This window comes from Venatorbacter sp. C2-1, assembly GCF_022832715.1.
GTDB lineage: Bacteria > Pseudomonadota > Gammaproteobacteria > Pseudomonadales > Oceanobacteraceae > Venatoribacter > Venatoribacter alkanivorans.
In genome coordinates, this window is the sequence record NZ_CP094879.1 from 1,608,361 (window position 1) to 1,666,031 (window position 57,671).

At 53.1% G+C, this 57,671-nt stretch carries 43 protein-coding genes and 2 riboswitches (2 of these 45 only partly in view); of the genes, 29 read left to right on the forward strand and 14 right to left on the reverse strand.

The window, feature by feature from the left end:
- Window positions 1–1,458: the 5' portion of an efflux RND transporter permease subunit gene (locus tag MT343_RS07225; RefSeq protein ID WP_145469459.1), read on the reverse strand. Its footprint begins 1,692 nt before the window's first position; 1,458 of the gene's 3,150 nt are visible here — the first part of the coding sequence; it begins with the start codon at window positions 1,456–1,458; its stop codon lies off the left edge, out of view.
- A 3-nt stretch (window positions 1,459–1,461) separates the two neighbouring features.
- Window positions 1,462–2,601, reverse strand: a complete 1,140-nt coding sequence (locus MT343_RS07230; RefSeq protein WP_145469460.1) for an efflux RND transporter periplasmic adaptor subunit — start codon at window positions 2,599–2,601, stop codon at window positions 1,462–1,464.
- Between the two features lie 223 nt (window positions 2,602–2,824).
- Between MT343_RS07230 and MT343_RS07235 the strand changes: the two genes are divergently transcribed.
- Together MT343_RS07235 and MT343_RS07240 are read left to right on the forward strand one after the other, a co-directional pair.
- Window positions 2,825–4,729 carry an ATP-binding cassette domain-containing protein gene (locus MT343_RS07235; RefSeq protein WP_145469461.1) on the forward strand — a complete coding sequence of 635 codons (1,905 nt, stop codon included), beginning with the start codon at window positions 2,825–2,827 and terminating at the stop codon, window positions 4,727–4,729.
- Window positions 4,726–5,196, forward strand: a complete 471-nt coding sequence (locus MT343_RS07240) for a hypothetical protein (RefSeq protein WP_145469462.1) — start codon at window positions 4,726–4,728, stop codon at window positions 5,194–5,196. The genes MT343_RS07235 and MT343_RS07240 overlap by 4 nt, the downstream gene beginning before the upstream one ends.
- Window positions 5,197–5,279: 83 nt before the next feature.
- On the opposite strand, the gene MT343_RS07245 is transcribed toward MT343_RS07240, so the two are convergent.
- Window positions 5,280–6,071, reverse strand: coding sequence for a hypothetical protein (locus MT343_RS07245; protein WP_145469463.1), 792 nt, complete (start codon window positions 6,069–6,071; stop codon window positions 5,280–5,282).
- 489 nt (window positions 6,072–6,560) lie between these two features.
- On the opposite strand from MT343_RS07245, the gene fadB reads away from it, so the two are divergent.
- From fadB to MT343_RS07260, 3 genes are all read left to right on the forward strand, one after another.
- Entirely contained in the window at window positions 6,561–8,708 is a 2,148-nt protein-coding gene (gene fadB, locus MT343_RS07250) for a fatty acid oxidation complex subunit alpha FadB (protein ID WP_145469537.1), read from the forward strand.
- Window positions 8,709–8,732: 24 nt separating this feature from the next.
- Window positions 8,733–9,908 (forward strand): acetyl-CoA C-acyltransferase FadA, encoded by a 1,176-nt coding sequence (gene fadA / locus MT343_RS07255; RefSeq protein ID WP_145469464.1) that lies wholly within the window; start codon window positions 8,733–8,735, stop codon window positions 9,906–9,908.
- A 436-nt stretch (window positions 9,909–10,344) separates the two neighbouring features.
- A riboswitch (glycine riboswitch) is annotated at window positions 10,345–10,458 on the forward strand.
- Window positions 10,459–10,567: riboswitch (glycine riboswitch) on the forward strand.
- A 22-nt stretch (window positions 10,568–10,589) separates the two neighbouring features.
- On the forward strand, window positions 10,590–11,210 hold the full coding sequence (locus tag MT343_RS07260) for a trimeric intracellular cation channel family protein (protein WP_145469465.1): 621 nt from the start codon (window positions 10,590–10,592) through the stop codon (window positions 11,208–11,210).
- 65 nt (window positions 11,211–11,275) lie between these two features.
- Here MT343_RS07260 and MT343_RS07265 read toward each other — a convergent pair whose 3' ends face one another.
- Both MT343_RS07265 and MT343_RS07270 read right to left on the reverse strand, forming a co-directional pair.
- Window positions 11,276–13,021, reverse strand: coding sequence for a bifunctional protein-serine/threonine kinase/phosphatase (locus MT343_RS07265; RefSeq protein ID WP_145469466.1), 1,746 nt, complete (start codon window positions 13,019–13,021; stop codon window positions 11,276–11,278).
- Window positions 13,022–13,130: 109 nt separating this feature from the next.
- Window positions 13,131–13,973: a formate/nitrite transporter family protein gene (locus tag MT343_RS07270; protein ID WP_145469467.1), complete on the reverse strand. Its 843-nt coding sequence runs from the start codon at window positions 13,971–13,973 to the stop codon at window positions 13,131–13,133.
- A 365-nt stretch (window positions 13,974–14,338) separates the two neighbouring features.
- Between MT343_RS07270 and MT343_RS07275 the strand changes: the two genes are divergently transcribed.
- The gene (locus MT343_RS07275) at window positions 14,339–15,196 is read left to right on the forward strand and encodes a DMT family transporter (protein WP_186435944.1); all 858 of its coding nucleotides are present in this window, start codon (window positions 14,339–14,341) and stop codon (window positions 15,194–15,196) included.
- Window positions 15,197–15,223: 27 nt separating this feature from the next.
- Here the strand turns inward: MT343_RS07275 and MT343_RS07280 are convergent, their stop codons facing one another.
- Window positions 15,224–16,345 carry an alkane 1-monooxygenase gene (locus tag MT343_RS07280; protein ID WP_145469469.1) on the reverse strand — a complete coding sequence of 374 codons (1,122 nt, stop codon included), beginning with the start codon at window positions 16,343–16,345 and terminating at the stop codon, window positions 15,224–15,226.
- Window positions 16,346–16,626: 281 nt separating this feature from the next.
- Here MT343_RS07280 and MT343_RS07285 point away from each other — a divergent pair, with 281 nt between their 5' ends.
- From MT343_RS07285 to MT343_RS07310, 6 genes are all read left to right on the forward strand, one after another.
- Complete coding sequence (locus MT343_RS07285) at window positions 16,627–17,286, forward strand: GntR family transcriptional regulator (protein WP_145469470.1); 660 nt, start codon at window positions 16,627–16,629, stop codon at window positions 17,284–17,286.
- A 2-nt stretch (window positions 17,287–17,288) separates the two neighbouring features.
- A complete protein-coding gene (gene smc / locus MT343_RS07290; protein ID WP_145469471.1) occupies window positions 17,289–20,801 on the forward strand; it encodes a chromosome segregation protein SMC in 3,513 nt (1,170 codons plus the stop codon).
- 228 nt (window positions 20,802–21,029) lie between these two features.
- Window positions 21,030–22,478, forward strand: a complete 1,449-nt coding sequence (locus MT343_RS07295; RefSeq protein ID WP_145469472.1) for a cell division protein ZipA — start codon at window positions 21,030–21,032, stop codon at window positions 22,476–22,478.
- A gap of 1 nt (window position 22,479) precedes the next feature.
- A complete protein-coding gene (gene ligA, locus MT343_RS07300; RefSeq protein WP_145469473.1) occupies window positions 22,480–24,585 on the forward strand; it encodes an NAD-dependent DNA ligase LigA in 2,106 nt (701 codons plus the stop codon).
- A 34-nt stretch (window positions 24,586–24,619) separates the two neighbouring features.
- Window positions 24,620–25,309, forward strand: coding sequence for a transglycosylase SLT domain-containing protein (locus MT343_RS07305; protein WP_222428573.1), 690 nt, complete (start codon window positions 24,620–24,622; stop codon window positions 25,307–25,309).
- Window positions 25,310–25,446: 137 nt separating this feature from the next.
- Window positions 25,447–27,228, forward strand: a complete 1,782-nt coding sequence (locus MT343_RS07310) for a PAS domain S-box protein (RefSeq protein WP_145469474.1) — start codon at window positions 25,447–25,449, stop codon at window positions 27,226–27,228.
- A 47-nt stretch (window positions 27,229–27,275) separates the two neighbouring features.
- Here the strand turns inward: MT343_RS07310 and MT343_RS07315 are convergent, their stop codons facing one another.
- The 6 genes from MT343_RS07315 to MT343_RS07340 are packed head-to-tail and all read right to left on the reverse strand — an operon-like array spanning window position 27,276 to window position 34,512.
- Window positions 27,276–29,036 (reverse strand): BatD family protein, encoded by a 1,761-nt coding sequence (locus MT343_RS07315; protein ID WP_145469475.1) that lies wholly within the window; start codon window positions 29,034–29,036, stop codon window positions 27,276–27,278.
- On the reverse strand, window positions 29,030–31,054 hold the full coding sequence (locus tag MT343_RS07320) for a VWA domain-containing protein (RefSeq protein ID WP_243989475.1): 2,025 nt from the start codon (window positions 31,052–31,054) through the stop codon (window positions 29,030–29,032). Before MT343_RS07320 ends, MT343_RS07315 begins: the two co-directional genes overlap by 7 nt.
- Window positions 31,054–32,058, reverse strand: coding sequence for a vWA domain-containing protein (locus MT343_RS07325; RefSeq protein WP_225691756.1), 1,005 nt, complete (start codon window positions 32,056–32,058; stop codon window positions 31,054–31,056). The genes MT343_RS07320 and MT343_RS07325 overlap by 1 nt, the downstream gene beginning before the upstream one ends.
- On the reverse strand, window positions 32,058–32,600 hold the full coding sequence (locus tag MT343_RS07330; RefSeq protein ID WP_145469478.1) for a DUF4381 domain-containing protein: 543 nt from the start codon (window positions 32,598–32,600) through the stop codon (window positions 32,058–32,060). Before MT343_RS07330 ends, MT343_RS07325 begins: the two co-directional genes overlap by 1 nt.
- A gap of 2 nt (window positions 32,601–32,602) precedes the next feature.
- On the reverse strand, window positions 32,603–33,553 hold the full coding sequence (locus tag MT343_RS07335) for a DUF58 domain-containing protein (RefSeq protein ID WP_145469479.1): 951 nt from the start codon (window positions 33,551–33,553) through the stop codon (window positions 32,603–32,605).
- Window positions 33,553–34,512 (reverse strand): AAA family ATPase, encoded by a 960-nt coding sequence (locus tag MT343_RS07340; RefSeq protein WP_145469480.1) that lies wholly within the window; start codon window positions 34,510–34,512, stop codon window positions 33,553–33,555. The genes MT343_RS07335 and MT343_RS07340 overlap by 1 nt, the downstream gene beginning before the upstream one ends.
- 181 nt (window positions 34,513–34,693) lie before the next feature.
- On the opposite strand from MT343_RS07340, the gene MT343_RS07345 reads away from it, so the two are divergent.
- The 4 genes from MT343_RS07345 to MT343_RS07360 all read left to right on the forward strand — a co-directional run bounded on the left by MT343_RS07345 (window position 34,694) and on the right by MT343_RS07360 (window position 42,089).
- Window positions 34,694–39,559: an NAD-glutamate dehydrogenase gene (locus MT343_RS07345; RefSeq protein ID WP_145469481.1), complete on the forward strand. Its 4,866-nt coding sequence runs from the start codon at window positions 34,694–34,696 to the stop codon at window positions 39,557–39,559.
- 112 nt (window positions 39,560–39,671) lie between these two features.
- Window positions 39,672–40,727 carry a hypothetical protein gene (locus tag MT343_RS07350; RefSeq protein ID WP_145469482.1) on the forward strand — a complete coding sequence of 352 codons (1,056 nt, stop codon included), beginning with the start codon at window positions 39,672–39,674 and terminating at the stop codon, window positions 40,725–40,727.
- Window positions 40,727–40,951 (forward strand): DUF2835 domain-containing protein, encoded by a 225-nt coding sequence (locus MT343_RS07355; RefSeq protein ID WP_145469483.1) that lies wholly within the window; start codon window positions 40,727–40,729, stop codon window positions 40,949–40,951. The genes MT343_RS07350 and MT343_RS07355 overlap by 1 nt, the downstream gene beginning before the upstream one ends.
- Before the next feature lie 106 nt (window positions 40,952–41,057).
- Window positions 41,058–42,089, forward strand: coding sequence for a quinone-dependent dihydroorotate dehydrogenase (locus tag MT343_RS07360; protein ID WP_145469484.1), 1,032 nt, complete (start codon window positions 41,058–41,060; stop codon window positions 42,087–42,089).
- A 108-nt stretch (window positions 42,090–42,197) separates the two neighbouring features.
- Here the strand turns inward: MT343_RS07360 and rmf are convergent, their stop codons facing one another.
- Window positions 42,198–42,392 (reverse strand): ribosome modulation factor, encoded by a 195-nt coding sequence (gene rmf / locus MT343_RS07365; protein ID WP_145469485.1) that lies wholly within the window; start codon window positions 42,390–42,392, stop codon window positions 42,198–42,200.
- A gap of 169 nt (window positions 42,393–42,561) precedes the next feature.
- On the opposite strand from rmf, the gene rlmKL reads away from it, so the two are divergent.
- From rlmKL to MT343_RS07430, 13 genes are all read left to right on the forward strand, one after another.
- Window positions 42,562–44,709, forward strand: coding sequence for a bifunctional 23S rRNA (guanine(2069)-N(7))-methyltransferase RlmK/23S rRNA (guanine(2445)-N(2))-methyltransferase RlmL (rlmKL, locus tag MT343_RS07370; protein ID WP_145469486.1), 2,148 nt, complete (start codon window positions 42,562–42,564; stop codon window positions 44,707–44,709).
- Between the two features lie 311 nt (window positions 44,710–45,020).
- Window positions 45,021–46,199, forward strand: a complete 1,179-nt coding sequence (locus MT343_RS07375; protein ID WP_145469538.1) for an ammonium transporter — start codon at window positions 45,021–45,023, stop codon at window positions 46,197–46,199.
- Window positions 46,200–46,574: 375 nt separating this feature from the next.
- Complete coding sequence (locus MT343_RS19655; RefSeq protein WP_145469487.1) at window positions 46,575–47,615, forward strand: methyl-accepting chemotaxis protein; 1,041 nt, start codon at window positions 46,575–46,577, stop codon at window positions 47,613–47,615.
- Between the two features lie 33 nt (window positions 47,616–47,648).
- Entirely contained in the window at window positions 47,649–48,017 is a 369-nt protein-coding gene (locus MT343_RS07385) for a response regulator (RefSeq protein ID WP_145469488.1), read from the forward strand.
- A 7-nt stretch (window positions 48,018–48,024) separates the two neighbouring features.
- On the forward strand, window positions 48,025–48,348 hold the full coding sequence (locus MT343_RS07390) for an STAS domain-containing protein (protein WP_145469489.1): 324 nt from the start codon (window positions 48,025–48,027) through the stop codon (window positions 48,346–48,348).
- A 5-nt stretch (window positions 48,349–48,353) separates the two neighbouring features.
- Entirely contained in the window at window positions 48,354–50,453 is a 2,100-nt protein-coding gene (locus MT343_RS07395; protein WP_145469490.1) for a chemotaxis protein CheA, read from the forward strand.
- A 1-nt stretch (window position 50,454) separates the two neighbouring features.
- On the forward strand, window positions 50,455–50,979 hold the full coding sequence (locus MT343_RS07400; RefSeq protein WP_145469491.1) for a chemotaxis protein CheW: 525 nt from the start codon (window positions 50,455–50,457) through the stop codon (window positions 50,977–50,979).
- A 14-nt stretch (window positions 50,980–50,993) separates the two neighbouring features.
- Window positions 50,994–52,622 (forward strand): methyl-accepting chemotaxis protein, encoded by a 1,629-nt coding sequence (locus MT343_RS07405; RefSeq protein WP_145469492.1) that lies wholly within the window; start codon window positions 50,994–50,996, stop codon window positions 52,620–52,622.
- Window positions 52,609–53,436 carry a CheR family methyltransferase gene (locus MT343_RS07410; RefSeq protein ID WP_186435946.1) on the forward strand — a complete coding sequence of 276 codons (828 nt, stop codon included), beginning with the start codon at window positions 52,609–52,611 and terminating at the stop codon, window positions 53,434–53,436. The genes MT343_RS07405 and MT343_RS07410 overlap by 14 nt, the downstream gene beginning before the upstream one ends.
- Window position 53,437: 1 nt before the next feature.
- The gene (locus MT343_RS07415; RefSeq protein WP_145469494.1) at window positions 53,438–53,896 is read left to right on the forward strand and encodes a chemotaxis protein CheD; all 459 of its coding nucleotides are present in this window, start codon (window positions 53,438–53,440) and stop codon (window positions 53,894–53,896) included.
- 6 nt (window positions 53,897–53,902) lie between these two features.
- Entirely contained in the window at window positions 53,903–54,943 is a 1,041-nt protein-coding gene (locus MT343_RS07420; RefSeq protein WP_145469495.1) for a protein-glutamate methylesterase/protein-glutamine glutaminase, read from the forward strand.
- 27 nt (window positions 54,944–54,970) lie between these two features.
- Window positions 54,971–56,176, forward strand: coding sequence for an EAL domain-containing response regulator (locus MT343_RS07425; protein ID WP_145469496.1), 1,206 nt, complete (start codon window positions 54,971–54,973; stop codon window positions 56,174–56,176).
- Window positions 56,177–56,277: 101 nt separating this feature from the next.
- A complete protein-coding gene (locus MT343_RS07430) occupies window positions 56,278–56,586 on the forward strand; it encodes a TfoX/Sxy family protein (RefSeq protein ID WP_145469497.1) in 309 nt (102 codons plus the stop codon).
- Window positions 56,587–56,660: 74 nt separating this feature from the next.
- Here MT343_RS07430 and MT343_RS07435 read toward each other — a convergent pair whose 3' ends face one another.
- On the reverse strand, window positions 56,661–57,671 hold the end of the coding sequence (locus MT343_RS07435) for an efflux RND transporter permease subunit (RefSeq protein ID WP_145469498.1). It continues 2,058 nt past the right edge of the window; the window shows 1,011 of its 3,069 coding nt (coding positions 2,059–3,069); its start codon lies off the right edge, out of view; the stop codon is at window positions 56,661–56,663.

Here is a 57,671-nt window from a genome sequence, read left to right on the forward strand (position 1 = left end):
CATAACAGCGCCAATGGTCGGCACCACAATCAACGCCATAATCAGCGAAGCGGTGAGGGTGTAAAGCAGGGTGAGCGGCAGGAATTTCATAAATTCGCCGGTGGTGCCGGGCCAGAACAGCAGCGGCAGAAAGACTGCCAGGGTCGTGGCTGTCGAGGCGATAATTGGCCAGGCCATGCGCTTGGCCGCTTCGCTGTAAGCCTGCAGTTTGGTCGCGCCTTCGGCCAGGCGCCGGTCGGCAAACTCGGTCACAACGATGGCGCCGTCAACCAGCATGCCGACGGACAGAATCAGCGAGAACAGCACCACCATATTCAGGGTGTAGCCCATCATGCTGAGCACAATCAGCGCCATCAGAAAAGCACCGGGAATGGCCATGCCGACCATCAGCGAACTGCGCAGACCCAGACTGCCGAGCACCAGGATCATCACCAGTAATGTTGCTACCAGAACGTTATTGAACAGATCGTTGAGCATGTCTTTGATCTGTACCGATTCGTCCTGGGTTACACCCACATCAATACCAGCCGGCCAGTAGGGCTTCACTTCATTAATGATGCCTTTTACCTGATCAAGGGTGTCGATGATGTTGGAGCCGATGCGCTTTTTGATCTCCAGCGTGACGGCGGGTTTGCCATTTACCCGGGCGGCATTTTTACGGTCTTTGTAGGCCAGGCGGCCCACCGCAATATCCTGAAACAGCACCACGGTATCGCCATCGGCTTTGACCGGTAGTTTGAGAATGTCGGGAATATTTTCAATCAGGCCGGGCACCTTGACGCCAAAACGTCCGGCGCCGGTGTCCAGATCCTCGCTGGCGACCAGCTGGTTGTTATTGCCAACCAACCGGGCCAGGTCGTTAAACGACAGGTTGTAGTTATCCATGCGCGCCGGGTCGACGATGATCTCGGCGATTTCGTCACGCTTACCCTGAATCGTGGCTTCGAGTACGCCGGGCAGGGCTTCGAGACGATCCTGCAGATCTTCGGCCACGGCATAGAGTGCAGACTCATTCACTTCACCGGACAGGGTCACCACCATCACCGGAAACAGGGCGACGTTGATTTCTTTTACCTTGGGTTCTTTGCTGTCGGTGGGCAACTCACCTTTGGCGTCATCCACTTTCTGGCGGACATCGAGCAGGGCCTGATCAATATTTACGTCGGTGTAAAACTCCAGCGTGATCGACAGATGACCACTGGTGGCGGTAGACACCATTTCTTTCAGCCCGTCGAGGGAGCGCAGCTCCTTTTCCAGCGGCTTGTAAATCAGGGCGTCGGCGTCTTCGGGGGCGATCCCATCGTGCACCACCGAGACATAAACAAAAGGAACGGTAATATCCGGGTTACTTTCTTTCGGAATCGTGATCAGCGTGGCAATACCCACCAACGCAATCAGGCAAAACAGCATCAGTACCGTGCGTGAACGCTGCAGGGATGCATCAATCAGCGAATTCATACCTTACCCCGCACTTAAGGCAGTGGCGTCAGCGTCGTCTTTGGGCGCTTCCGGCTGGGCACTGATTTCGGTGTCTTGCATATAGACGGGCTCAACCTGCTGACCGTATTCCACAAAGCCCTGACCAACGGTGATGATGTTGGCCTCAGAGCCCAGACCGTAAACCCAGATGCCTTTGTTATCGGCTTTTAAAAGATTAACGCCGCGGAATACCACGCGGTTTTGCTCATCAATACCTTTCAGCCCCAGCTGGCCTTCATCGTCCAGAATCAGCAATGCCGGAGAGATAAAGTAGGCGTAGGTCGCTGGTTGCGGAATATGCAGCTTGGCGGTCAGGCCGCTGGTCATACTGCCGCCCGGATTACTGATTTCCAGCTCCAGCGGGAAAGTGCGGGTTTTGGCATCGGCTTCGGCCGCGATAAAGCGGACACGGCCATCGACGCGGTCGCCATTGATCAGCTCAGCAAAACCGGTGTCGCCGATATTAATGTCGGCGGCGTCGCGTTCGGACACCTGGCCTTTTACCAGAAATGGAGTGAAATCGAGCACGGTCAGCAAAGGAGAGCTGTCTTTGACGAAATCGCCGATCTCAACCATGCGCTGGTCAACAATACCGGTAAAAGGGGCGCGGATTTTGGTGGCATTGAGCTGAATACGGGCGTTGGTCAGCTCAGCTTCGGCATTGGCCAGCGCAGTGGCAGCCTGTGCCAGCTGTGATTCGTTGGCCAGGCCGCGTTCACTCAGCTGGCGGGCGCTGCGGGCTTCCAGCTGGCGTTGTTGCAGATTGGCTTCCGCCTGTTTTACCCGTGCCGGCCAGTCGCGGGCATCCAGTTCCAGCAGCAGCTCACCTTCTTTAACAGCGGCACCTTTGTCTTTATGGATAGCAATCACTTTGCCGCGGATTTCTGATTTCAGTTCAACCCGGCGGTTGGCAGCCGTATGAGCAGAAATAGTGATGTCGCGATTAACCAGCTCACCTTTCATCCGCTCAACCTGAACACGTGTCAGGCCACTGTCCATCACCAGTGGGCGTGGATTTTCAAATGGGGCGTCGTCGGACAAGGAGCCGGCTCCCATCCAGATGAAAAAAGCCAGGGCGATGATCAGAGCGGCAATATGTCCCTGATTCAGATGTATTGTCATTATTATGTACCGGTTATGAGAACGAAATGCACAAAGGGCAACGGAGCTGTTTAACGGTTGCCGATAGCAGATGCAATAGCCTTTTTTGCAAATCCATTTAAAACAGACTGTCTTTTATCTGGGACAAACGTTGCTTTTCCATTGGACCGGGTTCTGGCCGCGCGGTGATGGCGCTTCCTCTGTATACTGTCGGCCTTTTCTCCGGCGGTAAGGTTAAGGCTCCATGGTATTAGTGCGTTTGAAACAGGCTGAGCTGGCGTTTGGCGATCACGTTCTGCTCGATAAGGTCGATCTTGATATTCAGAGCGGCGAGCGTCTGTGTGTGGTTGGCCGCAATGGCGAAGGTAAATCGACGCTGCTGAAAATTCTTAACCGTCAGGTACAGCCGGATGATGGCCGGGTGGAATACCGCGATCTGCTGCGTGTCAGCGCCCTGCAGCAGGAACTGCCGCAGACCACACATACGCCGGTCTACGATGTAATTGCCGAAGGGCTGGGGGATGTTGGTCTGGCAATAGCCCAGTACCATGATGAAAGCGCTAAAGGCGCGGATGCTGACCTGAAAAAACTGGAGCAGCTGCAAACCCGTATCGAAGCCGCCGATGGCTGGCGCTGGCAACAGAAAGTGGAAGCCATTATCCAGAAGCTGAATCTGCCCGGCGAGTCGATGTTTTCTGAACTGTCTGGTGGTTGGCAGCGCCGGGTGATGCTGGCCCGGGCTTTAGTTGTCGAGCCGGATCTGCTGATCCTCGACGAGCCAACCAACCATATGGACGTGGCCACCATCGAATGGCTGGAAGAGCAGCTGAAGCAGTTCAACGGCGCACTGGTCTTTATCAGTCACGACCGGGCTTTTGTACAGAATCTGGCGACCCGTATTGTTGAACTTGATCGTGGCCACCTGTATCAGTGGCAGGGCGACTACCTGAGCTTTGTTGAATACCGCGAGAAACGCCTGGAAGACGAAGCCACCCAGAACGCCTTATTCGATAAGCGCCTGAGCGAAGAAGAAAAGTGGATTCGCCAGGGCGTTAAAGCGCGTCGTACCCGTAATGAAGGCCGGGTTGAGCGGTTAAAAGAAATGCGCAAAGAGCGCAAGGCCCGCCGTGAAGTGCAGGGCAGTGCCAATATCAGCATGAATGCTGCGGAATCTTCCGGTAAGCAGGTATTTGAAATCGAACATCTGACCTACGCCTGGAAAGATGTGATGCAGGTGAACGATTTCTCCACCACAGTGATGCGCGGTGACCGCATCGGCCTGATTGGCCCCAACGGCGTGGGTAAGAGTACGCTGCTGAAATTATTGCTGGGCAAGCTTGAGCCGCAGTCGGGCACCATTAAATGTGGTACCAGACTTGAAGTTGCTTATTTTGATCAGGCCCGCCATCAGCTGGACGAAGAAAAATCCATTGCCGATAACGTCGCCGATGGTAAGGATCAGGTCGAAGTGAATGGCCAAAGCCGTCATATCATTGGTTACCTGGGCGACTTTCTGTTTGCCCCGGCGCGGGCACGTACGCCGGTTAAAGCTTTGTCCGGTGGGGAGCGTAACCGCGTGCTGTTGGCCAAGTTATTCCTGAAACCCTGCAACCTGCTGGTGATGGATGAGCCGACCAACGATCTGGACGTGGAAACTCTGGAGCTTCTGGAAGAGCGTCTGATGGAATATAAGGCCACGCTGCTGCTGGTCAGCCATGACCGGGCCTTTATCGATAACGTGGTTACGCAGTTGTGGGTGTTCGGTGAAAACGGCGTGATCGACGAGCAGGTTGGTGGTTACTCCGACTGGCAGGAACGGATGAAAGCCCGCGCCACACAGGCCAGCAGCGCACCAGCTGGCGCCAGTGAAAAAGCCGTTAAAAAAGATGAGCCGGCCTCAGCTATCGCGCCGGCAGAGCCAAAGAAAAAGCTGTCGTACAAACTGCAACGCGAACTGGATCTGCTGCCTGAACAGATTGCCGCAGCGGAAACGAAGCGCGATGCGCTGGCTGCTCAGACTGCTGATGGCAATTTTTACAGTGGTGACGCTGCACAGGTTCAGGCCGTGCTGGCCCAGCTGGCAGATGCCGAAGCAGCGCTCGAAGCTCTGGAAGAACGCTGGCTGGAGCTGGAGGAAATGACCTTATGATCTGGCTGATTGTGGTGGCCGTAGCCCTGTCTCTGTTTGGCTCCATCATCTGGCTGAAACCCAGCCCACGCGATACCCGTCTGGCGGCCTTGCGTTTTGAAGCCATCCGCAGTGGTTTGCAGGTACGCAGCTTTACCTTTAAACCGGACGCAGCCAAAACCGGTATCCGCGATGACATCCCCGGTACCAGCTATACGCTGTTACGGCGCGGTAAGCAGCAGGGCGGGGATCTTAAATTCCGTGTCGTGGGTCAGGCGGGCTGGGACAATGAAGGCTTGCCCGAAGGGCTGAGCTGGCATAACCATGGCAGTGCGGCCGATGCTGAACTGATCAGCCGTATGTTGCCACAGCTGCAGGATAACCTGCTGATGCTGGAGGTGTACGACAACCGCGTGACGCTGATGGCGGCTGAAAACAAAACGGCCAGTGCTGCAGCCTATCAGCATTTTATGGAAGCGTTTTTTTAAGCGCTTTTTTAAGCGATTCGGCACAATAAAAAGCCCGCACTGAGCGGGCTTTTTATATGGCGTGTAGCCGCTATCGGCAACGCTTACTGGAACATCGACTCCAGCTCTTCCAGATGCTCAATGATACGGTCGTTATAGCTGACAACCAGAAACGGTACGGTGTTCTCGTTGTAATTCTTGATGCGCTCTTCCATAAAGCGCCATTTGCTTTTAACACTGCCCATCAGCACTTCGGTCTTCTGTGATTTGATCATGCCTTCCAGCTCAGTCAGCTGTTGCTGAAAATCTTCGGCCATTTCGGTCAGGGTGCGGGAGTAGTTGCCCATAAATACCTGGCCCAGGTTGGTCGTACCGCGGGCGGCATACTGGGAGGTGATTTCTTCCATCAGTAAGGCAAGATCGCGGGCTTTCTGCACGATTGGGCTGGGCTTAATGCCACTGCTTTGTTCCAGCTTGCTGTAGGCATCCGATGCCTTATTCACAATTTCCATGCTCTTACGGCCCATTTCATCGACCAGACGGACGTTGGGATAGCCCTGCTTCAGCATGTCGTTGCGGTTAATCATCATCAGCTCAGACAGCTTCTTCCAGTCGGCATCAATGCTGGCAACACTGTCGCCCATGCCGTTGATGGAAGCCAGCTGGCGGGCACTGGTCAGGCTGTCATTGAATTTCTTCATGCTCTGATCAATACGGCGCTCGTATTTACTGTCGGCATCCAAACCAGAAAACATATAAAAGTTGGTGACGGCGTTGGTTGCGGCAAGGCGCATATGTTGTAAATCGGTCAGTAATTGCTGTGGGGTCGCGAGTGCGGCCTGGCTCAGTAACAACAGAACCACCAGTCGTGCGGTGTTGAAGGCTAGACGCATCATGTTTTCTTCTTTTTGTTTTAGATAGTTGTCGTGAAAGAATTACATCCTTTCCGCAAGGAGTGTATGAGATAGGCCATTTTATCCCTATAGGACATTACAAACTGTAACAAAAATGAACAAAAAGTAGCTTAATGCGCCAGGATAGGGCGGTGGTTGTCTGTGGTCTCGTACCCGTGACCGGGTTCCTGCCCGGCAGAATAACTTCCACCTGTCAGGTGATCGTCTTTCAACACGAATGACCCTTTACCTGCTAAAATAGCGCCGTTCAGGATCGTGGTTTGTGCAGAAAATAAGCAGCATGCCCGTCAATTCCTGCTTCTCTATTGACTTTCCAACCGCTTTCCCCGAATGTGTGCCACTCAGATTCAAACGCTCGTATGAATTGTTCGTTTTATGAACATCAGCGGGCGTTGTTTCACCAACAGGCAGAATGCTGATTCGCCTCCGGGCAGATCAGTCAATAGCTAACCACCATGTGGAGATCAGTTGATGATTTACGAAGGTAAAGCCATCACGGTAAATTTGATCGAAGACGGCATCGCCGAATTGAAATTCGATCTGCAAGGCGACTCTGTTAACAAGTTTAACCGCGTTACTTTGGAAGACCTGAAGGCAGCAGTTGAAGCGATTCAAGGCAACAGCGACGTTAAAGGCGTTTTAGTTACATCTGGTAAAGACGTATTTATCGTCGGCGCGGATATCACCGAATTCGGTGAAGCCTTCAAGCAAAGCGAAGAAGAAATCGTGGCCTGGGGCCTCGAAGCCAACAAAATCTTCTGCGCTATCGAAGATCTGTCCGTTCCTACCCTGACTGCTATTAATGGCATCGCTCTGGGTGGCGGCTTCGAAATGTGTCTGTCTACCGACCTGCGCGTTATGTCTGACAAGGCCAAGATCGGTCTGCCAGAAGTTAAACTGGGTCTGATGCCTGGTTTTGGCGGTACTGTCCGTCTGCCACGTGTTATCGGTGCTGACAATGCGATCGAATGGATCTGCATGGGCGCTGAGAACAAGCCTGAGAAAGCACTGAAAGACGGCGCAGTTGATGCCGTTGTTGCTGCTGACAAACTGAAAGAACAGTCTGTTGCCATGCTGAAAGCCGCCATCGCTGGCGAAATCAACTGGCAGGCCCGTCGTGAAGAAAAAACTTCCAAGCTGAAGCTGAACACGATGGAACAGATGATGGTTTTCGAAACCGCTAAAGGTTTCGTTGCTGGTCAGACCAAAGGTCAGTACCCAGCGCCAATCGTTGCCATCAAATCCATGCAGAAAGCGGCCAATATGGGTCGTGATAAAGCACTGGAAGTGGAAGCCAAAGGCTTTGCACAACTGGCAAAAACTTCTGAAAGCAACGCTCTGATCGGTCTGTTCATGAACGACCAGCTGCTGAAGAAGAAAGCAAAAGAATTCGACAAAGCTGCTAAGCCAACCAATAAAGCTGCTGTGCTGGGCGCTGGCATCATGGGTGGCGGTATTGCCTTCCAGTCTGCGCTGAAAGGCACCCCGATCATGATGAAAGACATCAATGAAGCGGGTATCGAGCTGGGCCTGAACGAAGCGAACAAGCTGCTGGCCAAGCGCGTAGAGCGTAAGAAAATGAAGCCTCTGCAGATGGGTGAAACCCTGAACCGCATCCGTCCTACTCTGTCTTATGCAGAATTCGGCGATGTCGACACTGTGGTTGAAGCGGTTGTTGAAAACCCTAAAGTCAAGAAAATGGTTCTGGCTGAGCTGGAAGACAAAGTTCGCGAAGATGCGATCATCACGTCTAACACTTCTACCATTTCTATCGACCTGCTGGCTGCTGACCTGAAGCGTCCTGAAAACTTCCTGGGTATGCACTTCTTTAACCCTGTGCACATGATGCCACTGGTTGAAGTTATCCGTGGTGCCAAGACTTCTCCTGAAGCTGTGGCCACTGTGGTTGCTTACGCGAAGAAAATGGGTAAAACCCCGATCGTTGTAAACGATTGCCCGGGCTTCCTGGTTAACCGTGTACTGTTCCCTTACTTCGCTGGTTTCGCTGGCCTGGTCCGCGACGGTGCTGACTTCCAGAAAGTCGACAAAGTAATGGAGAAATTCGGTTTCCCAATGGGTCCTGCATACCTGCTGGACGTTGTTGGTATCGATACCGGTGTTCACGCCAACGAAGTAATGGCGGAAGGCTTCCCGGATCGTATGAAGGCTGACTTCAAAACCTCTATGGAAGTGATGTTCGAAAACGAACGTTACGGCCAGAAGAACGGTAAAGGTTTCTACGTTTACGAAACCGATAAGAAAGGCAAGCCGAAGAAAGTTGTTGATCAGACTACTTACGATCTGATCAAGCCAGTGGTTGCTGAAGCGAAAGACTTCGAAGCTGAAGACATCATCGCACGCTGCATGATCCCAATGTGCATCGAGATCGCCCGCTGTCTGGAAGAAGGTATCGTTGATACTCCGGCAGAAGCCGATATGGGTCTGATCTTCGGTATTGGTTTCCCTCCATTCCGTGGTGGTGCGTGCCGTTACATGGATTCCGTTGGTATGGCTGAGTTTGTTGCTCTGTGTGACAAGTACGCCGACCTGGGCAATCTGTACAAACCAACCGCTCGTATGCGTGAAATGGCTGCGAACGGCGAAAGCTACTTCGGTTAATAGGCGCACTAGGAGATTTAAACCATGTCTTACAATCCAAAAGACGTTGTTGTTGTTGATGCAGTGCGCTCACCTATGGGTCGTTCCAAAGGTGGCGTATTCCGCAACGTACGTGCGGAAACCATTTCTGCAAATCTGATCAACGCATTGTTCGAACGTAACCCGGGCGTTAACCCTGCTCTGGTTGAAGACGTTATCTGGGGCTGTGTAAACCAGACTCTGGAACAGGGCTTCAACGTTGCACGTCAGATCGGTCTGCTGACTGTTGTGCCTAAAGAAGCGGGTGCTCAGACTGTTAACCGTCTGTGTGGTTCTGCAATGTCTGCTATCCACACTGCGGCTCAGGCCATTCAGACCGGTAACGGCGATGTATTCGTTGTTGGTGGTGTTGAACACATGGGTCACGTGAACATGCAGCACGGTTTTGACCACAACCCTGAGTCTTCAAAGCACTTCGCTAAAGCATCCAACATGATGGGTCTGACTGCGGAAATGCTGGGCAAAATGCACGGTATTACCCGTCAGCAGCAGGATGAGTTCGCCGCGCGTTCTCACCGTCTGGCTCACAAAGCGACTCTGGAAGGCAAGTTCAAGAACGAAATCGTTCCGATGTACGGCCACGATGCTGAAGGCAAACAGATTCTGGTAACCGAAGACGAAACTATCCGTCCGGAAACCACTGTTGAAAGCCTGGGTAACCTGCGTCCTGCTTTCGATCCTAAGAGCGGTACCGTAACTGCCGGTACTTCTTCTCAGATCACCGATGGTGCATCAGCCATGCTGCTGATGAGCTACGAGAAAGCAATGGAACTGGGCCTCAAGCCACGTGCCCGTATCATTGGTATGGCGGTTGCCGGTGTTGATGCAGCGATCATGGGTTACGGCCCGGTTCCTGCGACCAAAAAGGCACTGAAGCGCGCTGGTCTGGACGTTACCGATATCGATTACTGGGAGCTGAACGAAGCTTTCGGTGCTCAGTCTCTGCCTTGCATCAAGGATCTGAAACTGACCGAAATCGCTGACAGCCGTGTAAATATTCATGGCGGTGCCATCGCTCTGGGTCACCCGCTGGGTTGTTCCGGTGCGCGTATCTCTACCACTCTGATCAACGTGCTTGAGCAGGAAGGTGGTAAGTACGGTGTGTCTACCATGTGTATTGGTTTAGGCCAGGGTATCGCGACCGTTTGGGAAAGAATGTAACGAACTACTGCGCTCAGCTGACCTTTGTTGAAGACCATTTCGCAATGCTCATGTAGGACTACTACACTCCGCTTGCTCAATGGTCTTCGCCTCGGTCAGCTATCGCTCGTTACGTTCGTATCCGCTGAGTGATACGTAAAAAACCGGCTTCGGCCGGTTTTTTTGTGCCTGCAGGGTTTCGGAATATGACCGCCATGGATGGCGGAAATGCAGATTTTGCAGGAGCAAAAATCTGCCTCGTGTAGGTAACTACACTCCGTTTCCTCAACCACTTTCGCCTTGTCTTACCAGCGCACACAGCACCTGACTACGGTCAGGTAGTTACATGAAAAACCGGCTTCGGCCGGTTTTTTTGTGCCTGCGATTCAGGAGGGCGGGGATATAAAACTGATCACTCGTTCAGCATCTGGTGTTCTGTGGCCCGATTGTCTACAATGGCGACCCCGCAGGAGAGTGGTGTGTTATTTGTCACTAAGCTGGCATTCAGCCGTACACCCGCCGAAGGCGCAAACTCCCATAAACGCTCAGGCTACCGGACTGCGGGTTCATTGATAGGCCATCTGGAGAGAGGCTGCACCTGATGCAGTCCACCGAAGGAGCAAGCCGGCGGACCATTCCGTACGGTTAAACTCTCAGGTACACAGGACAGGGGGAGGGGCACAGGTTACGCAGGAGTTCTGTGTGCTGACCACTGTCTATTTAATTGCTATTACCGCTGAAGCCATGTCCGGAGCGCTCGCCGCCGGTCGTCGTAATATGGATATGTTTGGTGTTGCCTTAATCGCCTTTTTAACGGCGCTGGGTGGTGGCACTGTGCGTGATGTCCTGCTGGGTAATTTCCCGGTAACCTGGACACAGCATCCCCCTTATATTTTTCTCACGGTATCTGCCGGTTTGCTGACCATGGTGGTTGCGCGCTTTATGCATCGTTTGCAGCGTTTGTTTTTAATTCTTGATGCCATGGGCTTAGTGGCCTTTACCATTATCGGCTGCAATGTTGCGCTGAAGCTGGATTACAGTCTGCCGGTGGTGGTGATGGCTGGCATTATTACCGGTATTTTTGGCGGTATTCTGCGCGATATTCTCTGTAATCAGACGCCGCAGGTGTTGTGTCACGAGTTATACGCCAGTGTGTCGCTGCTGGTCGCGCTGCTGTATTTAACCTTGCTGCATTTTGGTGTGAACGAAAGCGTCACCATGCTGGCGGCTTTCTCCGCTGGTCTGGCCATGCGTCTGGCAGCGATTCGCTGGCGCTGGTCGCTGCCGGTATTTTCCTATGCTCCTGAGCGCTGGCAGAACTGAAATAATTGCGGGCTATTGCAGCAGTTTCCAGCTCAGCCAGACCACCGTCAGCAGCAGATTGCGGGCTATTGCAGCAGTTTCCAGCTCAGCCAGACCACCGTCAGCAGCAGTATGGCGGTGGTTGATTGCCAGAACAGCAGAGGATCGCGCTCCATTAACGGTGGCTTCTGCTGACGCAAATAATCCTCAGCGGGCTGATTAAGATTAAAAATAAACTCCGATAACTCCGCACTGCGTTTATGTGGCAGAGGCTGCAATGCTTTTGCCAGAGCAGTGTCGATCCACGGTGGTATGTTACGGTCAGATATGGCCAGCGGGCGGTATTGCAGACGTCGCTGGGCACTGACCGTTCGTGCTTTGACCACATTCAGGCCATAGGGCAGTTCGCCGCCGCTGAGCATCTGATAGGTGATGACGGCGAGAGAAAACAGATCGGAATGCGTGCCGGTATAACCGCCGCAGAAATACTCCGGCGCCATATATTGCACGGTGCCCGGAAAAGGATTTTCCGCCGGAGGCTGATGCGTTTCTGCCAGACCTGCGACCTGCACGGCACCAAAATCGATGATTTTTATGCAACCGTTAGCATCAATCATAATATTGTCGGGCTTTAAATCCTGATGCAGCATTTCCAGCCGGTGAAAAGCCCTTAAGCCTTTTGCTATCTGGGCGACGATATCCCGTACTTTAATTAAACCGGGCTTTGGGTTATCCAGCATCCACTGGCGCAGTGTCTGGCCTTCAATCCATTCCGTGGCGTTGTATAAATACTGCTTTGGCCGGTTGTTCTGTGCCGCTGCCAATACGCAGGGACTGTGGATGCGCCGGGCAATCCAGTCTTCCAGCAGAAAACGCTCAAGGCTGGCGCTGTCGGCCTGAATATCTGAGGCCGGAAATTTTAAAACGACTTTTTCACCACTGTCCTGATCGCGGGCCAGATACACATGACTGCGGCCACTGATATGCAAACGGCGTAGCAGGGTAAAACCATCGAATTCCGCACCTTCCTCCAGTGCCGGCGGTAACGTCAGCTGCTGTAATTGCTGCTGCCATTCATTAATGTTGGTATCGGGCAGAGAGGCAATATAAGCCAGCTGAATGCTGATATTGTCGTCGCTGCCCTGACTCAGAGCCAGTTCAGCAAGTTGTTGTGCACAGAGTTCGAGACTGTTGTCGCTGTGAATTTTCAGTGCCTTTGTAATGGCTGCTGTGATTTGTCCGTGGCTGACAAACTCATACAGGCCATCGGTGGCGAGAATAAAAACATCGCCGGCAGTCAGTGGCATGTTGTGGTAATCAATATCCAGCTGCTGATCCATGCCCAGCGCGCGGGCTAAATAGCTTTGTTCGGCAGAAATCTGTACCCGGTGATCCTGGGTTAATTGCTCCAGCGAGTGTCCCTGCAGATGATAAACGCGGCAGTCACCGCAATGAAAAATATGCGCCTGAGTGGATTTCAGAATCAGCGCCGAAAAAGTGCAGATATAGCCTTTATCCCGCTCCCAGGCGTACTGACTGCGCCGCGTCTGACTGTAAAGCCAGGAATTACTGGCCTGAATAACCCGCTGCGCCGATTTACGCACACTCCAGACATCGGGTGTGCAGTAATAATCTTCAAGAAAACTTTTAACGGCAGCGGCGCTGGCAATCTGGCTGACGTTACTGCTGCTGATGCCGTCCGCCAGGGCAATGGCAATGCCTTTGCGTTCTTTCTGCAGATTATCGGCAAGGCAGGCGCCGTGAAAATCCTGATTAACGGCTTTGCGTCCGGCGCAGGAATACTGGCCAAGCTGAATACGGAGAGAGGACATAAATCATCGCTGCAGGCTGTCAGCCATAAAACCCCGGCAAGCATTGCCAGGGTTTATGGCCAGGGTTTATGGCTGGTGTTTATGACCTGAGCTTTATAAAGCCCAGAATTTACATCTGTGGCTGAGTCTGGGTCGGTGCTGACATCAGCGCACGTTTTTTCGCAGTACGGACGTGGGTGGCGTACAGGGTTAAACCGGTAAAGGCCAGACCACCCACCAGGTTACCCAATGCGGTTGGAATTTCATTCCAGATAAAATAATCCATTACCGAAAATTCACCGCCCATAATCAGGCCAAACGGAAACAGAAACATATTTACAACGGAATGTTCAAAGCCCATAAAAAAGAACAGCATAATCGGCATCCACATGGCGATCACTTTACCGCTGACATTAGTGGAAATCATGGCGCCGACAACACCCATAGAAACCATCCAGTTACACAGCATGCCGCGGATAAAAATGGTGAACCAGCCGGCAGCACCGTATTCGGCATAGCCCAGGGTGCGGGCTTCACCAATATGAGCGACTTTTTCAGCAATAGCACCGCCATCGGTGTTGTAGCCGTAGGTAAAAATAAAGGACATTAAAAAGGCGACGGTTAACGCGCCACCGAAATTACCGAGAAAAACCAGTCCCCAGTTACGCAGAATCTGCCCCCAGGTAACACCGGGGCGACGATCCAGCCAGGCCAGAGGCGTCAGCATAAATACACCGGTGAGCAGATCAAAGCCCATCAGATAAAGCATGCAGAAACCAACGGGAAACAGAATGGAACCAATCAGATGTGAACCGGTTGCCACGGCAACGCTGACGGCAAAAACCGCCGCCAGAGCGAGAATGGCACCGGCCATAAAAGCGCGTACCAGGGTATCGCGGGTCGACATATAAATTTTAGCTTCACCGGCATCTACCATCTTGGTGGCAAACTCGGCAGGCATCAGATAGGACATAGCATTACCTCATTAACGTTTAAGAAATTGCTCAACAGCTGTCCGGAAATAAAAAACGGCGACCCATCCGGCTGCAGTATGCAAGCGGAGTGGACGCCGTTATCCGGAAATTCAGGTTGTGTTCCATATCGCCGTTGATGTGGAATGCAATATGTTCAGCAGGAGCTGTGCCAGTTTTATTTTTTTGCTGCCCGCTGGCATTTATCCGGGTTTTCAGCGTCTGGCCGGGTTGTTATCTTTTTTTATTGCCCCTTTTTTGCGCAATAAAAAAACAGGGTGCATCGTCCTGATTCATTTTCAGCAGGACGCTGACGTCGGTCCGGTGAACACGTAAGATGGTTTTATTTATCATCACCGGGACTGCTATGTCGTTTATGTTGTTATCTGCGCTGGCCTGGTCACTGTTCGATCTGGCGCGCAAAAAACTGACGGCTCATGCACAGCCGCTGACTCTGGCTATCTGGCTCAGTGCCGGCGTTACTCCGCTGTATCTGTTGTTGTGGTTGTCTCAGGGGGCGTCACTGCCGGAGGCGGGTTACTGGCTTCCGGGGTTGGTGTCGCTGTTGGTATCAGCATTGGCCAGTGTCTGCTATATCAAAGCACTCAGTGTCGGCCGTATCGCCTTGCTGGTGCCGGTGCTGTCGTTTACACCGGTAGTGGCGGCCCTGCTCAGCCTGTGGCTGCTGGGTGAGCAACTGAGTGGCTTACAGCTGCTGGCGATGCTGAGTATTGTCGTGGCGATTTTTCTGCTGCATTCGGGCTGGAATTTATTGCTCAGGCCAAAAGAAGCCGGTGCGGGTTTGGGGCTGATGCTGGTCGTCGCTCTGTGCTGGGGAACGGGCATTGTCTTTGACAAGGTGGCACTGACATCGGCCACGGTCTTTTTTCACGGCCTGATTCAGAGTGCCGGCATGTGTCTGGTGTTATTGCTGGCCTATAGCGTTGATTCATTACGCCGCCGTGATCGTTTGTCTGTGCCGCGTTATTCCGGCCCATGGGGATTAATGGCGCTGGCTTTACTGGTGTTTGTGCTGGCGGTCAGCGGCCAGTGGCTGGCGGTAACGGAGATTCATCCGGGCATTGTTGAAACCGTTAAACGTGGCGTCGGCATTATCGGTGCGGCCTGCTGGGGCGTGTGGTTGTTCGGTGAGAAAGTAAAGCCGTGGCAACTGCTGCTGATGCTGCTGATCATTGTTGCCACGGCGGGTCTGGCGTTGTACTGAGCCGGTGTCCTGTTCAGGGGCTGTCTGTCAGCTGCCTTGCAGCTGATGCTCTTCACCTTTGTAGTAACCTTCAACGCGGGGGTTCATTACCTTAAACCACAGTGGCGGAATCAGGGCCAGCACCACCATGGTGGCGTAACCACTGGGCAGCTGTGGGCTGACATCGTGATGGCGCAGTACCTGATAGCGACGCTTCGGATAAGCGTGGTGATCGGAGTGACGCTGCAGCTGGAACAGGAACAGATTGGTGAGCAGGTAGTTGCTGTTCCAGGAGTGTTCGATATCCGGACGCTCGTAACGGCCATTGTCCAGCTTGCGGCGGTGCAGGCCGTAGTGTTCAACGTAGTTGATCACTTCCAGCAGGCTGAAGGCAAAGAAGCTCTGGGCAGCAAAGAAAAACACCCCCATCCAGCCCCACAAAGCTCCACATATTGCTGCCAGTAAAAGGCTGAAGCCATACCACCAGATCAGTTCATTACGCCAGCTGAACGGCGAGTGGCCTTTATGACGCAGACGTTTGGCTTCCAGTTTCCAGGCATTGAGAAAGTTGTGCAGATAAGCATGGGGCAAAAACTGATACAGGCTCTGACCGTAGCGTGAAGAAGAAGCATCGGCCGGTGTTGAAACATGCACATGATGGCCGCGTACGTGCTCAACCTTAAAGCCACCATAAGAAACGCAGGCCAGTAACAGACCACCGGCCCATTGCTCAAGTCTGGGGTCTTTATGAATCAGTTCATGACCGACATTAATGGCGACAATGGCGCCCACAGTGCCGAGAGAAAGTAACCAGCCGAGTTGTCCGACCCAGTTCAGCTCTGCGCTTACAAAAACGTGTCCGGCATAAAACAGAACCGCCAGCTGCATCGGCAGGCACAGCAGCGTCAGCAGGCGGTAAAAACGCTCTTCCGACAGCTTCGGCACTTCCCGTGTTTCATCCGGATTCACCGGGTCCTGGCCAATAATGTGGTCAAGGATGGGGACAATGCCGTAAACAAACAGCAGCGGAAAGAAGGCGAGCAGATTGGCGTAACCGATGTTTTGCCACAGCCATTGCGACAGTGGCAGCAGCAATGGCGGAACCACGACCAGCAGATAGGCGTATTTTTTAAACGTCAGCATGCGTGAGCCTGGTGCTTGTTCAGACATCGACATCTCCTCATGGGGTTTGTTGTTATTGTTTGTAGGATTGTCGGACAATCTTGCGGTGATATCCGTCTTATTCTCTGGTCATTTGCGGTCAGTCTGCAGCGGAGCGGGAGTTGGTGGTACAGGCAATTGCGTCATTTCGGGTGATCCGTTGTCAATGTTGGCAGGATGGGCATCACCGGACGCAGGAATGCGCTACAGACGCTATGGCATAGCCCGGTTGTGCAGCATTCTGTGCTAATATCGCCGCCGGTTTTTTTATCAGTATGGAACAGACCCCCATGAGTTTTTCTGCGCCTGAAAGCCTTTCCGAACAGATTGCCCGCTATCTGGCGCAACGTATTATTCAGGGGCAGCTGACATCCGGTGAGCGTATTCAGGAAACCCGTGTGGTCAGTGAGCTGGAAGTCAGCCGTGGCTCGGTGCGTGAAGCCCTGCTGATACTCGAAAGCCGCCATCTGATTGATATTCTGCCGCGCCGTGGGGCCGTGGTGACCACGCTGACCGAACAGGGCGTTAACAGCCTGTACGATCTGTACATCGACCTGCTGACGATGCTGGCACAGCGGGTTGCGGAAAACTGGACCGATAACAATATCCGGCCGTTGCTGGCGCAAGTGCAGATTATTCAGGAACTGCAGCAAAGCGAAGACAAAGTCGCCTTTGTTGAATCCGGTTTTGTTCTTATGCGCATGGCATTTGCTATCGCCGGTAATCAGTATCTGGCGGAAGTACTGGAAGACTTGCAACCGGCGTTGCATCGCACCTATGCGCTGGCGATCCGCCGCTCGCCGCAGGAAACGGAGTACGCCGCGCGCTTTTTTGCCGGTTTGATGGATGCCGTGTTAAAACGCAACCTGCGGGCCCTGCCGGGATTACTACAGAACTATGGCCAGCACCAGCGCGAACTGGTACTGGCAGCGATGGCTGAGGAGGCCTGAACATGCGCTTGAAAGCCATCAAACTGGCGGGCTTTAAATCCTTTGTTGACCCGACCACCGTGCCGTTCAGCACCAATATGACCGGCATCGTTGGCCCTAACGGTTGTGGTAAATCCAACACCATCGATGCGGTGCGCTGGGTAATGGGCGAAAGCTCAGCCAAATACCTGCGTGGCGATGCCATGACCGACGTTATTTTTAACGGTTCGTCCGAGCGTAAACCGGTCAGCAAAGCCAGTGTCGATCTGATATTCGATAACAGTGACGGCACCCTGCGTGGTGAATATGCCGGTTATGCCGAAGTCAGTCTGCGTCGTCAGGTGACCCGCGATGGTCAGTCGACCTATTTCCTGAACGGAACCAAATGCCGCCGTAAAGACATCACCGACATCTTCCTCGGCACCGGCCTTGGTCCGCGCTCCTACGCCATTATCGAGCAGGGCATGATCTCGCGCCTGATCGAAGCCAAACCGGAAGAGCTGCGGGTGTATGTGGAAGAAGCGGCCGGTATTTCCAAATACAAAGAGCGCCGCCGCGAAACCGAAAACCGCATGCGCCGCACCCATGAAAACCTCGAGCGCCTGCAGGATATCCGTCAGGAACTGGAGCGGCAGTTATCCCATCTGCAGCGTCAGGCCCAGGCGGCAGAAAAATACAAAGAATTAAAAACCCAGGAACGCGAAAAAAAGGCACAACTGCAGGCCCTGAAGTGGCAGGCGCTGGATGCCGATTACCGCGTTCGCGAGCTGAAAATCGCCGAGCATCAGACCCAGTTCGAAGCCCATATGGCTGAACAGCGTGCCGCCGATGCCGAAATCGAAGGCCTGCGTCTGGAGCATCAGGAAAAAGGCGATTTGTTTAACAGCGCGCAGAGCAAATACTACGAAGTAGGTGCTCACATTGCCCGCCATGAGCAGAAGCTCGAGCATCAGGCGCAGATGGCGCTGCAGCTTGATCAGGATATGGCCGAAGCCGAAAAGGCCATCCTTGAAACTGAAAAATCGCTGGAAGAAGACCAGCTGGCGCGCGAAGCCGTCGGTGAAGAACTGATGCTGCTGGAGCCGGAGCTGGAAATGCTGCTGGCCGGTGAAGAAGAATCCGCCGCCATGCTGCTGGAGGCCGAAGAAGCCCAGAGCCGCTGGCAGGACGCCTGGGACAGCTTTACCCAGCGCGCCAGTGAGCCAACCCGCCAGGCCGAAGTGGCACAGACCCGCATTCAGAACAGTGAGCAGCAGCTTACCCGTCTCGACCAGCAGATTCGTCGTCTGGAAGAGGAACTGCAGCAGCTGAAAGACAACCCGGAGCTGGAAGAAATTCAGCTACTGGCCGAAGAAGTCAGCGAACAGGAACTGGCCGCCGACAGCCAGCAGGAACGCCTCGACAGTCTGCAGGAGCAGGTAACCACCGGTCGTGAACAGCTGGAACAGCAACGCCGTCAGCTGGATGAAGGCAAGGCGCAGTTACAGCAGATGCTGAACCGCAAAGCCACCCTCGATGCCTTGCAGAAAGCCGCCTTAGGGCAGGGCTCAGAAGCCGTCAGCCACTGGCTGGAAAGCCATCAGCTGGCGCGCAAACCGCGTCTTGCCGAACAGCTGCAGGTTGAAAGCGGCTGGGAGCGGGCGGTTGAAACCGTATTGGGCGATTACCTGCAGGCGGTGATGATCGATCAGCTTGATCCGGCACAGCACTGGCTCGGCAGTTTTAAAGAAGGACACCTCAGTTTATGGCAACAGGGACAGGGTGCTGCTGCGGTTAACACGGGTGCTGCCGGTACGCTGGCGGCCAAAGTGCAGAGCCGTCAGGACGTCAGCGGCCTGCTGGCCGGGGTTAAAGTGGCCGATGATCTGGCCTCTGCGCTGGCAGCGCGCGGCAATCTGGCCGCCCATGAATCCATTATTACCGCCGATGGTATCTGGCTTGGCCCTAACTGGTTGCGTGTTGCCCGCGCCGCTGACGGTGAGGGCGGCGTACTGGCCCGCCAGCAGGAACTTGAGGTTCTGGAAGATCAGATTGAAGAACTGGATATTCAGGTCGAAGAGTGGGATGCCGATCTGGATGCTGACCAGCTTAAGCTGCGCTCACTGGAGCAGCAGCGTGAAACCGCTCAGCGTGAACAGCAGCAGGTCAGCCAGAAGCTGATCACCCTGAAATCCCAGTTGTCCGGCAAACAGGCGCGTGCCGAGCAGTTTGCCCTGCGCAGCGACAAACTGAATCAGGATATCAGCGAAGCCAGACAGTTACAGGCGCTGGAGCGCGAAGCTCTGGAAGAGTTGCGTCTGACCTGGCAGGAAGCGATGAGCGCCATCGACGATGATACCGATGAGCGTGAACGTCTGCAGGCCGAGCGCAACCGCGTACAGCAACTGCTGGAGCGGGCGCGCATGGAGTCACGTCAGCATCAGGACAAGGCCCATCAGCTGCAGCTGAAAGTGCAGACCCTGAAGAGCCGTGAGCAGGGCTTACAGCAGGCGATCGAACGACTGGCCGCACAGATGCAGCGCCTGCGTGAGCGTAAGCAACAGATTATCGATAACCAGAACCGCGATCACAGCGCCGATCTCGACGAACTGAAAGCGGAAATGGAAGAACTGCTGGAGCGTCGTCTCAACGCTGAGCAGATTATGTCGGCTGCGCGTCATGCGCTGGAAGCGGTGGATGCCCGCCTGCGTGAGCTGGAGCAGGCCCGCGCCGATGCTGAAAAGAAAGCGCTGGATGTGCGTAACGAACTGGAAAAAGTGCGCATGGAATGTCAGGCGCTGGATATCCGTCGTCAGGCGCTGGTGGAAAACCTGCAGGAAGAAAAGCTCACGTTAAAAGACGTGCTCGACAATATGCCGGAAGAGGCGGATGCCGACAGCTGGCAGGAAGAGCTGGCGCGCATCGCTGAACGTATCCAGCGGTTGGGTGCCATTAACCTTGCGGCGATTGATGAATACCGTATTCAGTCCGAGCGTAAGGTGTATCTGGATGCGCAGAACGAGGATCTGGAAAAAGCCCTGAACACGCTTGAAGGCGCGATTCAGAAAATCGACCGTGAAACCCGCACCCGCTTCCAGGAAACTTTCGACAAGATGAACGCCGGCCTGGCCGAGCTGTTCCCGAAAGTCTTTGGTGGCGGCCACGCCTGTCTGGAGCTGACCGACGAAGATCTGCTGACCACCGGGGTGGCGATCATGGCGCGCCCGCCGGGTAAGAAAAACAGCACCATTCATCTGCTGTCCGGTGGCGAAAAAGCACTGACCGCCATCGCGCTGGTGTTCTCCATCTTCCAGCTGAATCCGGCACCGTTCTGTATGCTGGATGAGGTGGATGCACCGCTTGATGACGCCAACGTTGGTCGCTATGCGCGTCTGGTAAAAGCTATGTCGGAGAAGGTGCAGTTTATTTATATCACCCACAACAAAATTGCCATGGAGATGGCGTCTCAGTTGATGGGCGTCACCATGCACGAGCCGGGGGTTTCCCGTCTGGTGTCGGTGGATGTGGAAGAGGCCGCGGAAATGATCGACGCCTGAGGTTATCGGGCTGGCGGATCGTCTCCCCCGGCTATTTGGCTGGTCTGTGGCAGAAAGTCAGACCCCAGAATCGTGGACGGCAAAAAAGAGGCCAAAAGCGCCGTCCGGGGTCTGTTTTCGCGTGAATCGTTGTGTAACACTTTGAACCCAAATAAACCCTGCCGTTCTGATGTCCCATCGAGCGCTTTTCCGGAGCGGCAAAACAGTGAATGAAAGTCTGAGGCAACTATGGAATGGAGTTGGCGAACCGTCCTGATCCTGATCGGATTGTTAGTGATGGTGGCAATATTAATTGATGGCTTCCGCCGCATGCGCCGTGCGCGTGCTGAAGCTCTGCGTCTGGATGTCAGCAGTGATTTCCGCTTTCCGGACGACGGCCATAACCCGGAGTTGCCCGGCGGTGTTCGTGTTGTTAATAAAGCGGCCGGTCAGAGCACCGTGCAGGATGCTGATGAGGATGATGCACTGCTCGGTTTTCGTCCCGCGCAGCAGCGTGCCGCAGAGCAGGAGCGTCCGCGCCAGCCTGCACAGGAGCCGGTATTTACCGAGCTGGAAGGCAATTTCTCGACCGAAGAAGAGCCGGTTATTCCCTGGGAAGACGACCTGGGGCCTGCGCGCGTGGTGAAATCAGCCGTGGTTGTTAAACCGGTTGCCAAACCGCCGGTGGCTGAGTCTTTATCCGAACATTCTGATGCTGAAGCCAATACCGTTGCTGAGGACTCAGCAGAAGTTAATCCTGCAGAAGATATGAGCGCAGAAAAAAGCCCGGAGTATGCCGGCGTGCAGCTGGGCCATAACCAGAAAATTCATGCCAGCGCGGCTCAGGCCAGAAGCGAACATCCGGTCGAAGATCTGGATATTCCGCCATCACCACTGATTCCCAAAGCCCGTCCGGTTAATCTGGATGAGCAGTTTCCGGTGTTGCTGGATGTTGAAGAGCTGGGCGATGACGATATTAAGCCGCAGATCGAAGATGACAGCGCGGATGTGGAACCGGTGGCAAATGGCTCTGTAGCAGATACCCCGGTGTCCGATGACGCGGAAGTGAGCGCTGCCCCGGTCGTTGCAAAAGCGTCTGACCCGCAGGAAGACAATCTGCCAGAGCTTGAAGATCCTGAGCATATTGTCGATCCGCATCTTGAACAGGAAGTCGAAAAACTGCCATCGGAGCTGCCGCTGCAGCCGGTCAATTTTGCCGGTGCCAATGCCGAATCCCTGGCCAGCCGTGGTATTCCGGAGCTGGTGCTGGAAATTCATGCCATTGCCCGTGATCCGGCTGGTTTTTCCGGCAAAGATGTTCTGTTTCTGTTTAACAGTTGCGATCTGCGCTTTGGCGAAAAAGATATTTTTCACCGTTTTGAGCAGGCTGACGGTGAAGGCTGTATTCAGTTCTCGGTGGCACAAAGTTATGAGCCCGGCATTTTTGTTCCGGCGGCGATGGCGCAGCAGCATTTCCGTGGCCTGAGTTTCTTTATGAGCCTGCCGGGGGCGAAAAAGCCGCTGGAAGCCTATGAAGCCATGTCGGAAATGGCCCTGGTCGTTGCGCGTAAATTACGTGCCGATGTGTACGACGGTGCGCGCAGTGCATTAACCCCGCAGACTATGGAACACGACCGCCAGCAGATTATGGATTTTGAACGGCGTCAGCGTCTGGCCCTGAAAAAACAAGCTAAATAATATGAATACACAAAATGATCTTTTTGCAGAGGAGCCAACGGGCTCCTCTGCTTCTTCTGACAGCGCCATTGTGCCCTCCAGTGTTAACCAGCGTATTGAGCAGCTGCGCAGCGAAATCAATCTGCATAATCACCGCTACTATGTGCTGGATGAGCCCAGTATTCCGGATGCTGAATACGACCGTTTATTGCGCGAATTACAGCAGCTGGAAGCTGAGCATCCGCAATTAATCAGCGCAGATTCCCCGACCCAGCGTGTCGGTGCAACACCCCTCAGCCAATTTGTCAGCGTTACCCATGAGCGGCCGATGTTATCCCTGGATAACGCGATGAATGCCGAAGAATTTTCTGCCTTTTACCAGCGTCTGCAGGAACGTTTAAAAACCAGCGACAGTATTGCTCTGGCCTGTGAACCTAAACTCGATGGTCTGGCCGTCAGCATCCTGTACGAGCAGGGTTTGCTGGTGCGTGCTGCTACCCGTGGTGATGGCCAGACCGGCGAAGACATCACCCAGAATGTGCGCACCATTAAAAATGTTCCTCTGCGTTTACAGGGCGATGATTTTCCTGCGCGCCTGGAAGTGCGTGGCGAAGTGTATATGCCGAAGGCGGGCTTTGAAGCCTATAACGATAAAGCCCGCGCTAACGATGAAAAAGTCTTTGCTAATCCGCGTAATGCCGCCGCCGGTTCCCTGCGTCAGCTCGACCCGAATATTACGGCAAAACGTCCGCTGGAATTCTGTGCCTACAGCATTGGTGTGGTCAGTGATGATGCGGTTTTACCGGCAACGCACAGCGCTATTCTGCAAAGAATAAAACGCTGGGGTATCCGCATTAATGAAGAGATGCGGGTCGTGAATGGCGTGGCAGAAGCCCAGGCTTTTTTTGAGCAACTGGGAGAAAAACGTCATCGTCTGGCGTATGAAATTGATGGCACGGTTTTTAAGGTCGATGACCTGGCGCTGCAGGAACAGCTGGGTTTTGTTGCCCGCGCGCCGCGCTGGGCCATTGCCTATAAATTCCCGGCGGTAGAAGAAATGACCGAGCTGCTGGGTGTCGATTTTCAGGTTGGCCGAACCGGTGCCGTAACACCGGTGGCGCGGTTAAAACCGGTACATGTTGCCGGTGTCACCGTTTCCAATGCCACGCTGCATAATATGGATGAAATTGCCCGTCTGGGCGTAAAAATCGGCGATACCGTGATTATCCGCCGCGCCGGTGATGTGATTCCGCAAATTGTCTCTGTGGTTGCCGAAAAGCGTCCGGCCGATGCCCGTGATATTCAGATTCCGGCTAATTGCCCTGTGTGTGATTCGCTGGTCGAAAAAGTCGAAGGAGAGGCCGTTGCCCGTTGTACCGGCGGGCTGGTGTGTTCGGCGCAGCGCAAAGAAGCGATTAAACATTTTGCTTCACGTAAGGCACTGGATATTGAAGGTCTGGGCGATAAATTAATTGATCAGCTGGTGGATGCCGGATTAATTGACTCCGTGGATGATTTATTTCATTTAACCCTGGAGCAGCTGGCAGGCCTTGAGCGTATGGCAGAAAAGTCGGCACAGAATATTCTGGACGCGCTGAATACGGCGAAGCAAACCACGCTGGGGCGTTTTTTATACGCACTGGGTATCCGCGAAGTGGGCACCGTCACGGCCAATAATCTGGCCTCACATTTTGGTTTTCTGCAGCGCATTATGGATGCCGATGCAGAGGCTTTGCTGGAGGTTGCTGATGTCGGCACCGTGGTCGCTGCCCATGTGCATAATTTCTTTGCCGAAGAGCATAACCGCACGGTCATTGAGCAGCTGCAGCGTGCCGGTGTGCACTGGGAAGAAAAAGAGCCGCAACAGAATGCCGATTTACCATTAAGCGGTAAAACCGCCGTTATCACCGGCACTCTGGCCCAGAGTGGTATGAGCCGTGATGATGCCAAAGCCTTACTGGAACAGCTGGGTGTGAAAGTGGCCGGCAGTGTGTCGGCAAAAACCGATTTTCTGGTTGCCGGTGAAAAAGCAGGCTCAAAACTCACCAAAGCGCAGGCGCTGAATGTTGAGGTGCTGGATGAGAATGCATTTCTGGCCCTGCTGAATGAACACGGTATGCAGCCCTGAAGCGGGGTTGTGGAGCAGAAAATAAGGAACAGGCATGACCCTTACAGGTATCCGCTTTTCACTTCTGGCTGTATTGCTGGTACTGGCTGGTTGCTCCACCCCGCAGCCGAAAAATATTAATAACGTCTGCGAAATCTATGACGAATATTACGACTGGTATAACGCTTCTAAGGCGGTGAAGAAAAAGTACGGGATACCGGAGTCGGTGACCATGGCGTTTATTCACCAGGAATCAAAGTTTATCGACGATAACCGTCCGCCGCGTAAGTGGTATCTGTGGATCATTCCCGGCCCGCGCCCGTCGACGGCCTATGGTTATGCTCAGGCACTCGACCCGACCTGGGAAGAGTATATGCGTCTCACCAATAACTGGGGCGCAGACCGTGATGACTTTGAGGATGCGGTCGATTTTATCGGCTGGTACAACACCCGTACCATTAAACGCACCGGCATTCGCCCGCATGATGCTTACAGCCTGTACCTGGCCTATCACGACGGGGCCGGCGGTTATCTGCGTGGTACCTATAAGAAAAAACCCTGGCTGATGCAGGTGGCGAGAAAGGTCGAGCGCCGGGCAAAACAGTATCAGCAGCAGCTGGTGCGCTGTCAGGAAGATCTCGACAGTAACTGGTTCTGGCGCACGCTGTTTGGACAGGAAACCATCAACCGTCGCCCAGTTATTCATTTAGGACAATCAGCTCAGGGCAGAGCTGAGCGTGGCTGATTGATAAAAAGCTTGTTAAAGACGGCGCTCTGACGCTTTCCTGCTAGTCTTAAAGACAGTCCCGGAGCGGACTGTTGCCATGCGGTAAGGTTGTACGCATTTTCCTGGCAGGATAGGTTTTCTGTATCGGAGTATGCATGGAAGTACTTCCATGGCTGTTGTTGGCCGTTGTTATCATTATCGCCATTGTGTTGCAGCACCGGCGTTTTCGCGTTTTACCTACCGACCCCCTGTTTGAGCTGAGTCCGGATCCGGTGCTTCTGGTTGATTCCAGAGGCATCATCCGTATGGCCAACCGGGCTGCGCACCATCTGCTGAGTTACAGCCCCGGACTGATGGTCGGGCAGCCGGTGGATATTCTGGTACCTGAAGATATCCGCAGCCAGCATCAGCATCTGATTGCTTTGTTTTTCTCCTCCATCGGCGAACGGCGGATGAATAACCGTATCTGGATCAACGATGCTCAGGGGCAGAAAATTAATGCCGAGATTCATCTGGCACTGGTGGATTACGACGGCGAGCAGATGGCAATCGCGACCATTCTGGATACCAGTACGCTGTGGATTTCTGAGCGTAAGCTGCGCGAACAGCACAAGGCGTATGATGAACTGTTTGAGCATTCTGCTGTGGGGATCTGTTGTGTCAGCCTTGGTGGACGCTTTTTAAGAGTGAACCGCCGCCTGTGCGACCTGCTGGGCTACAGCAGTGAAGAATTACTGGAACATTGTTTTCAGGACATTACTCATCCGGATGATCTTGAACTGGATGTCAGCAAAGTGAATGACCTGCTGAGCAGCAGTCATAGCTCTTACAGTATTGAGAAACGCTACCGTCATGAAGATGGCCGCTATTTCTGGGCGAACCTTACGGTGACCCTGATTCGCGATGAGCAGAATTTCCCCGATTATTTTATTTCCGTGATCGAAGACATCAGTGACCGCAAGCAGTCTGAGTTATTGCTGCAGCAGTCTGAGGTTAAATTCCGCACCATTGCCGAAACCATTCAGTCGGTGGTGTGGATGTCGACGCCGGGAATAGAGCAGATGCTGTTTGTTAACCCGGCTTATGAGCGGGTTTGGGGGCGCAGTTGTGCCAGCCTGTACGATGATGCGCACAGCTTTCTGCAAGGGATTTACGAAGATGACCGGGCGCGGGTGCGCGCTGAAATAGAACGCCACCGGCAAGGGCGCTGGGAAATCGAATATCGGGTAGAGCATCCGGAGCGGGGCCTGCGTTATATCTTCGACACCGGGACAGGGGTGCTGAACAGCAGCGGTAAACTGGAGTATCTGATTGGTCTGGCAACGGACATCAGCGATCAGGTTAAAGCCAAAGCGGATATGGCTCATGCCCTGGAGCAGGCACATCAGGCGACCGAACGGCTTAATCTGTTAATCCGTACCGACCCGCTGACCGGTTGTCTGAACCGTCAGGCACTGTATGAAGAGCTGGAACATCAGCTGGAACTGTATCGCCGCTATCAGACACCGTGCTCGCTGCTGTTTATCGACCTGAACGACTTTAAACAGATTAACGATACCTTCGGTCATATTGCCGGTGACGAGGCATTACAGGCCCTGGCTGAGCATATCCGTCAGCATATCCGCGCCACGGATATTCTGGCGCGCTATGCCGGTGATGAATTTGTGGTGGTATTGCCGCAGAGCAATGTTCGCGATGCCTCGCTGGCATTGCGGAATCTGCGTAATAACGTGCTGCGTCATCAGACCCCGACCGGAGAATTTCCGGTACATTTCAGCATTGGTCTGGCTTATGTGGGGTATCCTGATGTTGCCGATGCCAGCAGCTGGATTGAAGTCGCTGATCAGGCGATGTATCTGGATAAGTCAGCCCATGCCGGGGCGAATAAGTTGCCTGCCTCTCCTGGCGCCGGGCCGGATCAGTTTCCGGGCGAATAGCCGCACCGTACTGAATCCTCCGGCCTGTTTCTGCAATCCCCGTTACTTCAGTGTGGATAAAGTACGGCGCGTTGTGTCTCTGTTTTGCCACTCTGACGTTGCAGCTCTTTTAACAATGCCAGCAGGTTCTGGCCGTTATAGGCGGAATTCTGCTGTGGCGAATAGAGCCGGGCATCAAGTTCCGCCAGCGCAGCCTGCAATCTGGGCTCCGGCAGTAATCCGGCCAACTGACTGAGGCTGGCCAGTGGCAGGCGGATGCTTAAATCTTTGCTGTTTAATCCGCCGGCATTAACCCAGGCCAGCAGGTGGCTGCGCATGGCTGCGGCGTCTCCCTGCTGGCAGGCCTTACTCAATGCCTGCCAGTGCTGCTTCAGCGTTTTTTGCGGATGATCCCGTTGCGTACTGTCTGACACGGCTGGCCGGGTCAGTGCCGTGCGTCGTGCATGCCACCACAGCAGTAAAAACAGCCCATTACTCAGCACCAAAGCAGCCACAGCAAGTTGCCAGACGAGCAGGTCGCCGGCGCAGCCGTTGTTGTCGGTGGTGCTGATACCAGCACTGTCGCCAGGCTGCTCCATGGCGTCTGCGTCGCTGTTGTTTGTTACAGGCTCGGCTGTTTGTGATGATGCCACAGCCCCTTTGGCTGGCTTAACCTGAATGCTGTGGGCCGGTAATACGGCATATTCCAGAGTACCGCTTCTGGTGTTCCACCAGGGGATGCGGATTTCCGGCAGCAGAATACGGCCGCTGCTGCCCGGTACCAGGGCGATGGATTGTTCTGAGGTTCCGGTCAGGCCGTCGTCGCTGCTTTGTTCATTTTGCTGAGTCTGATCCGGGTAGTAACGCAGATTATCAACCACCGGCAGGGCAATGGCCGGTAGCTGACTGCCGGGCAGACCTTTGGCGGTCATGATCAGGGTACGGGTAACCGGTTCGCCGGCCACCCATTGCTGTGGCGGTGTGCTGAAGGTTTCGCTGATGCTCAGGTTTTCAGCCGGAATCCAGGGCGCCTGCGGATAATCCTGCGGAATGGGTTTAACCTGCAGGGTAATCGGCTTGCTGACCGCAGAGCCCTGACGGCCACGGCTCCAGCGGTCGTAAGGATTGCTGATGCGGGCGCTGAAGCGCTGGCCGGGAATCACCAGCTCGCCGCTTTCTTCGGGGAAAATCGCAAAGCGCCGTTCGTACACGCCCAGACGCTGGCCATCAACAACGGTCGTATACTGGCGCACATCCCCCAGCGGCTGTACCAGAGCATCGGTCACTTTAAATTCCGACAGGGTGGCGTCTTCATGGCTGACGCTGTAATACAGTTTTTCGGTGTAAAGAATCTGCCCCTGAACGTAATAGTTGTCCTGCTGGCTGATCTCGGTGTCGAAGAAAAATTCTTTGGCGATCTGCGCTTTTACATCCGCTGACAGCTCGCGCACGTTGATGGTAATGGGTTGCGTCTGCTGATTTTCAAAACGGATCGGGGGAATGGTCAGTTTACCGTTGCGTTTGGGCGTGAGCGTCAGGGTCCACTCGGTAAAGGACTCGGTCTTGCCGTTGACGGAGCGGAACTGATTGGAGCGCTGCTGGTTCAGCACCTGAAAATCGCTCTGCAGCGGAGTTAAATCCGGTGAGCCAAAACCCACCTGTTCGCTGTAGCGCAGCATTAGATTAAAGGTATCGCGCTCGGCGACTTCTTTGCGGTCAACGCTGGCACTGAAGGTAGCAGCCTGCACCTGAGTGGTGGCCAGCAGCAACGCTAGCAGCAACCCCAGCAGCCAGTGAATGCGGCTAAACAGCAGATCACGCATCACCATAAAACATCCTCACTTTCCTGATCGGCCTGTTGCCGGTACTGGTATAAAAATTTGCGCTGTAACAGGTTGCCGGGATTGTCCGGTACCCGGTTCAGCCATTGTTGCATGGCGGCCTGTTCTTCACGGCTGAGGCCGTTGATTTCTGTTTCCGGTTGGTCAGACTGGCGGCGCAGTTGTTGCGCGGATTCTTCCTGCGGCTCTTCCTGTGCTGTCTGATTTTCGTCAGCGGCTGCTATGCCCTGTTTCTCTTCGTCAGTCTCAGGCTCCTGATTCTGTACCGCCTGAGAGGCTGATTCATCCTGCTGCTGTTCGGCCAGCTTATCAGCCTGCTGACGGGCAAAGGCATCGTCTTCACTCTGATCCTGCGGCTGAGCGTTCTGTTGCTGGCCGTCTTGCTGCTGAGCGTTCTGCTGTTGCTGGCCGTCTTGCTGCTGAGCGTTCTGCTGTTGCTGGCCGTCTTGCTGCTGACCATCCTGCTGCTGACCATCCTGCTGCTGACCATCCTGCTGCTGACCGTCCTGCTGCTGACCGTCCTGTTGCTGACCGTCCTGTTGCTGACCGTCCTGTTGCTGACCGTCCTGTTGCTGGTCGTCCTGTTGCTGGCCGTCCTGCTGTTGACCATTCTGTTGCTGCTCTTTTTGTTGTTCTTGTCGCTGTTTGAGTTTTTCGGCGGTCTCGCGGTTAGCTGCGGCTTCTTTCATCTCCGGGTTCAGCTTCAGGGCTTCATCATAGGCGGCGATGGCTTCATCCGGCTTTCCGGCCTGCAGCAGGGCATTACCACGGTTGTAATGGCTGATGGCGGTTTGTGGGCCTTCGGCAAAGGCTTTGGCGGCGCTTTCATAATCGCCGGCACGATAAGCGGCGCTGCCACGCCAGGCGGGATCTTCGAAGGCCTGTGCGGCAGCAGCCGGGTCCTGTTCAAACAGTTCTGAGCCTTGCTGATCCGGGGTTTGCCATAAATCTTTCCACTCCAGCGCATAGCTGTTGTCGGGCCAGCACAGTGGCAGTAACAGCAGACTGAACAGTACGCCACGGCGGAACAGCAGCAGAGCAACGGGTAACAAGGCAAAGATCAGCCAGTAGCCGGCGTCGTGCCACTGATCAAAACGGGCAAAGCCGTTGTCGGTTTCCTGTGGGTCAAAGCTTTGCGGCTGTTCGGGTAACAGGCTTTGCCAGTCGCTGTCGTTAATACTCAGTGTTTGCCAGGGGACATTCAGTTCGCGGCTGAGATCGCGGATCGGCCCCAGATCCAGCTGTGGCAGTACGATTGTGCCGCTGCCGTCACGCAGAAAACCGGCGCCGGGCATTGGCACCGGCGCGCCTTCGGCGGTGCCGATGGCGAGTACCTTAAGCTGAAAGCGCTGGCTGTCGAGGCTGTTGCGGATTCGTTCAATATCTTTGCTGATAATACCGTCGGTCAGTAACAGCAGGCGGGCCTGCTGGATACCGGCATCGCTGACCAGCTGCTGCGCCAGGCTGATGGCTTTATCCGGACGGCTGCCGGGACTCGGCATAATAAACGGGGATAACGACGGCAGCAGATTTTCGATGGTGTCGCGGTCGTCGGTTAAAGGCGTCACGGTATGGGCGTCACCGGCATAGGCGACCAGTGCGGTCAGGCCGTCGGCGCGGCTGCGGACGATATCAGTGACTTTCTGAATGGCGCGTACCGCACGTGAGGGTTTCAGATCCTGGGCGCCCATGGATGCTGACATGTCGAGCATAATAACCAGTGCATCCTGATTTTTTTGCAAAGGTTGCGGCAGTTTTTCAAAGCTTGGACCGGCCAGCGCAATACAGGCGATCAGCCAGCCGGCGAGCAGCCACCATAAACCTGCTTTGCGGCGGTTGCTGAGTTGTTGCTCCAGCATATAAGGCTGCAGATGAGCATCAATCACGCTGGCCCACTGACCGGCACTTAAGGCGCGCTGCAGCAGCAATGAAAAAGCCAGCAGGGCAGGCAGTGCGGCGAGCAGCCACAGCGGCCGTAAAAAATGAAACTGACTGAGCCATTCCATCAGTGGCGACCTCCGCCGGGCATCCGGTTAAAGCGTTGTTGCAGGGCAATCAGCAGACTGATGACAAAGGCAATGGCCAGCGGCCAGTGGTACAGACTCTGCTGCGGACGATAAATTTCCGGGTCTTTTTCGGTGGGTTCCAGATCATCAATAAACTGATAAATCTTTTGCAGCTCTTCGGTGTCACGGGCGCGGAAAAAAGCACCGCCGGTCTGGCGGGCAATTTCCCGCAGGGCATTTTCGTCCAGATCCCGTGACGGGTTGACCTTACGGGTGCCGAAGAAGCTGGATACCTCCATCACATCAGCCCCAAGGCCGATGGTATAAATTTTTACGCCATTGCTGGCAGCCAGCTCGGCGGCTTTCAGCGGCTCAATTTCGCCGGCAGTATTGGCGCCGTCGGTGAGCAGAATCATCACCCGGCTTTGTTCCGGATTGTCCTGCAGACGTTTAATGGTTAAACCGATAGCGTCGCCGATGGCGGTTTTTTTACCGGCCAGGCCGATCTGCGCTTCGTTCAGAAAGGTGCTGACGGTACGGGCATCAAAGGTCAGTGGTGCCTGCAGGTAGGCATTGCTGCCAAACAGAATCAGGCCCATGCGGTCGCCACTGCGCTGTTCAATAAAGTTGCTGACCACCTGCTTAACTACCGCGAGACGGTTAGCGGGTTTATTATTCAGGCGCATGTCTTCAATTTCCATACTCTGGGAAATATCCACCGCCAGCATCAGGTCGCGGCCGGACACCGGCATCTGCACTATTTCTCCGCTGTGGTAAGGGCGGGATAAGGCGCCGATCAGCGCAATCCATAACGCCAGAGGCAGTAACCAGCCACTCAGATTCTGTTGTGTCTGACGTTCGCCACCTTTACTGTTCTGCAGCCGCCAGGGGCTGAGCGACGGAACTTTAAGCGCCGCCTGCTCAACTTTTAATGGCGGTAAAAAAGCGCGGATAATCCACGGCAGTGGCAGCAGAAAAAACGCCCAGGGCCAGTGAAACTCCATTATCTGGCCTCCGTATCTGTGTTGTGCTGTTCTGCCTGCTGTTGGCCTGTTTTATCTTGGTCTGTGCGGGCGCTTTTCAGCCAGCGTTGTGCCAGTGCGAGCAGATCATCCAGCTCACCATAATGCTGGCGCCAGTCGGCGCGTGGCGGTGCATAAGGCGCTTCCGCCAAAGCCCGTGCACTTTGATTATTGAATAATGGCACCGGACCCTTCTGATTAAGAAAATCCACCCATGCCTGACCGTGCAGGGCGACCGCCTGAGGAAAATACTGCTGGCAATAGAGTTTCAGAATTTCGTTAATCTGGGCGCAGGCCTGGGCATCGGTTTTATCGAAATGCGAACGCAGGTTCAGCAATTGCTGCAGGCAATCGCTGCGTCGCTGCCAGCGCTGCCGGAGTTTGTGCCAGACAAAAAAGGCGGCAACCGCGGCCAGCAGAATAACGATGAGCAGCAGCCACCAGCCGGGGGCCGGCGGCCAGGCACTGACCGGGTCGGGCAGATGAATATCGTATATTTGCAGGGTATCGTTCTGCGCTTGCATGGTCAGCTTTCCTCCGCCCGTACGCGGCTGAGCATACCGAGTCCGAGTCCCTGACGCAGGGCCGGCAGCGGATCGGCATTGCTGGTGCTCAGGGCAATCAGCGGCACTTTAAGACGCTGTAGTTGCTGTTGCAGGCTGTTCATGCGCAGGCTGAATGCCTGCTGATATTCTTCGCGCTGACGGCTGGTGGTGCTGTCGAGGGACAAACGTTGCTGGCCATCGCTGAGGCTGTAAAGGCCCGGCGGCGGCAGCTCGGCTTCCAGCGGATCGGAAATATGAACAGCAACCAGATCGCAATGGCGGGTCACCGCGTGCAGCTGCTGCTCGCAGTCGGCATCAAAGCCGGTCCAGTCACTGATAAAATAAATGGCGCTGCCGGGGCGGGCAATGCGGCGCAGGTGACGGCAGATCTGCTGCATACGCTGTTGCGGATCGGCACTCGCTGATGGCGGCATCGTGGTCAGTTCATTCAGTAACTGTAGCACCTGTTTGCGGCCGGTTTTGGGCCGCAGATCGGTTTCCAGCTCGTCGTTAAACAGCAGGGCTCCGATACGGTCGCCGTGTTCCAGTGCAGCCCAGGCAAATAACGCGGTGAGGTCGGCGGCCAGCACCTGCTTCAGTGCGCGGCGGCTGCCAAAACGCATAGCGGCACGCAGATCACAGACCAACAATACCGGCCGTTCTTTTTCTTCACGGAAGACTTTGATGTGCGCATCGCCGGTGCGCGCGGTTACCCGCCAGTCCATCGCACGGATATCGTCACCGGCCTGATATTCACGCACTTCGGCGTAATCCAGACCGCGGCCGCGGATGGCAGATGCATGGCTGCCAGCCAGATCGTTCAGCACTTTTTTCTGTTTATGCAGCGGCAGCTGGCGCGCCAGCGTGCGCAGCTGCACCAGATTGGCCGGCAGAATTTCGGCCCCTGCAGAGAAATGTCCGTCCTGGCGCATCAGACAACCGGTACCCGTTGCAGCAGTTCGTTAATCACTTTATTGACCGTCATGCCTGAGGCTTCGGCTTCAAAGCTGAGCAGCAGACGGTGGCGCAGTACATCGTGGGCGACGGCCTGTACATCATCCGGGCTGACGTAATCACGTCCGTTCAGCCAGGCGTGGGCGCGGGCGCAGCGGTCGAGGGCGATGGTGCCACGCGGACTGGCGCCGTATTCAATCCAGCTGGCGAGGTCTTTGCCGTAAGGCTCCGGGCGGCGGCTGGCCATCACCAGCTGTACCAGATACTGCTCAACGGCATCGCTCATGTGCAGATTCAGTACCTGCTGGCGGGCGGAGAACACCATCTCCTGCGACAGTTTAGTGTCGTCGCGGTTTTGTTGCTGCATGGCTTCACCACGTGCCAGACGCAGGATTTTCTGCTCGGCTTCGCTGTCCGGGTAATCAATGACCACGTGCATAACAAAACGATCGAGCTGGGCTTCCGGCAGCGGGTAGGTGCCTTCCTGTTCTATCGGGTTCTGTGTGGCCATCACCATAAACAGGGACGACAGCGGGCGGGTAACACCGCCGACGGTGACCTGACGTTCGGCCATGGCTTCGAGCAGGGCGCTCTGCACTTTGGCCGGTGCACGGTTAATTTCGTCGGCCAGAATCAGGTTATGGAAAATCGGCCCGGCCTGAAAATCGAAGGTCTGCTGTTGCGGGCGGTAAATTTCGGTACCGGTAATGTCGCCCGGCAGCAGGTCGGGGGTGAACTGAATACGTTTAAAATCCCCCTCTATACGGTCGGCCAGCGCGTTGATGGCTTTGGTTTTTGCCAGGCCGGGAGCCCCTTCAACCAGTAAATGACCATCACTTAATAAACAAATTAACAAGCGTTCAACAAGATGGGGCTGGCCAATAATCTGTTGTTGCAGTGCTTCTTTCAAGCGTGCAAAACCCTGTTGTTCAGTCATCTTCTTTTTATCCCAGAGCGTTGATTTAATTCGGATTTTAGAGACTCAAAGCATTTGGTCAATGGCTCTGATTGGTTGCTGCAGCGAAAGTTCACTGTGCTGCTTACCCCGGTACGGAGACCGCGCTGGTGGCGAAATGATCTAAGCTTAGGAGTTATCAGGGCTCAATACGGATAACACTATGCTGACTGCTTTGCACACCATTATTAAGGAACGTAACCATAACGAGCAGGCCGCGGTCCTGCAACGCTTTGCAGATCTGTATTTTTCTGGTGCACCGGCCGATGAATTGATGGCCCGTTCAGTGGAGGATGTGTATGGCGCGACGCTGTCCTGCTGGCAGTTTATTCAGCAACGTAAACCGCATCAGCCTAAGGTCCGTGTATTTAACCCCGACTATGAGAATCATGGCTGGCAGTCCATTCATACGGTGGTTGAGATCGTTTGCGATGATATGCCTTTTCTGGTCGATTCGGTACGTATGCAGCTTAATGCACGGCAGTTATCACTGCATTCGATTCATTACTGCGTATTGCATGCTCAGCGTGATAAAAAGCACCAACTGAAAACGGAAAATGACTGGTATAAAGAGGAAAAAGCATCAACAGCAGAAGCGATTATTTATATTGAGTTTGACCACCACTCTGATACCGATTTGCTGCAGTCGCTGACCGGACAACTGTTGGATGTGATTGCTGAAGTCACCGCCTGTGTGAATGATTTTCCAGCGATTATTGAAAAAGCCGAAGCCACCATTACCCGCCTGAACAAACCACACCATAAAGACCGCGCTGCACATTACAAAGAAGCACAGGAGTTTTTGCGCTGGCTGATTCATAACCACTTTACCTTTCTGGCCTGTGATGTTTTCCATATCGAGAATGAAGGTAAAGAGCAGTATGTTGTACGTGACAGTGAGCAGGATCTTGGCCTTTTTAATTACAATAAGGCGAGCCGTAACCGCTTATTGTTGCGCGACCTTGAAGATGAAGTGCGCGATTTTATCACCAATCAGCAGGTCGTAAGTTTTATGAAATCCGGTAGCCGAAGCCGGGTTCATCGTCCGGCGTATCCGGACTATGTGGTGGTTAAGTTTTTTAATAAAGACGGCGAAGTCACCGGCGGCATCCGCTTTATGGGGCTTTATACCTCTATTGTCTATATCGAAACGCCAAACAATATTCCGCTGGTACGGGAAAAGCTCAACGATGTGCGGAAAATGGCTGATTTCAATCCGGCCAGTCACAGTGGTAAAGAGCTGAACCGTATTCTGGAGGTGTATCCGCGTGATGAATTATTCCAGTCAACGGCAGAGCAATTACATCGTACAGCATTAAGCATTCTGAATATTCAGGAGCGTCGTCAGACCCGGGTGTATCTGCGCAAAGATTCTTACAGTAAATTTATATCCTGTCTGGCCTATGTACCGCGTGATATTTATAACACTGAACTGCGTCAGCGTATCGAAGGGGTGCTGGCGGCCGAGTTTTCACCGCTGGATATTGAGTTTAATACCTACTTTTCTGAATCCATTCTGGCGCGTACTCAGTACACACTGCGACTGAACCCTGATAACCCTGTGGTGTTTGATGAGCAGGCGGTGGCGAAAAAAATCTGTCAGGTTGCCCGTTCATGGCAGGATGATCTGCACGATGCCCTGATAGAACAGGCCGGGGAGGAACGCGGAAATCATCAGTTTCACCGCTATCGAGATGCTTTTCCTGCAGGTTACCGTGAGAACTTTACCGCCCGTACGGCCGTAGTGGATGTTCAGCATATGGAGCATTTGTGCGGGCAGAAAGCGGGCCAGCTGGCGATGAGTTTTTATCGTGAACTGGAAGAGGGTGATAACGAACTGCGTTTTAAACTGTTTAACCGCGATACTATTCTGCCGCTGTCGGATGTTATTCCGGTACTGGAGAACCTGGGTTTGCGGGTAATGGGGGAGCATCCTTACGAGATTATCTGCGCCGATGGACAGCGTATCTGGATTCATAATTTTCTGCTGCGCTATACCCTGTCTGACAGTATCAATATTGCTGCGGTTAAAAGCCTGTTTCAGGATTCTTTCCGTGCCGTCTGGGAAGGGCAGGCCGAGAATGACGGCTTTAACAGGCTGGTACTGGGCGGGCAATTAAGCTGGAAGGATATTTCTATCCTGCGCGCATACGCCCGCTATATGAAGCAAATCCGTTTTGGTATTTCGGAGAGCTACATCGCTGAGACTCTGTGTCGCTACATTGATATCAGCGCCAGACTGGTTCATCTGTTTCATCTGCGTTTTGGCCTTAAAGAATGCACCCCCGAGCAACGTGATGAAGAGGTTAACCAGTGTGAACAGCAGCTGATTGATGCTCTCGAAGGTGTGGATCAGCTGAACGAAGACCGTACTATCCGCCGCTATATTGAACTGATCAAAGCGACACTGCGCACCAATTTTTTTCAGCAGGATGAACAGGGAAAAAGTAAATCTTACCTGGCGTTAAAAGTGAATCCGGCGGCGATCAGCGATATGCCGTTGCCGCGGCCTATGTTTGAAATTTTTGTTTATTCACCCCGTGTGGAGGGGGTGCACCTGCGTGGTGGCCGGGTTGCCCGTGGTGGGCTGCGCTGGTCAGACCGCAGCGATGATTTCCGCACTGAAGTGCTGGGGCTGGTTAAGGCGCAGCAGGTTAAAAACGCGGTGATTGTTCCTGTTGGTGCCAAAGGTGGTTTTATCGCCAAATGCCTGCCGAAAGAGGGCGGGCGGGATGCCTTTATGGCTGAAGGTATTGCCAGCTATCAGACCTTTATCAGTGCCTTGCTGGATGTTACCGATAATCTGGTCGAAGGTCAGGTTGTGCCGCCGGATAATGTGGTTCGTCACGATGATGATGATCCCTATCTGGTGGTCGCTGCCGATAAAGGCACGGCAACCTTTTCTGATATCGCTAACGAAATTGCAGTAACCCGAGGTTTCTGGATGGGCGATGCTTTCGCCTCCGGTGGCTCAATTGGTTACGACCATAAAAAAATGGGTATTACAGCCCGCGGCGCCTGGGTTTCGGTACAGCGTCACTTCCGTGAGCAGGGTATTAATATTCAGGAAACGGATTTCAGCGTGGTTGGTATCGGTGATATGGCCGGTGATGTGTTTGGTAATGGCATGCTGCTTTCTGAGCATATTTGTCTTGTGGCGGCGTTTAATCACATGCATATCTTTATCGATCCGAATCCGGATTCTGCTCGCAGTTTTGTTGAACGTAAACGCTTATTTGAGCTGCCACGTTCCAGTTGGGAAGATTACAACAAGGAGCTGATTTCCAAAGGTGGCGGTATCTTTTTACGCTCAGCGAAAAGCGTACCCGTATCTCTGGAAATGAAGCAGCGTTTTGGCATTGTGGAAGATCGTCTGCCGCCGAACGATTTAATCAAAGCGCTGCTGCGCGCACCGGTCGATCTGATCTGGAATGGTGGTATCGGAACTTACATTAAATCGTCTGCAGAACGTCACTCCCATGTCGGAGATAAAACCAATGATGGCTTGCGGATTAACGGTAAGGAAGTACGGGCCAAAGTGATCGGTGAGGGCGGCAATCTGGGCATGACTCAGCTTGGCCGGGTGGAATATGGCCTTAAAGGTGGTGCCTCATACACCGATTTTATTGATAACGCTGGTGGTGTGGATTGCTCCGACCACGAAGTGAATATCAAGATTATGCTGAATGAAGTACTCGACAGTGGTGATCTGACGCGCAAACAACGTAACGAAATATTTATGCAGCAGACCGATGATGTCGCCCGTCTGGTGCTGAATAATAACTATCGTCAGACTCAGGCAATTGCGCTGGCACACCGTGATTGTAAAGTCCGGCTGGATGAGTATGTGCGTCTGATGAGGGAGTACGAAACCCACGGAAAACTCAACCGGGCACTTGAATTTCTGCCTAACGAAGATGTCCTTATGGAGCGTCGCGCGGCCAGCCAGGGGCTGACCCGTCCGGAATTAGCGGTGCTGATTTCGTATACTAAAGCGGATCTTAAAGAGCAGCTTAATCATCCGGATATTCATGATGATGAATACGTCGCCAGTATTTTACATACCGCATTTCCGCAGGCCTTCTGCGATCGTTTTGCGGAGCCTCTGAGTCATCATCGCCTGCGCCGGGAAATTATTGCCACGCAACTGGCCAACGATATGGTCAATTATATGGGCATTACTTTCGTTAACCGTTTGCATGACTCAACCGGGGCCAGTATGAGTGATATTGCCCGTTCTTATATTACCGCCCGCGATATATTTGCTTTGCCTGAACACTGGCAGGCGATTACTGCTCTGGATTACCACATCAGCACTGAAGAACAGGAAGATATGATGGCGGACCTGATGCGTCTGGTACGTCGGGCCAGCCGTTGGTTTTTACGTAATCGCCGTGCAAAAATTGATATTGGTGCAGAGGTTGCGCGTTTTCAACCGGCCGTGCAGAGCATTGCGGCTGAGTTAGGCCGTACACTTAAAGGTTCTGCGCTGGAGCGCTGGCAGGAAGTATATAACCGCCGCGTTGAAGCCGGAGTGCCGGAAACGCTGGCTGCCTTAACCGCCGGAGCTGCAAACCTGTATTCGGCGTTGGGTATTATTGAAGCCGCCGCTCAAACCGGGCGCGATATCCGCCAGGTTGCTGAAGCTTATTTTGAAATGGGTGAGCATTTATCCCTGAACTGGTTTATTCAGCAGGTGAATGCGTTGCCATCGAACAGCCATTGGGAAGCACTGGCACGGGAAACGCTGCGCGACGATCTTGACTGGCAGCAGAGAGCGTTGACCGTTGGCATTCTGGGGACACAGGAAGATGGTATAACCCTTGCTGAATCGATTGCTCAATGGGAAGAGGAGTATGCCTCTCTGGTCGCTCGCTGGGCGAACATGCTGAATGAGCTGAAAGCTGCTGATTCGCTGGAATTTACCATGTTATCGGTTGCGCTGCGGGAGTTGCTGGACCTGGCACAGGCCAGCCGTCACCAGCGCCCCTGTATTGACGGTGAGGAAGCTGTACCTGAGTGTGAGTAGTGAGTGGCGGCAGAAAGCTTTATGATTCTGCCGTTATTTTCAGGTTATGGTGAAACTGTTGTCAGGCGTCCGTTATCTGCGCTTTGTTTTTTTGGTTAGCAGCGTTTTTTCAGTGCTGCCTCTGCAGGCGGCTGAGGTTGACCAGTTCAGCGGGCATTCTGCTGTTCTGCTGTCTGATGCAGCCCCCTTGCTTGAAGCTGAGGTTAACCGCCGCCTGCAACTCGCCGTAACTATGGCCAACCGGCCGGTGACCAAACCACCTCAACTGCGTTCCCGTCCGGCGTTGCAGTATCCTGCTTGTGAAGAAGAGCGTCTGTACGACGCGCTGAGCTGGGAGCTGGCGCGGCCGGTGATTGGCCAGCTGGAAACCTTTGCCGAAGAACACCCGCAGATCAGCCGGCGCCGTGTAGCTTTCCGCGATTCGGTATACCGTAATTTTATCTGGCAGCAATCCCCATCGCTGGTGCTGAGTGAACGCGTTGCCGCCGTTATCCGTGTGGGCGATGTGGAAATCGGCAGCGATAAACTTGGCCACTTTTTTACCGAAGGCTACAGCTATTTTGAAGTTACCGACCGGCTGCAGGATTCGGTTGAAGAGGGCATGCTGTTTGGCGAGTGGTCAGAATCTCTGTACTTTGGCGCTCAGACCACGGGGGTGTTTTCCTTTGCTGATCTGGCGGCCAATCTGAATGGCCTGCGTTTCTGGAACCGTATTCTGGCGCAGCATCCTGACCCGTTATCCGGGCGTGAGGTTACACCTTATATCCGCTGTGAACAGCAGCGCTGGAGACTGGTTGATACATTTCATTTCAGCGGTTATATCGACACAGCCTGGAATGAAAGCGTTAATTGCTCCGCTTTCCGTAACCTCAGCATGCTTGAGCAGGTACTGCATTATCAGCCGCTTTGTACCCCGCAATCGTTACCGCAAAATAAATATGGCCGCTGGCAGGATCGGGTGCTGAACCATGCCGGTTTGCAGGTATTGCCTGATTATCTGCAGCCGGAAGTGATTCTGGCGCAACGTGCCTTTATGCAGGAAGTTCGTCTGCCACAGGGCGTGGTAGAGCGTATCCGGGAATTACGCCTGCAGCTTGATATCTGGCGGCAGCAGCCGAAGCCGCCATTGGCAGACTCTTTCCACGATAATCAGCGACAGGAGCCATAATGCAGCGCATCGTACTGGATCTGGCCATCTCCGCTCAGGAATATCAGCGCTTTTATCGCGGCCAGGTAAAACAGGTCGTGGCACGGGCGCTGGACGGACGCAATGTCCGTTTTCCTGCCAGCGTGCTGCAGCAGGTTGTGCAGCATGAAGGTATCTATGGCCGTTTTGCCATTGAATTCGATGATCAGGGCAAGTTTCAGCGTATTGTGCGCCTGGGAGCCTGACTTTCACGGTATAGCGCGTTTTTTTGCGCTCAGTCGTCTACAGCGCGGACGGACTGGCATATAATGCCGGCCGTTTTGCCACCCGCTTTGTCAACTGAGGTCTGTTATGGATTGGTATGCTCTGAGTCGCGCTCTGATGTTTCGTCTGAATGGTGAAACCTCCCACGAACTGGGACTGGATATGATGGGGGCCAGCGAACGCCTTGGACTCTTGCAGTTTCTGGCGCCTCAGGTTGCATCTTTGCCAACAACCGTTGCCGGTATTGAATTCCCTAATCCGGTCGGTTTAGCCGCGGGTCTGGATAAAAACGGCGATTATATCGATGCTTTTGCCCGTCTGGGTTTTGGTTTTATCGAAATCGGTACCGTCACTCCGCGTCCGCAGCCGGGTAATCCTAAGCCGCGCCTGTTCCGTATTCCTGAACGTCAGGCCATCATCAACCGTATGGGCTTCAACAACAAAGGCGTTGATCATCTGGTTGAGCGGGTAAAAGCGGCAAAATACCGTGGTGTGCTGGGGATTAATATCGGTAAAAACTTCGATACAGCCGTCGAAGACGCGACTTCTGACTACCTGATCTGCCTCGATAAGGTGTATCAGCATGCGACCTATATCACCGTGAATATTTCCTCGCCGAATACTCCGGGGCTGCGTACCCTGCAGTTCGGCGATTCGCTGAAACAGCTGCTGGAGCCGATTAAAGCCCGTCAGCTGGAGCTGGCCAAAGAATTCGGTTACAAGCCGGTGTTCGTCAAAATTGCACCGGATATGGAAGAAGACGACGTGGCGCTGGTGGCTGAAACCTTTGTTAACAGCGGTATCGATGGTGTGATCGCCACTAATACCACGCTGTCGCGTGAAGGTGTGCAGGGCCTGCGCTACGGCAATGAAGCCGGTGGCCTGAGTGGCGCGCCACTGGAGGATCTGGCAACCGAGACCGTTGAGCACCTGTGTCAGGCGCTGGCCGGTAAACTGCCGGTGATTGGTGTGGGCGGTATTCTCGACGGTGAAGGTGCTGCAGAAAAGATCAAAGCCGGTGCGTCGCTGGTGCAGATTTACTCCGGCTTTATTTACCGTGGGCCGGAGCTGATCCGCGAAGCAGTGGATGCACTGGCCGATTTACGTACACAGGGCTGAGTTTGCCCGGGCAGGTACGGCGTTTAAGCAAAAAAAGCCCTGCTTATCGCAGGGCTTTGCTTCCCTGAAGAGGAAGCGTGCACAACGGGCATTAAGCCCTGGAGAACGTCATACGGCCATTTTATGAATGCCAGAAACGCCGGTGTAACCATCCCAGTGGTCGGCACGACCGGAACGCCAACCTGCAAGCCAGGAGTCTCGTTGTGGTCCTATGGGTGCAAGATCTTTTGAACGGCGCTCAACGCCAGCGCGATAACCACGTGCAAAAGCTCTTTCCTGCATGTCGCGTTTCTGTTTTTTCATAGAAAGCTTCCTCGCTAAAGTTATTTGCTCGACGGCCAGAACAACTGGTTGAATCACTGACCGAACCCCTGTTGTACCTCAGGCTGGTGAGGAATGTTAATTATTTATTACTTCTAAGCGTCACTATTCTTACAGCCACAGGCTATTTGACGAAACGGGTTTTCTCATCATGCAAAATGAAACAACAGCAACAACCATGACCTGGCTGGCGGCTTGTCCGAAAGGTATCGAATCCCTGTTGGCGGATGAAATCAGGCACTTGGGCGGTGAAGTTGAACGTGAAACACACCTTGGTGTGATCTGGCGCGGCGACCTGACGCTGGCCTATCGCTTTTGTTTATGGAGCCGTCTGGCGAGCCGCCTGCTGCTGCCTTTGAATGAAAGTCAGGTAGACAATGTCGACGAAATGTACGAAGCGGCCCGTTCTGTCGAATGGCCAGCCATCTTTGCCGTGGGAGCGACCTTCCGCATCGATTTTCACGGCCGTACTGATTACCTCAACAATACGCAGTTTGGCGCGCAAAAGATCAAAGACGCCATTGTTGACCGCTTCCGTGAGGACACCGGCGCCCGCCCGTCGGTGGATAAAGACGGCGATGTCCGTATTGAAGCGCAGCTGCGCAAAGGCAAACTTAATCTGTATTACAACTTCAGTGGCGACAGTCTGCACCGTCGTGGTTACCGTCTGCAGCCTGGTAAGGCGCCATTAAAAGAAAATCTGGCGGCTGCGGTACTGATCCGTGCCGGCTGGCCTGCACTGGCGGCAGAAGGTAAGCATCTTATTGACCCAATGTGTGGTTCCGGCACCCTGCTGATTGAAGCGGGCATGATGGCCGCCGACATTGCACCGGGTCTGAACCGCCAGAAGTGGGGCTTTGAAGGTTGGCTGGGCCATACCCGGTCACTGTGGCTGGCCGAGGTCGAACAGGCGCGTTTGCGCCGTACCGCGGGGCTTAATGCCATGCACAGCCGCCTGTACGGTTTTGATATTGATGCCGATCAGCTGGCGGCCGCCCATCAGAACCTGAGCCGCTCTCCGCTGGCCGGTAAGATTCACCTGGAACGCCGTGCGATTGAGCAGCTGCGGGTGCAGAACGAAGTGATTGAAGAGGGCGGTCTGGTGGTCTGTAACCCGCCTTATGGTGAGCGCCTGAGCGAACTGCCACAGCTGGCGCCGCTGTATCAGCAATTCCACGATGCCACCATGCGCCTGCCACAATGGCAGCTGGCGGTGTTTACCGGTAATACCGATCTGGCCAAGAGCATCCGTCGTCCGCTGGATAAGCAATATCGCCTGATGAACGGGCAGATCGCTACCCGCTTACTGGTATTCGGTGCTGCCGACGAGCGCTCAGCACAGCCACAGGGCAGTATGATCCGTGGTCCGGTTGAAGCCTTTGCCAACCGTCTGAAAAAGAATATGAAACCACTGCAGAAATGGGCCAGGCGCGAAAATGTTGAATGTTATCGCCTGTACGATGCCGATCTGCCGGAATACGCGGTGGCGGTCGATCTGTATGGCGACTGGCTGCATGTGCAGGAATATGTGCCGCCGAAGTCCATCGACGAAGCCAAAGCAGAACGCCGTCTGCTGGATGTGCTGGCCGTTCTGCCTGAGGTGACCGGTATTCCGGCGCAGCAGATCGTCCTCAAGCGCCGTGAACGTCAGGCCGGCAAGCGCCAGTACGAAAAGCAGAACACCGAACAGCGTTTTATGCCGGTGCGTGAAGGTAATGTGCAGGTGCTGGTGAATCTGAAAGATTATCTGGATACCGGTCTGTTCCTCGATCACCGTCCGACCCGCCTGCAGATTGCCGGGCTGGCTTCTGGCAAGCGCTTCCTGAATCTGTTCTGTTATACCGCCACTGCCAGTGTGCACGCGGCGGTGGCCGGAGCGCATTGCACCAGCGTTGATATGTCGCGCACCTACCTTAACTGGGGCAAAGAGAACTTCCTGCTGAATGGTATCAAACCGGAACAGCACGAATTTATTCAGGCCGACTGTATACAGTGGCTGCGCGATTGTAATGAGCGCTATGACCTGATCTTTATGGACCCGCCGACGTTTTCTAACTCCAAGCGGATGGAAGGGGTGCTGGATATTCAGCGCGATCATGTAATGTTGGTCGAACAGGCCATGCGCTGTCTGAATCCGGGTGGGCTGCTGATTTTCTCCAATAACCTGCGACGCTTTGATCTGGATATGGATGCACTAAAAGAGTTCACAATAAAAGATGTGAGCGCAAAATCGGTGCCGTTTGATTACGGGCGTCGTCCGAATATTCACCATTGTTTCCACATCACCCATCCTGCCTGACGTTGTATGCACGCATTCAGGGCGCGTGAGTGCTGAATGCGTGCGCAATTCTCACACTTTGTTCCGGCTTTGTCAGGCAATCCTGACAAAGTTGGTACGGAACCTGCTAAAACCCTGACTTATTGGATTGTTGCGCACCACTCTGGTGTCCATTTTTCCAGCCGGCACTCTCATGAAGCATCGCAACTCCGGTTGTTGATCAACTGATCTGAGTGAGCCGTTTTTATCAGCAAGAACCCAGCGAATTAAAGTGAGGACACAACGTGGAAACTATTGACGTTAACAGCATCAACAGCGCCGTTGAGACTTTGATGCAAAGCGCCAACACCATGTTTATTCTGCTCGGTGCCATTATGGTACTGGCAATGCACGCCGGCTTCGCCTTTCTGGAAGTCGGTACCGTACGCCATAAAAACCAGGTCAATGCTCTGGTAAAAATCATCACCGATTTTGGTGTGTCGACACTGGCGTACTTTTTCATCGGTTATCAGATTGCCTATGGGGCGAACTTCTTCAGCGGCGCCAGCGAACTGGTAGCGAATAATGGTTACGACCTGGTGAAGTTCTTCTTCCTGCTGACCTTTGCTGCGGCGATTCCGGCCATTGTGTCCGGTGGTATTGCCGAACGTGCAAAGTTCTACCCGATTCTGATTGCTTCTGCCCTGACGGTAGCTTTCGTATATCCGTTCTTTGAAGGCATGATCTGGAACGGTAACTACGGCTTCCAGGGCTGGCTGGAAAACAGCTTTGGTGCTCCGTTTCACGACTTTGCCGGCTCCGTGGTGGTTCACGCCGTCGGTGGCTGGATAGCCTTTGCCGCAGTTGTGTTGCTGGGTTCCCGTCGTGGCCGCTACCGTGATGGCCGTGTGGTGGCTTTTGCGCCTTCCAACATTCCGTTTCTGGCCCTGGGTGCGTGGATTCTGGCGGTGGGCTGGTTCGGCTTTAACGTGATGTCTGCCCAGACTCTGGATGGAATTTCTGGTCTGGTAGCGGTTAACAGCCTGATGGCAATGGTTGGCGGTACAGTGGTTGCCATGATTGTCGGCAAAAAAGACCCGGGCTTTATTCATAACGGTCCGCTGGCGGGTCTGGTGGCGGTATGTGCCGGTTCTGACCTGATGCATCCGATTGGTGCATTGATTGTTGGTGGTGTGGCCGGTGCGTTGTTCGTTTTCGTATTCACCCTGGCGCAGAATAAATTCCCTAAATTCGATGACGTATTGGGTGTATGGCCACTGCATGGTCTGTGTGGTGCCTGGGGCGGTATTGCCGCCGGTATTTTCGGTGCAGAAGCGCTTGGTGGTTTGGGTGGCGTAAGCTTTATGTCACAGCTGCTGGGCACGGTTGCCGGCATCCTGGTGGCAATGATTGGCGGTTTTGTGGTCTACGGTATTGTTAAAGCCATCTCCGGCATCCGTCTGGATGAAGAAGAAGAGTTTAATGGTGCTGACCTGTCGATTCACAAAATTGTTTCGACCAGCGAAGACTGATCACTTCTTTTCATTGCTTCTCACAACAAAAAAGCCGCAGGGAAATCTGCGGCTTTTTTATTTCTGCAGCGGCTGCCTGAATCTGAGCATAAGGGCTGATGAACGTAGTAATAAAGCACTTGTTACGGAGAGCGTTTGCTATCACGCAGTCAGTGAATAGTCGTACTTTTTCGTCTTTACATTTTTGACAGTTCCTGAGTGCCTTACTAGGGTTAGATGTGTTCATCATCTGGATTCTGATTTATGGCGTCGCCGGCGTTTTTCCACCCAGGTTCATCCTTAAAGGATGTTTTACCTTTACCGTTGCTTTCGTTGTTGCTCGGTCTTCCGGTTATTCTTTTACTTGTTTATCAGCATTGGATTACGGCATTCCTTTTGACGGCTGCTGACGTTATTGCTGTGCTCTGGCTGCAAAAAAAACAAAGAACGATTTCTCTGCAGCAGCAGACCGCCAATGAGGATCATAAGCCTGATTATCAGGCGATGTTTGCCGAAGAACATCAGGCTCTGAGTGATATTCTGCCGATATGGATTCGCCTGCAGGGACTGGCCAGTGAGCAGATTGAAACCAATATTACCGATCTGGCGGGCCGCTTTGACAATATTTATTTCCGTCTTCAGCAATCGGTAGATACGGCCGAAGATGCAGTGTCCGGCTTACATGGTAATGATGGTATTCGTCAGGTTGTACAGGAATCTGATCAAAAGCTGGGCGACATAATCCGTTTAATCGAGCAAAGCATTGAAAGCCGTAATCAGTTGCTGGAAGACATTACCGGCCTGGCTGAAATCACCGAAGACCTCCGGGCAATGGGAGGTGAGGTTGCAGACATTGCTGCGCAAACCAACTTACTGGCACTCAATGCCGCGATTGAAGCTGCCCGCGCCGGTGAACAGGGACGGGGCTTTGCCGTTGTTGCTGATGAAGTCCGGACGCTGTCGACACGCTCCGGAGAGACTGGCCGGCGAATTGCGCAGCGCATCGAAGAAGTGAACACCATGCTTGATACCACACTGGCCACAACCAGACGAAATACCGAGCAGGACGGTGAACAAATGAATCGTATTTCTGCCACGATCGAAGAAACGCTGGATCGTTTCCGTAATGTGGGTAATCGCAGTGTGGAAATTGCGGCCGAACTACAGTCAAGCAACCGCAACATCAGTGAAGACGTAAAGTCGGTTCTTACCGGGTTGCAGTTTCAGGATCGTGTTTGCCAGATCCTCGGACATACCACGGCCGATATAGAAAAACTTCTGAATCATGTCAGCACCACGGCCGAGTTGCCTGAAAGCATCAATGTGCAGCAGTGGTTATCCGAGCTTGAACAAACCTACACCACGCTGGAACAAAAAAGCGCACAGACTGGTACGCAGAAATCGTCTGGCGATGATGACGAAATCGAATATTTTTAACCCCGGTCTGTAATGAAAAAGGAAAGATAAATTATGGCAAAAACCATCATGATTGTTGACGATTCTGCCAGTATTCGTCAGGTGGTCGGCATGACCTTACGGGGGGCGGGTTTTGAGGTAATAGAAGCCTGTGACGGAAAGGATGCCTTGAGCAAATTAAGTGGCCAGAAAATTCATCTGGTGGTTTCCGATGTCAATATGCCCAATATGGACGGCATCAGTTTTGTCACGGAACTGAAGAAGAACGCAGCGTATCGTTTTACCCCTGTGATTATGCTGACCACCGAAGGTGCCGAAGATAAAAAGGCCGCGGGTAAAGCCGCGGGGGCGAAAGCCTGGATTATTAAGCCATTTAAAGCTGATCAGATGCTGACTGCTGTTAATAAATTGATTCTTCCCTGAGGCTGACATGGCGTCCTCCGTTACCCGAAAAGCAGATTTTATGATCTTCACGGTGGAAGGTGAGTTTTCCATTTTCAGTATCGCCGAGGATTTTCAGATATTTTCAAACGCTCTGGCAGAGGTCCCGGGAAATATTCTGGTCGATCTCAGTCAGGTCAGCGAGATGGATACCTCCGCTGTTCAGCTCTTGTTATGGCTGAAAAAGCAATGCGGTGACAGCAGTCATATCACTGTCGATGTTCGCTCCGGCAGCAGTGCTGAGCACTTACTGAAACTTTATCAGTTGCCGGAAACACAGCTTGGCAAACTGGTCAGTACCGGGCAGGGGTAAAGACGATGGATATGGATCAGGCCGAACAGCTTTTTATTAATGAAGCGGAAGAGCTTCTTGGGCAGATGGAGTCCTGTCTGCTTGAAGTTGATGGTGGCGATGCCAGTATCGTTGATCGTATTGATGAAATATTCCGTGCCGCTCATACCATTAAAGGCTCTGCCGGGTTGTTTGGCTTCGATGATATTGTAGCTTTCACGCACAACGTTGAGAGCGTGCTCGACAGGGTCCGGGCAGGAGATATCGGTTTTACTCCCGACCTGTCTGAGCTGATGTTTGATTGCCAGCGGCATATGAGCATTCTGGTTGCCGTTCTGAAAGGCAGCGGCGAGCGAGATCTTGCCGTTGAAGAGCGGTTGGTTAGCGCTCTTGGTCATTACATGACAGACAGCCCGACTCAGACACCATTGGCAACCGCTGCTGCGGAAAATACACCGGAGCTGAGCCAGAGCGAGCACCGCTGGCATATCTTTGTTCAATACGGCCCGGATACCTTCCGCGATGGTATGGACCCAAGTTCGCATATTAATTATCTGCATACTTTGGGGCATATCGACGATCTGACATTAACCAACAACCTTCCTGATGAAGGATTTGATGCAGAAGCATGTTATCTGGTGCTGAGTCTGTATCTGACAACCCATGCATCCCGTGACGATATTCTTGAGGTATTTGAGTTTATTCAGGAGTTCAGCACGGTAACGGTCACTGAAGAAAACTCAGTGCAGAGCGCCGAACCTGACGATGTCAGAGCGGTATCCGGCAGTGGTTCTTCTGCTGATAACGTGCCTGCCGGCGTTGCCGTCAGTGCAGAAGACAATGAACCCAAAAAGGCCGAACGGACACTTGGCGATGTCAGTTTTCTGAAAGTGGATTCCCGTAAACTGGATCATCTGATTTCACTCATCGGTGAAATGGTTACGTCTGGTGCAGCGATTGAATTAATGATGCGCCACATGACAGATACCCGGATGTCTGAAGCCTTTTCCGGTATGGTCGGTTTAGTTGAACAGGTGCGAGATGGTGCTTTGCAGCTGCGCATGGTGCAGGTTGGGGAAACTTTCAGCCGGTTGCGCCGGATTGTCCGCGATGTTGCCAAAGAAACCGGTAAAGGAATTGATCTGAAAATATCCGGTTCAGAAACGGAGCTGGATAAAACCATGGTCGATAAGTTGGGCGATCCATTGATGCACATTGTGCGGAACGCCATTGACCATGGCATAGAGTCAGTTGAAAAACGTCTGGCCGCGGGCAAGCCAGAGATTGGCAGCCTTCATCTTAATGCCTACCATGATTCCGGATCTGTTGTTATTGAAGTTATGGACGATGGTGCTGGTCTTGATGCAGACAAAATCTATCAAAAGGCGCTGGAACGCGGCCTTATTGAACAGGGAAAAAAGCTGTCTGAAGAAGAAGTTTATCGTCTGATATTCTCGCCCGGATTTTCAACCGCCGAAGCCGTCACTAAATTATCAGGACGCGGCGTCGGTATGGATGTGGTTAAACGCAATATCGATGATCTGAAAGGATTGATTGAAATAAGCAGTGAGAAAGGCAAGGGCACACGTTTCCGCATCCGCCTGCCACTGACATTAGCAATCATTGACAGTTTTGAGGTATCTGTCCGGGATACTCACCTGGTTATTCCGACCAGCATGATTAAAGAATGCATCGGTTTTGACCGGAAAAAGCTCTGCATTGACAGAAACTTTATTAATCTGCGTGGCGAGGTTCTTCCTTTTGTCCGCGTTGCTGAAATCTTCAGTTACGACGGTGTTACTTCAGCGAATGATCCGGTTGTTAGCGGTTATCTTGATGAAATGCTGGGAGAAGAGCATGAACAGGAAACTAAAGAGCACCTGGTCGTTGTTCAGTTTGCAGACAAACGGGCCGGTTTGGTTGTCGATGAACTTCTGGGCGAAGTTCAGGCGGTGGTTAAGCCCATATCTGCTCTTTTCAGATCCATCCGTGGTATCAGTGGCACGACGATTCTTGGCACCGGAGATGTCGGGTTTATTGTCGATGTACCGCAGTTTATTGAATTTTCCCGCGACAGCGAAGCAAAGAACATTAACCGCAATCTGTTAAATGTGATGAGGACCTGATATGACGGCCGATTTCAATGAAGCGGCGGATAAAGTCTTTACTGAGAATAATTATTTCTGTCAGTACCTGACCTTTATTCTTGGCGATGAGGTTTATGGCATCAGTATTAACTCAGTGAAAGAAGTGATTGAGTTCGGCAATGTAACAACCGTGCCCATGATGCCTAAGTTCGTTAAAGGCGTTCTCAACCTGCGCGGAGAGGTCGTGCCTGTTGTCGACCTCTCAATTCGCTTTGGTGACTTGCCAACACTGATCCATAAACGCAGCTGTATTGCCATTCTGGATGTTCTTTTTGAAAACAAAAAGACCGTGATCGGTGTCGTCGTTGATGCTGTCAATGATGTGGTTGAGTTACAGAACGACCAGATCAAAGACCCTCCGGAGTTTGGCGCTAAAATCCAGGCTCAGTTTATTCAGGGGGTTGCTCATATTGATGAACACTTTGTGATTATTCTCGAACCGGATCGGGTTCTTTCCATAGAAGAAATGGCCATGATTATTGAACAGTCCTCATCCAGCAGTTAATCGGGAGAAACAACATGCTGAATAATATGAAAATTGCCTATCGTCTGGCACTGCTGGCATCGACGTTGTTGTTCTTCCTGATAATGATCGGTGTACTTGGTATCAGTGGGATGCGTTCAGAGCATCGGGCGATGGAAACCGTATACCTTGATCGGGTTGTACCGCTTAAAGACCTGAAACTGATTGCCGACATGTATGCCGTTAATATTGTGGATACTGCCCATAAAGTCCGTAATGGTGGACTGAGCTGGGAGCGCGGATTGAGCAATATTGATGTTGCTCAGCAGAGTATTTCGGAAAAATGGCGGGGGTATTTGTCGACTCAGCTGGTCGCCGAAGAGGCTGCTCTGGTTGATGAAATAAAGCCGCTTTTACGTACGGCTGATGCCGCTGTAGAGCGTGTTAAAAGCATCATGATGAAAGAAGACCAGGCAGCGCTTGATGAATTTGTATTGAACACCCTCTACCCGGCCATTGAACCGGTGAGTGATCGTTTTTCCAAACTGGTGGACGTACAGATCAATGTGGCTGCTAAAGAATATGAAGTATCTTCAGAGAGTTACTCTGCGACGTTGATCACTAACATCATCATTATTGTTGTGAGCCTGCTGATCAGTATTTTCTTGGGGATTATCATTACCCGCAGTCTGGTAAAGCAGCTGGGTGGCGAGCCCTCGTATGCCGCGGAGGTTATTCAGAAGGTCGCAGCCGGTGATCTGACTCAGAATATTCAGATTAAACCGGATGACCGAACCAGTATGCTGTTTGCGATTGTACAGATGGTCGATAAGTTATCGGACATCATTTCTCAGGTTCGCTCGTCGGCCGATAATCTTTCATCTGCATCTGAGCAAATGAGTGCTACGGCGGAGTCTATCAGCCAGGCAGCAGCAGAACAGGCCTCCAGTGTTGAGGAAACCTCGGCGGCCATGGAGGAAATGAGCGCTTCCATCAACCAGAATAACGAGAATGCCAAAATTACCGATGGCATTGCCAATAAAAGCGCCCATGATGCGATCAGAGGGGGTGAGTCGGTGATGAAAACTGTCGATGCGATGAAGCAGATTGCCGATAAAATCAGCATCATTGACGACATCGCCTATCAAACCAACCTGTTGGCTCTGAATGCTGCTATTGAAGCCGGCCGGGCTGGCGAGCATGGGCGCGGATTTGCGGTTGTGGCAGCGGAAGTACGTAAACTGGCGGCGCGCAGTCAGACAGCAGCTAAAGAGATCGGTGAAGTTGCAAGTAACTCCGTCGCACTGGCAGAAGATGCCGGCAAACTTCTCTCAGAAATTGTGCCGTCGATCCAGAAAACCGCTGAGCTGGTTCAGGAGATTGCAGCAGCCAGTGGTGAGCAGAGTACCGGCGCGCATGAAATTAATAATGCTATTGGCCAGATCACCCAGGCAACGCAGCAGAATGCGGCTGCCTCTGAGGAGTTATCGTCTACTTCTGAAGAGCTGACGTCACAGGCTGTAGAGCTGCAGCAGATGATGGAGTACTTCAATGTTGGGCTGACTCAGGGCGCACCAACATGCAAGCCTGTACGGACTGTGCGTCCGGCTCCTGAGCGTAAGAACCTTGCAGCCGTAAAGGCGGGTAATACAGACGATGACGACTTCGACTTTGAGAAGTTCTAATTACACCGCTTTACAGCCATTGGCGGATACGGAGTTTAATTTTTTCCGTCAGTGGCTGTTTCAGAACTCTGGCATAACACTGAATGACAGTAAGAAGAGTCTTGTCAGTGGCCGCCTGAGTAAGCGTATTGCTAAGTTGGGTTTGGGAAGTTTTTCTGCATATCTGAAGATTATCCGGAGCGGGGATAAAGAAGAAGCTCAGGTGCTTCTGAATATTCTTACAACAAACGAAACGTATTTCTTCCGTGAGCATAAGCACTTTGAATTTATGCAGTCCGTTATTCTTCCCGATCTGAAGCAGGCAGGGAAAGTGTCGGTCTGGAGCGCCGCGGCATCTACAGGTGAAGAAGCTTATACCGTGGCGCTGATCATGGCTGATGCTTTTGGTTTGCATGGCCCCTGGAGTGTAACGGGTACAGACATCAATACCGAAGTGCTCAGTATTGGTCAGCGGGCCATCTACCCGATTGAGGCCTCGGTCAAAATTCCTGAAAGCTACCGGAAAAAATATTGCCTTAAAGGTAAGGGAAAAGATCAGGGGCTTTTCCGCATTTGTGGTGAACTGCGTAAGCAAGTGAATTTTACCCAGCACAACCTGATGCAACCTTATGCTGGCACAGAGCGCTTTAATCTGGTGTTTCTGCGTAATGTACTGATCTATTTTGATCTGGAAGAAAAGAAAGAGATTCTCCGCCATGTCATGAACAGTATGACTCCCGGGGGCTGGCTTCTGGTCGGACATTCAGAAAGCATTACTGGCTATAGTGAAAGAATTAAGCAATATCAGCCCGGATGCTATCGGCTGATATCCTGATATGCGCCAGGTATATCTGAAACCAGGAGACTATCTGATTGATGAGGTGGACGTCGGTCTGGTCAGTACCATCCTTGGCTCTTGTGTTGCTGTAATTCTCTGGCACCCGAAAAGCAAAGCATACTGTATCTGCCATTATTTATTGGCAGGGGAGCCTGGCGATTCCGGTGGTCGCTATGGCCACTGGATTCTTAATGAATTTCGCCGTTGGGCTGTTGGTCACGGATTTAAGCCAGAGGATGTTGAAGCCATGATTACCGGAGGAGCAGGCAGCATGCAGGCTTCACTGTTGGCAGAACGATTCCAGGTAGGAAGCTGTAATTATCATCTGGCGCAACAGTTTATATCTGAGGCCGGGTTTCATCTCAGGCAGGAAGACGTTGGTGGCAACTCTGGTCGTAAAGTAATTTTTAATCCGCCAAGCGGAAAGCTGACAATTCAGCTGTTGAGCGGAGTGTGAGGCGTTATGGAACGGAAAATCCGGGTACTGGTAGTGGACGATTCCGCCGTTGTGCGGAATATGATGACAGACATCCTGTCTGCCCAACCTGACATTGAAGTCACGGGGGCCGCCGCTGATCCTTATTTTGCGATTGATAAAATGCGTGGCAACTGGCCGGATGTTATTACTCTGGATGTAGAAATGCCGCGCATGGACGGACTGACGTTTTTGCGGAAAATCATGAAGTCGCGCCCGACGCCGGTGGTGATTTGCTCATCGCTAACGGAAAAGGGAGCCGAAACGACACTAGAGGCCTTGTCTGCTGGTGCCGTCGCAATCTTTACCAAGCCCAAGCTTGGCGTCAAAGATTTCCTGCAGTCCAGTGCACCTGAACTGGTCGATGCTGTGCGTGCTGCCGCCCGCTCCCGCGTGAAAACGATTAACGTGCAGAACACGCAGCACAAACCACTGCTGCCTGAACGTTCGGCGATGATTAAAACCACAGAAACCGTTGTGGCAATAGGTACGTCAACCGGTGGCACTCTGGCACTGGAGAAAATTCTGACAACCTTACCGGTTACGGCTCCGGGTATTGTGATTGTGCAACATATGCCGGAAAAATTTACCGCTGCATTTGCCAAAAGACTGGATTCAATTTGCGCGATTGAAGTCCGGGAAGCGGTTGATGGTGACCGTGTCCGCCCCGGGTTGGCACTGGTTGCACCGGGAGGTAAACACATGACGCTGACGCGCAGCGGTGCGTTTTATTATGTTGCGGTCAAATCGGGTCCGGCCGTTAACCGCCACTGTCCCTCTGTCGATGTGTTGTTCCGTTCAGCGGCGCACTGTGCCGGTAAAAATGCTGTGGGCATTATTCTGACGGGCATGGGGGATGATGGTGCCCGCGGATTACAGGAAATGCTGGAATCAGGGGCTGAAACCTTCGGTCAGGATGAAGCCAGCTGTGTGGTATATGGTATGCCGAAGGAAGCCGTAAAACGAGGGGCGGTGCAGCACGTTATAGGCTTGGGTGATGTGGCTGGCGTGATTATGCGCTATGTCTGAGGCAACAGGGATATTACGGAAATTCATATGGCGCAATTGTCAGTATTAGTGGTGGAAGACAGTCTGGTACAGCGTACTGCTTTGGCTGAAATGTGCCTTGAACTCGGTGCCGGAGACGTTGCTGTGGCCGACAATGGCCGTACCGCACTGAAGGCGATTGATGGCCGTGCGGAAGAGTTTGACCTGCTGATCTGCGACCTGGAAATGCCGGACATGAACGGCATTGAACTGGTCGATTTACTGGCCGCACGCAGTACCGGCAGCGGCCTGATTATTCTTAGCGGACGGGAAGAAAGCCTGATCTATGCCGTTGGTCTGATGGCTTCAAGGCGTGGACTGAGAGTTCTTGGCAGTGTAAAAAAACCGATGACGCGAGATGCCCTGACAAAAATATTTTCAGATTGCAGAGCACAGCAGGATCAGAGTTCAGCCCTGTCTGCGTCGAAACCTTCGCGACCGGTCACCTTGCAGCGTTTGCAGCACGCTATTGGCCAGCGGGAACTGGTGCTGCATTACCAACCCAAAATGAATCTGGCGGATATGTCTCTGCACGGTGTTGAAGCACTAGTGAGAATTCAGGAAGAAGACGGTAGTCTGATTTATCCTGATCGTTTTATTGCCGTCAGCGAACAGGAAGGGTTAATTGATTACCTGAGCCTGGAGGTTCTTCGGCTGGCGCTTGAGCAAAAGAATCGCTGGAATTCTCAGGGCCTTAACACCGTCATATCCATCAACCTGTCGGCGGCGTCTTTCCAGAATAATATTTTTTGTGACGCTGTGTTGGATAACATCCAGGCGATGGAAGCGGATGCAAAAAATATTATTTTTGAAGTAACAGAAACCGCGGTTATTCAGGATATGACCCGGGCTTTGGCTGTCCTGACCCGTTTGCGTCTGGCTGGTTGTGGCTTATCACTTGATGATTATGGTACCGGCTATTCATCTGTTAAGCAGTTATCACAAATTCCCTTTACGGAACTGAAGGTGGATCGGAGCCTGATTGATGGTATTGCCGGCAAGGGGCATTTGCAGGTGATTTTTGAAAATACCCTGAAAATGTGTAACGAACTTGGTATTACTCTTGTTGCAGAAGGAATCGAACAACCAGCCGATCTGGATTTTCTGTGCCGTAGTGGTTGTCCGGTCGGGCAGGGGTATCTTTTTTCACCTCCGATTGCTGAATCTGACTTCATTCACTGGTATCAGGCAGGTATGCCGACACTGAATCACTAGAGTCTGTCGACACGGATGCTGCAGGGGGAGCAAGGGGAATGTGACAAGCTGGCGATCTGCATGTTTGAATAGCCAGATGATGATACATTTATTGGAAATACATGAGTCCGAAATATATCCGGGATTTACCCGGCCTGGGTGAAAAAAGTGAGCAGTCACTGGCACTGGTTGGTATCACCGATGTTGAGCAATTACGTAGCTGTGGCGCGGTGATGGCTTTTTACCGCTTACAGCAGTTGGCTGCCGCTGAGGGGCGGGCCAAGCCCAGTCTGAATTTTCTTTATGCTCTCGTCGGTGGCCTGAGTAATCGCAGCTGGCTGGCGGTTGCCCAGAGTGAGCGGGAACAGTTATTGATGGAATTAGAGGGAATCTCTGAAATGGAGCGTATGTTTCAGACTGACAGTGAGTGATTCCATCGTATCTCACGGTGTAGTACCCATAAAAAAAACCTCCATACGGAGGTTTTTTTATGTCGGTTGATTCATCAGCTTTTAACGGGAGCCTTAATGCCATGACTCATGGCGTACAACACCGGCACTACGCCCAGCGTCAGTACGGTGGCAAAACCAAGGCCAAAGCTGATAACCACGGCCATAGCGCTGAAGAACGGATCAAACAACAGCGGTAACATGCCAAGGATGGTGGTCAGCGCTGCCATGGTTACCGGCCGCAGACGGCTGACCGAGGCATGAAAAACCGCATCGTATGGTTCCCGGCCTTCGCTCAGTTCGAGCCGGATCTGATCAACCAGCACAATTCCGTTTTTAATAATCATGCCCGACAAGCTGAGAAAACCGAGCAGCGCCATAAAGCCGAATTCAGCGCCCAGTAACAGCATGCCAGCGCTGACGCCAATAATCGCCAGTGGCACACAGGCCCAGATTACCAGCGCACTGCGCATTTCGTTAAACAGCAGCACGGTAATAATAAACATCAGCAGATAGCCCAGCGGCAGTGAGGCAAACAGACTTTGCTTAGCCTCGCTGGACGATTCATATTCGCCACCCCAGCTCAGCTCGTAGCTGGGTGGCAAAGGGATGGCTTCGATCTGTGGCTTCAGGCGCTTAAATAAACCATCGGCGGTGATGTCAGCGTCCAGATCCGGATCGGCAAAGACACGGATGGTACGCTTGCGATCACGGCGGGCAATGATCGGATCTTCAAACACCACATCAAAGTGCTCAACCACCTGACCGATCGGAATGTAACGGCTGAATACCGGACTCCAGATCTGCAGGTCGGTGAGGCCATCGATATCAAGCCGCTCATACGCAGGTGGGCGCATAATAATCGGTTTTAAGGTGGTGCCTTCACGATACAGACCAATACTTTTCCCGGAAAAACTGAGCTGCAGCAGATCGTCCATATCCTGTTTGGAAATACCGGCGCGGCGGGCATTTTCTTCATTAAATACCGGGCGAATCACTTTCTCGCGTTCGCGCCAGTCGTGACGGATATTATCGGTGTCGGGGTCTGCACGCATAATCTGTTTGGC

What these genes read in the sequence shown, in the direction of transcription:
- MT343_RS07230 (WP_145469460.1), bottom strand. Translation starts at nt 2,601, where the DNA reads ATGACAATACATCTGAATCAGGGACATATTGCCGCTCTGATCATCGCC.
- MT343_RS07235 (WP_145469461.1), top strand. Translation starts at nt 2,825, where the DNA reads ATGGTATTAGTGCGTTTGAAACAGGCTGAGCTGGCGTTTGGCGATCAC.
- MT343_RS07240 (WP_145469462.1), top strand. Translation starts at nt 4,726, where the DNA reads ATGATCTGGCTGATTGTGGTGGCCGTAGCCCTGTCTCTGTTTGGCTCC.
- MT343_RS07245 (WP_145469463.1), bottom strand. Translation starts at nt 6,071, where the DNA reads ATGATGCGTCTAGCCTTCAACACCGCACGACTGGTGGTTCTGTTGTTA.
- fadB (WP_145469537.1), top strand. Translation starts at nt 6,561, where the DNA reads ATGATTTACGAAGGTAAAGCCATCACGGTAAATTTGATCGAAGACGGC.
- fadA (WP_145469464.1), top strand. Translation starts at nt 8,733, where the DNA reads ATGTCTTACAATCCAAAAGACGTTGTTGTTGTTGATGCAGTGCGCTCA.
- MT343_RS07265 (WP_145469466.1), bottom strand. Translation starts at nt 13,021, where the DNA reads ATGTCCTCTCTCCGTATTCAGCTTGGCCAGTATTCCTGCGCCGGACGC.
- MT343_RS07270 (WP_145469467.1), bottom strand. Translation starts at nt 13,973, where the DNA reads ATGTCCTATCTGATGCCTGCCGAGTTTGCCACCAAGATGGTAGATGCC.
- MT343_RS07275 (WP_186435944.1), top strand. Translation starts at nt 14,339, where the DNA reads ATGTCGTTTATGTTGTTATCTGCGCTGGCCTGGTCACTGTTCGATCTG.
- MT343_RS07280 (WP_145469469.1), bottom strand. Translation starts at nt 16,345, where the DNA reads ATGTCTGAACAAGCACCAGGCTCACGCATGCTGACGTTTAAAAAATAC.
- MT343_RS07285 (WP_145469470.1), top strand. Translation starts at nt 16,627, where the DNA reads ATGAGTTTTTCTGCGCCTGAAAGCCTTTCCGAACAGATTGCCCGCTAT.
- smc (WP_145469471.1), top strand. Translation starts at nt 17,289, where the DNA reads ATGCGCTTGAAAGCCATCAAACTGGCGGGCTTTAAATCCTTTGTTGAC.
- MT343_RS07295 (WP_145469472.1), top strand. Translation starts at nt 21,030, where the DNA reads ATGGAATGGAGTTGGCGAACCGTCCTGATCCTGATCGGATTGTTAGTG.
- ligA (WP_145469473.1), top strand. Translation starts at nt 22,480, where the DNA reads ATGAATACACAAAATGATCTTTTTGCAGAGGAGCCAACGGGCTCCTCT.
- MT343_RS07305 (WP_222428573.1), top strand. Translation starts at nt 24,620, where the DNA reads ATGACCCTTACAGGTATCCGCTTTTCACTTCTGGCTGTATTGCTGGTA.
- MT343_RS07310 (WP_145469474.1), top strand. Translation starts at nt 25,447, where the DNA reads ATGGAAGTACTTCCATGGCTGTTGTTGGCCGTTGTTATCATTATCGCC.
- MT343_RS07315 (WP_145469475.1), bottom strand. Translation starts at nt 29,036, where the DNA reads ATGGTGATGCGTGATCTGCTGTTTAGCCGCATTCACTGGCTGCTGGGG.
- MT343_RS07320 (WP_243989475.1), bottom strand. Translation starts at nt 31,054, where the DNA reads ATGGAATGGCTCAGTCAGTTTCATTTTTTACGGCCGCTGTGGCTGCTC.
- MT343_RS07325 (WP_225691756.1), bottom strand. Translation starts at nt 32,058, where the DNA reads ATGGAGTTTCACTGGCCCTGGGCGTTTTTTCTGCTGCCACTGCCGTGG.
- MT343_RS07330 (WP_145469478.1), bottom strand. Translation starts at nt 32,600, where the DNA reads ATGCAAGCGCAGAACGATACCCTGCAAATATACGATATTCATCTGCCC.
- MT343_RS07335 (WP_145469479.1), bottom strand. Translation starts at nt 33,553, where the DNA reads ATGCGCCAGGACGGACATTTCTCTGCAGGGGCCGAAATTCTGCCGGCC.
- MT343_RS07340 (WP_145469480.1), bottom strand. Translation starts at nt 34,512, where the DNA reads ATGACTGAACAACAGGGTTTTGCACGCTTGAAAGAAGCACTGCAACAA.
- MT343_RS07345 (WP_145469481.1), top strand. Translation starts at nt 34,694, where the DNA reads ATGCTGACTGCTTTGCACACCATTATTAAGGAACGTAACCATAACGAG.
- MT343_RS07355 (WP_145469483.1), top strand. Translation starts at nt 40,727, where the DNA reads ATGCAGCGCATCGTACTGGATCTGGCCATCTCCGCTCAGGAATATCAG.
- MT343_RS07360 (WP_145469484.1), top strand. Translation starts at nt 41,058, where the DNA reads ATGGATTGGTATGCTCTGAGTCGCGCTCTGATGTTTCGTCTGAATGGT.
- rmf (WP_145469485.1), bottom strand. Translation starts at nt 42,392, where the DNA reads ATGAAAAAACAGAAACGCGACATGCAGGAAAGAGCTTTTGCACGTGGT.
- rlmKL (WP_145469486.1), top strand. Translation starts at nt 42,562, where the DNA reads ATGCAAAATGAAACAACAGCAACAACCATGACCTGGCTGGCGGCTTGT.
- MT343_RS07375 (WP_145469538.1), top strand. Translation starts at nt 45,021, where the DNA reads ATGCAAAGCGCCAACACCATGTTTATTCTGCTCGGTGCCATTATGGTA.
- MT343_RS07385 (WP_145469488.1), top strand. Translation starts at nt 47,649, where the DNA reads ATGGCAAAAACCATCATGATTGTTGACGATTCTGCCAGTATTCGTCAG.
- MT343_RS07390 (WP_145469489.1), top strand. Translation starts at nt 48,025, where the DNA reads ATGGCGTCCTCCGTTACCCGAAAAGCAGATTTTATGATCTTCACGGTG.
- MT343_RS07395 (WP_145469490.1), top strand. Translation starts at nt 48,354, where the DNA reads ATGGATATGGATCAGGCCGAACAGCTTTTTATTAATGAAGCGGAAGAG.
- MT343_RS07400 (WP_145469491.1), top strand. Translation starts at nt 50,455, where the DNA reads ATGACGGCCGATTTCAATGAAGCGGCGGATAAAGTCTTTACTGAGAAT.
- MT343_RS07405 (WP_145469492.1), top strand. Translation starts at nt 50,994, where the DNA reads ATGCTGAATAATATGAAAATTGCCTATCGTCTGGCACTGCTGGCATCG.
- MT343_RS07415 (WP_145469494.1), top strand. Translation starts at nt 53,438, where the DNA reads ATGCGCCAGGTATATCTGAAACCAGGAGACTATCTGATTGATGAGGTG.
- MT343_RS07420 (WP_145469495.1), top strand. Translation starts at nt 53,903, where the DNA reads ATGGAACGGAAAATCCGGGTACTGGTAGTGGACGATTCCGCCGTTGTG.
- MT343_RS07425 (WP_145469496.1), top strand. Translation starts at nt 54,971, where the DNA reads ATGGCGCAATTGTCAGTATTAGTGGTGGAAGACAGTCTGGTACAGCGT.
- MT343_RS07430 (WP_145469497.1), top strand. Translation starts at nt 56,278, where the DNA reads ATGAGTCCGAAATATATCCGGGATTTACCCGGCCTGGGTGAAAAAAGT.